A 53,850-nucleotide genomic window follows, 5' to 3' on the forward strand; every position below is an offset into this window, starting at 1 on the left:
CGTTTTTTTTATGGTCGTGGTCGGCAGAGCCACCAGGCAGGGAGGTCGGCGTGATGATTCGTATGGCAGGGGTGGAGGATGCGGCGGTGCTGGATCGCTTCTTCGGGCAACTGGACAGGGAGACCCGCTTCATGCTGTATGAAGCGGGAGAGCGCCCCTCGGACATCGAGGGGCAGCGCAGGCGGCTCGAGGCCATGGCCGCGGCTCCCAATCAGGCCATGTGGCTGCTGGAGCTGGCGGGGGAGGTGCAAGGGTTTGCCGCGCTCCTTGGTGGCGGCCTGGCACGCAACCGCCACTGCGCCCTGGTGGTGATGGGACTGCGTTCGGGGGCGCGCGGGCAGGGATGGGGGGAACGGTTGCTGCGTACCCTGATCGCGACCGCGAGGGATCTCGGTATCCACCGGCTGGAGCTGGGAGTGATGGCCCACAACGAGGTGGCCCACGCCTTGTATCGCAAGTGCGGGTTCGTGGAGGAAGGGGTGAGACGGCAGGCCTATCGGCTGGACGAGGGCTATGTGGACGAGATTGCCATGGGGCTGCTGCTGCCGCTGGACAGGCCATGACGCCGCTGGCCCCGAGAGGCTGGTTCGGCGCGCGCGATTGAGGCAGGCTGTATCGGGAGAATAATAGAGACAAGGAGGCGCCCATGAAGGGGATATTGCTGCGTTGGCTGGCTCGCTACGATGCCTGGTGCCAGGAGTGGGGACTCACACCGGAGAACCGGCGCTGCTGCGCGCCGGTACGCCATGATGAAGAGGAGAAGCGCCCGGACAAGGGCGACGACTTCACTGGAACTGGCGGGTCACGGCGCCAGTGACGCTGTTGTAGTCGAACGAGAGCCCGTCGGGGTATGCCGGGAAGCGGCCCACGGAGCTGCGCAGGGTATAGCGGCAGTTGTCGTGACGAAGGGCGCCGTCAGCCTGAGCGTCTGCCGGGATGAGCCGGGAGATGTAGTCACTGTCTGAATCCTGGTGCAACTCATCGGCCACCGTCAGATCGGTATCGAGCAGGGCGCCAAACAGGCTCTCGCAGTCGTCCCGGCTGCTGACGGAGATCTGATCGCTGTCGCCACCGGGGAAGACGGTATCGGGCCCCTGACCTCCCTAGTCCTCCTTGGTGCCCACCGGCCAGCCATGGCTGTTGATGTCGAGATCCTGCCTGCCCATGCCGCTAAAGTTGTAGAGTGCCAGGGGCTCCCCCTTTACCTTGACCGCCCAACCGGCGTGGGCGAGCCGGGCGGCACTGGCAAAGCTGCCCGCCGTGGCCGAGACGCTGCTCTTGAGCCCGTCGTCCTGGATGTTGATGAAGCGGGGCAGGGCGGTCACGGCCAGGATCCCCAGCACGATGATGACCAGCACCAGTTCTATCAGGGTAAAGCCTCGGGAAACGTGTGTTGGCATGGAATGAACCCATTGAGTACGACAGACAGGTAAGCGCGACATGGAATTGATAGACACCCACTGCCACCTCGATTTTCCGGTCTTTGACGCCGATAGGGAGGCGCTGCTGACCCGGTGGCGCCAGCTGGGGGTGGGCGAGTATATCATCCCCGCCGTGGGAGAGGAAAACTGGGGGCGGGTGATGGCGCTGGCCGAGCGCCACGACGACATCCGCTATGGCCTGGGGATCCATCCCTGGTATGTGGGCAAGCAGCCCCGGGATGCACTGACCCGGCTGGAGACCCTGCTGGCGAGTCGGCCCCGTGGGCTGGTGGCCGTGGGGGAGTGCGGGCTGGATCTGCGCTCCCATGTGCCGCAGGAGGGGCAGGTCGAGATGTTCGAGGCGCAGGTGCGGCTGGCCATGGCGCATGCGCTGCCCCTCATCGTCCACTCGGTGCGTGCCAACGACACGGTCGCCAAGATCCTGCGGCGCTTCACTCCGCCACAAGGGGGGGTCATTCACGCCTTCAGCGGCTCCCTGCATCAGGCGGAGGTGTTCTGGCAACTGGGTTTCAGGCTGGGGATCGGGGGGGTCATCAGCTATGAGCGGGCCAACAAGACCCGGGAGGCGATACGCCAGATGCCGCTGGAGGCCTTGCTGCTGGAAACCGACGCTCCCGACATGCCGCTGCAGGGCCAGCAGGGGGAGGTGAACACGCCGGCCAGCCTGCCGACCATAGCCCGCTTGTTGGCACAATTGCGGCAGCAACCGCTGGAGGATGTTATTTCGGTGTTACATGACTCCACCCGGCGGCTGTTCCCTCCAGGAAATCATGAAATTAACATTTGATTATCAAATGATGACCGAGTGATAAAAAACAGGGCCCATAAAAATCGTTTGCGGTCTAATTAAACGATGTTCAGGCCGTTTGTGGCTTATAAAATGTGACCAGTATTCTATTTTGTCGCACCGTAATTAGTATAATGCGCACCCTTGATTAGCGGCTTCAATACACAAATCGTTAACAAGCTGGCAGGTGCTACTAAAGAGGAAGTGTTAATAATGAATCTGATAATGGGTCTGGTAGGGATGGCGACGCTCATCCTTATTGCGGTGCTGTTCTCCAGCAACCGCAAGGCAATCAAAATTCGTACCGTAGGTGGCGCCTTTGCCATCCAGGCCGGTCTGGGGGCCTTCGTGCTCTACGTGCCGGTCGGTCGTGACATCCTGGTGGGCGTGTCCGACGCCGTCTCCAGCGTCATCGGTTATGGCCAGAACGGCATCGAATTCCTGTTCGGTGGTCTGGTTGGCAACAAGATGTTCGAAGTGTTCGGTGGCGGTGGCTTCGTCTTCGCCTTCCGCGTCCTGCCCGTCATCATCTTCTTCTCTTCCCTGATCGCGGTACTCTACTACCTCGGCATCATGCAGTGGGTGATCAAGCTGCTGGGCGGCGGTCTGCAGAAGGTGCTGGGCACCTCCCGTACCGAATCCCTCTCCGCCACTGCCAACATCTTCGTCGGTCAGACCGAAGCCCCGCTGGTGGTACGTCCCTTCATCTCCAAGATGACCGACTCAGAGCTGTTTGCCGTCATGTGTGGTGGTCTGGCTTCCGTTGCCGGCTCCGTGCTGGCCGGTTACGCCTCCATGGGTGTCAAGATGGAATACCTGATCGCCGCCTCCTTCATGGCTGCCCCGGGTGGTCTGCTGTTCGCCAAGCTGCTGGTACCGGAAACCGAGACCCCGAGCTACGACGAGAACACCGCAGAAGGTGAGCTGGACGACAAGCCGGCCAACGTGATCGACGCCGCTGCCGCCGGTGCCTCCGCCGGTCTGCAACTGGCCCTGAACGTGGGTGCCATGCTGCTGGCCTTCATCGGCCTCATCGCCATGATCAACGGCATCTTCTCCGGTGTGGGCGGCTGGTTCGGTTACCCGCAACTCTCCCTGGAGCTGCTGCTGGGCTGGCTGTTCTCCCCGCTGGCCTTCCTGATCGGCGTGCCCTGGAGCGAAGCGGTCGTGGCCGGTTCCTTCATCGGTCAGAAGCTGGTGGTCAACGAGTTCGTGGCCTACCTGAACTTCGCTCCCTACCTGAAGGATGAAGTGCTGATCAACGGTGTGGCCATGTCCGAGCACACCAAGGCGATCATCTCCTTCGCCCTGTGCGGCTTCGCCAACCTGTCCTCCGTCGCCATCCTGCTGGGTGGTCTGGGCTCCATGGCACCGAACCGTCGCGGCACCATCGCCAAGTTCGGTCTGAAGGCCGTGCTGGCAGGTTCCCTGTCCAACCTGATGTCTGCGACCATCGCAGGCTTCTTCCTGGCGCTGTCCGGCATGTAACATCGCCTGACTGACAGGATAAAGACGAACGCCACAGCGATTTGCTGTGGCGTTCTCGTTTGGGGTGGTGACAACCGTTTTCCTGTCAAGACTAATAATAAAGTGAGTCAAATCGGAGGTTCTATGAATGAAGTGCTACTGGCAATGGCGGCCGGCTTTATCGTTGGGGTGTTGTTTTCTTTCCTCAAGTTGCCGATACCGGCGCCGCCCGTCCTCTCCGGTGTCATGGGGATCGTGGGGGTCTATCTGGGGGGCATTGCCTACTCCTGGATCCTGACCCGCTTCTTCTCTTAAGCGCCTTCCAGCGCTGGATTTGCCGGGTGTGAGGTACCTCTGAAATTGGCAAATCCGGCTTGCAAACACGGGGTATCTCGGCTGAAATAGGCGATGCCAGCAGGGTGCTGGCATTGACTAATGCCCGGTTAATCCGGGTGTTGGCGGTCAAATGGAATTGATTGGGAAGTCGGGTCTGCGTAGTCGGCCTTTCTCAAGTCTTCATGGAACCAAGTCCGCACTTTTGTAAGAAAGTGACAGGGCTCTTGCCTTATTTGCAGCCGTATTGCCTGTGCATTTGCGCTGCAATTCCATATCCCGTTGCTCCGGGAACGTCTCTGCCGACCCTTGGTGTTCGGTGAAGCCGATCGCGGGTGATGGGGCTTAACAAGACTTTGGAGACATAGCATGACTGATCTGAAAGTGGCCGCCCAACGCGCCCTGAACCTGATGGACCTGACCACCCTGAACGATGACGACACCGATCAGAAGGTGATCGACCTGTGCCACAAGGCCAAGTCTCCGGCCGGCCTGACCGCCGCCGTCTGCATCTACCCCCGTTTCATCCCCATCGCGCGCAAGACCCTGCGTGACATCGGCGCCGCCGACGTGCGCATCGCGACCGTGACCAACTTCCCCCACGGCAACGACGACATCGAGATCGCCGTGGCCGAGACCCGTGCCGCCGTGGCCTACGGTGCCGACGAGGTGGACGTGGTCTTCCCGTACCGCGCCTTCATGGCCGGCAATGAACAGGTCGGCTTCGATCTGGTCAAAGCATGTAAGGAAGCCTGCGGCGCCAAGGTACTGCTGAAAGTGATCATCGAGACCGGCGAGTTGAAGGAAGAGGCGCTGATCCGTCGCGCCTCCGAGATCTCCATCGACGCCGGTGCCGATTTCATCAAGACCTCCACCGGCAAGGTGCCGGTGAACGCGACCCCTGAAGCGGCCCGCATCATGATGGAAGTGATCAAGGCCAAGAACCCGAAAGTGGGCTTCAAGCCGGCCGGTGGCGTGAAAGACGCCGCCGTGGCGGGTCAGTACCTGGCCATGGCCGAAGAGATCCTGGGCAAGGACTGGGTATCCGCCCGCACCTTCCGCTTCGGCGCCTCCAGCCTGCTGGCCAGCCTGCTGGCGACCCTGGGGCATGGCGACAAGCCTGCCAATACCAGCGGTTACTAAGCGGTGGCAGGGGGCGGTGCGCCGCCCCCTTCCGGGTCTGGTTCGGTCTGTGTTCGTGCGTGATGCACGGAGGGAATGAAAGATGTTTTTGCCTCAAGAAATTATTCGCAAGAAGCGCAACGGTGAAGCGCTCAGTACCCAAGAGATTCAATTCTTCGTCCAGGGCATAACCAACAACACCATCGGCGAGGGGCAGATTGCGGCCCTGGCCATGGCGGTCTACTTCAAGGACATGACCATGGATGAGCGGGTCGCCCTGACCTGCGCCATGCGCGACTCCGGCATGGTATTGACCTGGGACCACCTCAACCTGGGCGGCCCCATCGTCGACAAGCACTCCACCGGCGGTGTGGGTGACGTCGTCTCCCTGATGCTTGGCCCCATGGTCGCTGCGTGCGGCGGTTTCGTGCCGATGATCTCCGGCCGGGGTCTCGGCCACACCGGCGGTACCCTCGACAAGCTGGATGCCATCCCAGGCTACCGGACCTCGGTCGACAACGACCGCTTCCTGAAAGTGGTGAAAGAGGCGGGTGTCGCCATCATCGGCCAGACCGGCGATCTCGCCCCGGCGGACAAGCGTATCTATGCAGTACGGGATATCACCGCCACCGTCGAGTCCATTGCCATGATCACCGGCTCCATCCTCTCCAAGAAGCTTGCCTCCGGTCTCGAAGCCCTGGTGATGGATGTGAAGGTGGGCTCCGGCGCCTTCATGCCGACCTTTGAAGCCTCTGAAGAGCTGGCCAAGAGCATCGTCGCCGTGGCCAACGGTGCCGGCTGCCGTACTTCAGCACTCCTGACCGACATGAACCAGGTGCTGGCCTCCAGCGCCGGCAACGCCGTGGAAGTGCGCGAAGCGGTGCGCTATCTGACCGGTGAGTATCGCAACCCGCGCATCCACGAAGTGACCATGGCCCTGTGCGCCGAGATGCTGATCTCCGCCGGTCTTGCCTGCGATGACGGCGATGCCCGCACCAAGCTGCAGGCGGTGCTCGACAACGGCAAGGCAGCCGAGATCTTCGGGCGCATGGTGACCGGCCTCGGCGGTCCCGCCGACTTCATGGAGCGCTACGACGCCTACCTGCCCAAAGCCGCCATCGTGCGCCCCGTCTACGCGGCCCACAGCGGATTCGTCACCGCGATGGATACCCGTGAACTGGGCCTGGCGGTGGTCGCCATGGGGGGCGGTCGCCGCGCCGCCGCCGACAAACTCGATTATGCGGTCGGTCTGACCGACTTTATCCGCCTGGGTCAGAGCGTCGATGCTGACAAGCCGCTCGCTCTGATCCACGCTCAGACAGAAGCTCAATTTGCCGAGGCTGCCCGCATGGTGCAGGCTGCCGTGAAGATCGGCGACACCCGACCAGAGGCGCTGCCCGAGGTTTACCGTCGCATCGGTCTGGCTGATTTGTAACAAGGGGAAGTCCCATGAAACGTACCTTTATTCTGATGATGGACTCTTTCGGTATTGGTGCTGCCGCCGATGCCGACAAGTTCGGCGACGTGGGTGCCAATACCCTTGGCCATATCGCCAAGGCGTGCGCCGCCGGTGAGATCGAGGGCCGTGGCGCTCTCAACCTGCCAAACCTCAGCAAGCTGGGTCTGGGCCACGCGGGCGAACTCGCCAGCGGCACCTTCCCGGCCGGACTGAACAAGGATGTCGAGGTGATCGGTGCCTACGGCTTTGCCCAGGAGCTCTCCTCCGGCAAGGACACCCCGTCCGGTCACTGGGAGATTGCCGGCGTGCCCGTCTTGTTCGAGTGGGGTTATTTCCACGACCATCACAACAGCTTCCCGCAGGAGCTGCTGGATGCCATCGTCGAGAAGGCCGGTCTGCCCGGGTATCTGGGCAACTGCCACGCCTCCGGCACCCAGGTGCTGGACGATCTGGGCGAAGAGCACATGCGCACCGGCAAGCCGATCCTCTACACCTCTGCTGACTCCGTGTTCCAGATCGCCTGCCACGAAGAGACCTATGGCCTCGAGAAGCTCTATGAGCTGTGCCACATCGTGCGCGAGCTGCTGGAGCCCTACAACATCGGCCGCGTCATCGCGCGTCCGTTCGTGGGCAGCGGCAAGGGCAATTTCAAGCGCACCGGCAACCGCCACGACTACTCCGTGCTGCCGCCGGCGCCGACCGTGCTGGACTACATGAAGGAAGCGGGTGGCCAGGTGGTCTCCATCGGCAAGATCGCCGACATCTATGCCCAGCAGGGCATCACCAAGCAGGTGAAGGGGACCGGTCTGACCGAGCTGTGGGACAGGACTCTGGAAGAGGTGAAAGCGGCCGGTGACCAGACAATCGTCTTCACCAACTTCGTGGACTTCGACTCCTCCTACGGTCACCGCCGTGACGTCAAGGGCTACGCCGATGCGCTGGAGTACTTCGACTCCCGCCTGCCGGAGCTGTTCGACCTGCTGCAGGATGGCGACGTGGTGGTGCTGACCGCCGACCACGGCTGTGACCCGACCTGGAGCGGTACCGACCACACCCGCGAATACATTCCGGTACTGTTCTACGGCAAGCCGGTCAAGGCGGGCTCCGTCGGTCGTCGCGAGACCTTCGCCGACATCGGCCAGAGCATCGCGGCCTACCACGGCCTGCCCAAGCTGCAATACGGTACCAGCTTCCTGTGATGGTGACCCCGGGCCGGTTCGCCTGCCCGGGGTGCCACAGGGCCCTGGTTTCCTGTAATGTACCGCCGCCGCGCAGGCAGCGGACAATCCATAAAGACAATAAAACTCAACCTAGTGTGAAGGAATAAAGAGAATGGCAACTCCTCATATCAATGCGAAAGATGGCGCCTTTGCTGATACCGTGCTGATGCCGGGCGACCCCCTGCGTGCCAAGTACATCGCCGAAACCTTCCTGGAGAACGTCGAGCAGGTGTGCGACGTGCGCAACATGTTCGGTTTCACCGGCACCTACAAGGGTCGTCGCATCTCCGTCATGGGTCACGGCATGGGCATCCCGTCCTGCTCCATCTACGCAAAAGAGCTGATCACCGACTACGGCGTGAAGACCCTGATCCGCGTGGGCTCCTGCGGTGCCGTGCGTGAAGACGTGAAACTGCGTGACGTGGTGATCGGCATGGGAGCCTGCACCGACTCCAAAGTGAACCGTCTGCGCTTCAAGGACCACGACTTCGCCGCCATCGCCGACTTCGACCTGGTGGCCAATGCCGTTCAGGCCGCCAAGAACAAGGGCGTGGCCGTGCGCGTGGGCAACATCTTCTCCGCCGATCTATTCTACACCCCGGACCCCTCCATGTTCGACGTCATGGAAAAATACGGCATCCTGGGTGTCGAGATGGAAGCCGCCGGTATCTATGGCGTGGCCGCCGAGTACGGTGCCAAGGCGCTGACCATCTGCACCGTCTCCGACCATATCCGTACTGGTGAGCAGACCACCTCCGAAGAGCGTCAGCTGACCTTCAACGACATGATCGAAATCGCGCTGGACTCCGTCCTGCTGGGTGACAACTGATCCCCCTCGCGCATAAAAAAACGGCGGCCCTCGGGCCGCCGTTTTGCATTTTTGCGAAGCACGGTCAGAGATCGAGGGCGAAGCGCCCCTTGCCCGACTGCTTGGCCTGGTACATGGCGGCATCGGCCCGGTGCAGCAGATCATCGATGTGACAATACTGGCCCGAGTGGCAGAGGGCGCCCCCTATGCTGCCGGCAAGGGGCAGCCGATGACCGGCCACGTCTCCAGGAACCGCCATGGCCGCCAGCAGCCGCTCGCACAGGGCGGGCAGCTCCAGTTCCGGCTGGCGCAAGGCGGGCAGTATGATGGTGAACTCGTCGCCGGCCAGGCGCGCCACCATGTCCCCCGGGCGCACCTCGGCACTCAGCACCTGGGCGAAGCGTTGCAACAGAGCATCGCCGACGTGGTGTCCCAGCCTGTCGTTGATCCCCTTGAAGCCGTCGAGATCGAGGAACAGCAGGCCCAGGGGTTCGGCATTCTGACGCACCCGCTCCAGCTCCCGGGAGAGGCGCAGGGTGAAGGCGCGCCGGTTGGGCAGGCCGGTGAGGGGGTCGTGAGCCGCCTCGTGTTCCAGCTGGCTTTGCAGCGCCTTGAACTTGGTGATGTCGCTGCCGAGGATGTAGACCCCGGGCTCGTCGCCCCGGCTCGGGATCATGGTGATCCTGAGGTCGCGTCGGCCTATGGGGAGATCGAAACGGTGCTCGAAACTCACCTGCTCACCGGCGAGGGCCTTTGCCACATAGGCCATGGCCCTGCCGTGGGCCTCCTCGCCGATGACGTCCCGCACGCTCATTTCCCGCATCTGTTCGGTATCGAGCCCGAAGTAGCGGCAATAGGCCTGGTTGGCGAACAGGTAACGCCCCTCGGGCGACACCATGCTGATGGTGACCGGCAGGCCATCGGTGATGGCCCGCAGTCGGGCACGGCCACGCTCGATCTCCGCGAGCACCTGGCGGCGGGCCGTGATGTCGTGCAAAAACAGGGCGATGCGCACCTTGCCGTCGAACTGGTAACGCTCGGCAATCACCTCGACCGGGATGTGCCGGCCTGTGCGGGTGATGATGTCGCACTCCAGCCGCCGTGGCGGACTCTGCGGGTTGCCTGACAGGCTCAGCAGGGGATGCTCGGCGCCGAGCAGCCCGAAGAGGGGACGGCCCAGCATCTCGTCGGCGTGCCAGCCGAGCAGGGTGGTGGAGGCCGGGTTCCAGCCTGTGATGATGAAATTGGCATCGAGCTCGAGGAAGGCATTGCTGGTGTGCTCCAGCATGTGCTGCAGGCGGCGCTGCTCCTGCCACAGCTGCTGCTGCATGGCGCCGCGCTCGCGCATCTCCTGATGCAGCTGTTCCACCGTGCGGGAGAGCTCCCGGGTCCGTGACTGCACCTGCTGCTCGAGCCCTTGCTGCAGCCGCACGAGTTCGGCCTCGGCCTGTTTGCGCTCGGTGAGGTCGGCAAACACGGCGATCATGTGGGGGGCCATGGTGCGGCTCTGGCAGAGGGTCACGCTGAGCTGGACCCAGCACTGGGTGCCATCGGCCCGGATCATCCGCTTCTCCAGCCGGTAATCCTGCCGTTGCCCCGCGATCAGGGCATCGAACAGGGGCTGCTCCCGTTGCAGATCTTCGGGATGGGTCATGGCGAGCCAGGTCCGGCTCAGCATCTCATGCTCGCTGTAACCGAGCAGCCGCTCCAGCCCCGGGTTGGCCCGCAGCCACTTGCCTTCGAGGGAGGAGAGGGCCATGCCCACCGACGACTGGTTGAAGGTGAGGGTGAAGAGATGCTCCTTGTCTTCCAGCACCTGATTGAGGGTGCGCACCTGGTGGCGCCGCTCCAGATCGTGCAGGGTGTTCTCCACCAGGCGGCCGAAGTCGTCGAGATCCCGGCAGGCATCTTCGTCGAGATGGCGCGGCACATGGTCCACCAGGCAGAGGGTGCCGAGCACCACGCCATCGAGGGCGCGCAGGGGGCGGCCGGCGTAGAAGACCACGCCGGGATCATCGGTCACCAGCGGATTGTCGGCAAAGCGGAGATCCCGTCTGGCATCCGGTACCTGCATGATGTCGGGGCGCAAAATGGCATGACCGCAGAAGGAGTGTTCCCGGTTGATCTCGCACATATCGACCCCGGTGCGGGCGAGAAACCACTGCCTGTTCACGTCGGTCAGGGAGACCATGGCGATGGGGAGTGCGAAATGCCGGGTGATGAGCCGGGTGAGGCGATCAAGCTGATCGATGGGCTCGTGGTCGAGCAGGCCGAGGATGCGCAGTCGTTCCAGTCGACTGTGTTCATCCCGCGGCAAGGGGGGGGCAATCATGTGGCTCTCCTGCCAGTGATCTTGCCAGTGTTATATACAAGCCGGGGGATGGGATCCACCCCCCGCTTATTGCGGAGCGGCGGGTTTGCTCTGTTTCTTGTGCTTGCGCACCCGCATGTAGTTGCGACGCACCCCGTAGGAGATGAGCAGGCCGGCCAGCAGCATCACCAGCAGCATCAGGCGCTGTTTCTCCTGGTTGACCTTGAGATGGGTATCTTGTGCGGCCAGCAGTTTCTGCTCTTCCAGGGTGATCCTCAGATAGCCCAGGGTCAGGTTTCCGTCCTGGATCTCCTGGACGAACTGGATGCGCCCCTTGCCCTGCTCCGGCAGGGATTTGTTGTCGCTGCCGATGGGCAGCAGACTGTCCAGCGGCAGGGCGTTGTCCGACTGGGCGAGGGGAATGCCGCGGGCGTCATAGAGGGTGACATCCAGAATGTCAGGCTCGACGGCCAGATCCTGCGCCAGTCTCTCCAGTTCGCTCTCCTTGTCCTCCTTGATCCAGCGGCGCATGTCCCGGGCGGCATAGGCGACCAGCGCCTGTGCCCTGTCCCGTGCCGCCGCGTGCAGGGCGGCCTGGCTCTCTCCCTGCATGTGGATGAGCAGCACCAGCACCCAGAGACCGAGCAGGACTCCCGCCGCCAGGCTGACAACACGTTTGATGGGAAGATGACGCACAGAACCGGGCCTCTGGTAATGGATGAGCGGGGCTGGCTGGTGCCCCGGTGCCGCGAAGCGGGAAACAGGGTGGTCTGTTTCCATGTCTGCCCGCACCGCAGGCGGGATCTTGGCGCTTGCCTGTACAAAAAGCAATACGCTACTCTGGGCCCGCATGATGAACCCCATGATTTCCAAGGAAGGCGTCTCTCTTATGTTGTTGTCCCAACTTCCCCGCTCCCTGCACGACTGGTCCGGGGCCCTGAGCTGTGCCCCCTGCTGGCAGCTCACCAACGAAGCCCTGCTGCCCGCGGCCAACGCCCACGACAGCGCCTGGATTGTCCTGTTTGGCAAGGGGCTGGAGGCCGGTCATCTGGCCCGCCTGGCCCAGCAGCTGGATGCCCTGGGGCTCGAGGCCAGCCTCTATCCCGCAGGGGAGCAGGCCGGTATTCCACTGCTGCTGCTTGGCACCAACCGCTTCTCCCCCGAGCTGGTGCAGGCGCTCAAAGCCCAGGAGTGGGACATCGACCTGTGTCATCTGGCCGCCCTGCCTACCCTGAGTGAGCCCGGTCTGCTGGTGATGGACATGGATTCCACCGCGATCAGGATAGAGTGCATCGACGAAATCGCGCGGCTGGCCGGGGTCGGTGAGCAAGTGGCGGCCGTTACCGCGGCAGCCATGCAGGGCAAGCTGGAGTTTGCCGACAGTCTGCGTGCCCGGGTGGCGCTGCTGGAAGGGGCGCCGGTCACCATCCTCGACGAGGTGGCGGCCGACATGCCCTGGATGCCGGGCCTGCCACTCATGGTCGATACCCTCAAGCAGGCTGGCTGGAAGGTGGCGATCGCCTCCGGTGGCTTCACCCGCTTTGCCGGCGAGTTGCAGCGTGCTCTGGGTCTGGATGCCATTTTCGCCAACGAGCTGGCGGTAGAAGGGGGCTTGCTGATCGGCAAGGTGAGCGGCCCCATCGTCGATGCCGCCGCCAAGGCCGAGGCACTGCAACAGCTGGCCTCGGAGTACGGGGTGGTTGCATCCCAGACGGTCGCGGTCGGCGATGGGGCCAACGATCTCAAGATGATGGGGGTGGCGGGGCTTGGCATTGCCATTCATGCCAAACCCCTGGTACGTGCCCAGGCGGCGGCGACCCTCAATCACCACGATCTGGAAGGGGTGCTCTGCCTGCTCGGCGCCCTGGCTTGTCGCAACCGACGCTGGGGCTGATCCCGCTCAAGGAGGAGCCGATCACGAGATGGAACTGTTACAGCAATCCCTGTTTGTCCCCTGCGGTGAGCATCGACTCCATGTGCGCCATATCCAGCCCGGTGTCGCGGTGCATGCCGACCCCATCCTGATGGTGCACGGGGCCATCGAGAACGGCCGCATCTTCTACACCGAATCGGGCAAGGGGCTTGCCTGCTTTCTGGCTCGCCACGGGTATCAGGTCTATGTGGCGGATCTGCGTGGTCGGGGTCTGAGCACACCGACCATCGCCGAGCGGGGCGGCCACGGTCAGCATGAGCTGATCACCGAGGATCTGCCCGCCCTGCAGCGCTGGGTATCGGCCCGCCATGCCGGTGCCCGGGTGCACTGGATGGCCCACTCCTGGGGCGGCGTCATCATGGCCTCGACCCTGGTGCGCTTCCCCGAACTGGCGGAGCAGGTTGCCAGCCTGGTGTTCTTCGGCACCAAGCGGGGGGTCTCGGTGCAGAACCCGGAGCGCTGGTTGAAGGTGGATCTGATCTGGAACCGGCTCGCCCCCTGGCTGGCGCGCCGCCGGGGGTTTCTGGCCGCCCGCCGGTTGAAGATAGGGGCCGATGATGAGCCCCTGCGCTACTTGCAGGAGACCATCCCCTGGGTCAAGTGTGGGCCCTGGTTGGACCCCTTTGACGGCTTCGCCTATGACGAGGCGGCGAGCCGGGTCAACTGGCCCCCGCTCTGGATGATCTCCGCCAAGGCGGACAAGGTCCTTGGCCACCCCGTCGACGTGCGCCGCTTCAGCGACGAGATGGGCTCGGCCGCTCGCCACACCCGCCTTGGGCGGGACAATGGCAACCGGCTCGATTACGACCACATCAACATGCTGACGGCGCCCCAGGCACAGGAGGATCACTTCCCCGATATCCTCGCCTGGCTGCGCAACCCCCAGGCTGCCTGATAGACAAAAAAACGGGTACTTGCGTGCCCGTTTTTTGTTGTCTCCCGGCCCTGCTGGCTAGCGGGGCCCGGATGGTATGCCAAGGCGGAACAGGGTCGCTTCGGTGGTATCGGTCAGTTCACCCACGCCCACGACACTCCAGAGCTCCTCTTCCAGCTTCTTGGCCTTGTGAATGGCGAACTTGGCGATGTAGTCCAGTTCACCCGCGATGAAGCTGGTGTCCGGGCGGCCGGTGCGCGAAATACCCACCAGTACCGAATAGAACTCTCCCTGTTGCCGGGCCAGCTCGATGAAGCGGCGCTTTTGATCCGGTGAGCTGAAGCTGCTGGCCAGGTGGCTGCGAAACAGGGGTGTTCCCCCCTGGGAGTGGAGGGCGGCGATGTAGACCTCCTCCTCTTCTGGCTTGTCTTCCCGCTCGATGGCGCGCAGGGGATTGAGCAGCAGGGCCTTGAGCAGTGCCCCCTGGAACAGGGGATACAGGTTCAACTGCTGATCCTGCTCGGCACAGATGCGCAGCAGACGGGAAAGGCTGCGTGGCTGTGGCGAGAGGCCGGCCGCGGCCAGTTTCGGGGCGGCCTTGAGCTTGTTCACATAGACGGGGGTGTTGAACAGGTGGTGGGTGTAGAGGTTGCGCAGCGCCCTGGCCATGCCGCGATAGCGATTGAACTCCCGGGTGGTCTTGAGCTTGTTCTGGTTGCTTTCGATAAGCAGGCTGAAGAACTGGTGGCCGGTATGGCGCTCAGCCGTCCCCTCGATGCACAGATGCAGCACGGTTCTGCTCAGGTTGAGGCTGACCAGCCGATAGGGCAGGCGTTGCAGGTCCATGTTCCTGGCGAGCTCCTGCAAACGGGGCAGGGCCACAGTGATGATGTCTCCCTTCTCCCCGTCGAACGGCTCCTCCAGCTCGATTTGCATGCCGTGGGCAGAGATGTCTCGGGTCCAGCCGACCCAGGATCGCTCCTTGTGATGCAAGACGATGGCCGTCTTGTGCATGTAGCGCGCCTCCTTGCGCAGTTGCACATAGTGCAGCGTCTCTATCTCGAAGGGGGCGGCATGGATGTCATGGCCAAAGCGCTGCAAGGCGTTGGCGTTGAGCGGATCCTGACCCGTCTCTCGCTGGAACTCGTCGCGCTGGTTGTCCAGGTTTATCTCCTGCAGCATGCCCACGTATCCGAGCTGGGCCAGGCGCTCGCGCAGCAGCCTGTCCTGCAACTGGCTCGCCCCGCCCTGGGGGTTGTCGAGGTCGGCCTCCCGCAGGGTGCAGGCTTCCATGCTGAACTTGTACACCCGCCAACTGGGGCGGCGGGCGCCGATCTGGAAGAAGAGCGCGGTCAGTCCGCTCTGTTCCAGCTCCTCCCGGGTCGCGGAGAAGAAGTAGAGGTGGCTGCGTACCGCATGGGTAAAGCTGTAGATCAGCGTCTCGCGCAGCCCATCTTTGCCTGGGAGCAACGAGGGCATGCGGGCAGCGGTGAAGAGGCTGGCGAGCATGTCGCGGTTCTTGGCGTCGCGCCAGTATTCGAGAATGTGCTGGTTGTTCTCGGTGCGCAGGGCGATCTCGAGGGCGGGGACACTGCCCTTGCCGAAATAGAGGGGCATGCCGGTCATGCGCGGCAGATAGAACTGCTCATACCCCTTGATGACGGCGGCGGAGAGCAGGTAGTCGACGCTGACGCGATAGCGGCTGCGGTTGCGCTCGATGAAGTCGCGCAGGAACTCGTCGAACACCGGATGCTCGCCGTTCTTGAGCAGCCTGAGCCAGAATTTGTCCTCTTTTCTCTCCTCCCCCAGGATTTGGTAGCTGACCGGGTCACGCAGCAGGGGATGGGGATGATCGCGTTCCAGTCCGGTGAAGAAGACGGCTATCAGGTCGCCTGTCTGGTAGTCGGGCAGATAGGGCACGGATACCCGGATGCCGCCGAGGGAGATGTCGGAGCTCTTGGCGAGGATCTTCTCGCCGTTGGCGAGCTGGAGCACCATGGGAGAGCTGAAGTGCATGCGCTCTTCCTGCCGCCCGTAATGGCTGGCGAAGGGGATGGCGCTGACATCGAACGGACGAAACGGGCTGATGGGCAGCGCCAGATTGTCGCTGCGCCCCTGGTTGAGTTTGTACCAGGCTTGCAGCGCCTCGTAGACCCCCAGGGTGTAGCTGTCCCGGTAGAGGTAGCACTGGGATTGAAACAGCTCGATGGCCTCGGCGGGCATGAAGTGGGTCACCCCGTCGAACTCATGCACCTGACAGAGGGCGCCCAGCTCGTTGCGCATGTCGATGACACGCCGACAGGGGGTGCACTTGCGTTTGAGTTCCATCTTCAGCAGGAACCGGCTGTTCGTATTTTCGTTCTGGGTCAGACGGTTGAAGATTTCGTCGAAGTCCTTTTCCCGGAGCAGGGGGACAAGTTGTTCTATCAGATGTAGTGGTTGTTCTGAATCCATGTATTCCTGCCGCGGAAAGTCACTTTTCCGATTCTGGGTTTGATCTGCCGGTCGCAAACAAGTATATCAAGCAGGAATTCATCCTGTCCCCGAGTTATCCATGGCCAAAAACAAAACCGCCTATGTTTGTTCCGAATGTGGAGCCGACTTCACCCGCTGGCAAGGCCAGTGCAGCGAGTGCAAGGAATGGAACACCATCACCGAGGTGCGACTGGGGGTGACGACACCCGGCAAGAGCGCTCGCTATACCGGTTATGCGGGCGCCGTCGGCAGCCAGGTGCAGACCCTGGCAGAGATCGCCACCACGGAGATCCCCCGTTTCAGCTCGGGCTTCAAGGAGCTGGACCGCGTACTCGGTGGCGGCGTGGTCCCTGGTTCGGCCATTCTCATCGGCGGCAACCCCGGGGCCGGCAAGTCGACCCTGTTGCTGCAGACCATGTGCGGCCTGGCGCAGCGCATGAAGACCCTCTATGTGACCGGTGAGGAATCACTGCAACAGGTGGCGATGCGGGCCGGTCGGCTGGGTCTGCCCACGGACAAGCTGCGCATGTTGTCCGAGACCAGCGTAGAGCAGATCTGCCTCATTGCCCAGCAGGAGCAACCTCAGATCATGGTCATCGACTCCATCCAGGTGATGCACGTGGCGGATGTGCAGTCCGCGCCGGGGTCCGTCTCCCAGGTGCGGGAGTCGGCGGCGCTGCTGACACGCTATGCCAAGCAGAATCATGTGGCCATCTTCATGGTGGGCCACGTCACCAAGGACGGCACCCTGGCGGGCCCCAAGGTGCTGGAGCACTGCATCGACTGCTCCGTGCTGCTGGATGGCGGGCACGACTCGCGTTTTCGCACCCTGCGCTCCCACAAGAACCGCTTCGGTGCGGTCAACGAACTGGGGGTCTTCGCCATGACCGGGCAGGGAATGAAGGAGGTGAGCAACCCTTCCGCGATTTTCCTCAGCCGCGGGGAGGAGCAGGCTCCGGGCTCCATCGTCATGGTGATCTGGGAAGGCACGCGCCCCCTGCTGGTGGAGTTGCAGGCGCTGGTGGATTACTCCCAGCTCTCTAATCCGCGCCGGGTGGCGGTGGGGATGGACCACAACCGTCTCGCCATGCTGCTGGCGGTGCTGCATCGTCACGGCGGGTTGCAGATGGCGGATCAGGATGTGTTCATCAACGTGGTGGGTGGCGTCAAAGTCGAGGAGACCAGTGCGGATCTGGCGCTGCTGCTGGCCATGGTGTCGAGCTTCCGGGATCAGGCCCTGCCCAAGGATCTGGTGGTCTTTGGCGAAGTGGGGCTCTCCGGCGAGATACGGCCCGTGCCCTCGGGTCAGGAGCGACTGCAGGAGGCGGCCAAGCACGGTTTCCGCCGAGCCATCGTCCCGCATGCCAATGCGCCCAAACATCCTATCGAGGGGATGGAGGTGGTGCCGGTGAAGAAACTCTCCGATGCCCTCGAGGCCCTGTAACCGACCATGAAAAAGGAGCGTATGGACGCTCCTTTGTTTTTCTGCCTGCCCGCTCAGGATTCGGGGGGGACGTGGTCTCGGTGTTCTTGCAGCAACTGCTCCAGCTCGCGATGGAGCAGTTGCTCCTCTCCGATGTTCAGCTCGATCATCCGCTTGAGGTGCGTGGCGCTGTCGATGTCGATGTGGTGGCAGTAAAACCCCAGCTTCTTGCTGGCTTCGTGGGTCAGCTCGACCTGCATCTTGATCTCGATGTCGCTGCCCCCGAGCACGAAGCAGATTTCGTACTCCTTGTCCTCGCTGGCGACCCAATCCTCGGGTCTGAGCAGCAGGGCTCCCTGAAGGGAGACATCGACCAGCTGGGTGCGCCACTGGTGTTCACCCTGGGTGAGCTTGGCGGCGGTCAAATAGAAAATCCGAGTAAAGTGGCGGCGCTCGGCCATGGTCGTCTCCGGTCTGCGTGCGAGCAAGATGCTCATCCTTCATGTTGCAGAGTGTAATCCAGCTGGCACGCCAGGATATTGAACTGGCTCCGATATTGAATATCAGATCTGCTGATGGCTGAGGGATTCCACCACCTGCAGCGCCTTGACCAGCCGATCCTCCTGTTTGAACCTGTCCTCCAGCACGGGGCCGAGTTGGTTCAGATCCTCGTCCAGTTGCAGCAACTGGGCTTCGTCGGCGTTGCTGTACTTGTCGTTGAACTCCAGCGCGAATTCGGTACAGGCACGGATATGGGGGTAGATGCGCTTGGCCAGCTCCAGTTTGTCCCCGCTGGCTTGCTCAAAGGCGGTGACGACGTGGTTGTAGATCTCGAAATGGCCTGCGCTGACGTAGTCGACCAGTTGTTCGCAAAAACGTTGCAGTTCTACATGGCCTGGGAGGGTGCGTTGCTTGCACTTGGCGGGCATGAGGCCTGCCAGTCGCATGTACTCGACCAGCAACGCCTGTCTGGCATCCAGCCAGTCATCTATTGCTTTGTGCTTGCCTGCCAGCGCGCGCTTGGTTTTTTCCAGTTCAGTTAACATAGTCCCTCCATGGGCATGGCATGCGGCACTCGGGTCGCACGCCTCCGGTCATTCTCATCGACTGACGACACTCCTATAACTAGGGAAAATCCAGTTGACCGTCAATAGGAGTGTAGGGATATTGTTACATCAGGCGGGGATTTGCATGCCTCTCCCCACCGGTGCTTCGCATCCTGTCGCCCATCCAGGGGACAAGGGGGCGATATATGTGACTATTTCCGCAGATCTTGATGAAAACCCCAGCATTCAAGCCAATCCGGCTGATAAAGCCTTTGCCTGAGTGTTTTTTTTTGAATAGAGTGGCCCGGTGCTAAATGCCCGATCATAAAGGAAATGTTATGAACAAAGCTCAACTTGTCGATGCAATTGCCGCCAAAGCAGACCTGAGCAAAGCTCAGGCCAAAGTCGCTCTGGAAGAGATCATCAATGGTATTACCCAGAGCCTGAAAGAGGGCGATGCCGTTCAGTTGGTGGGTTTTGGTACCTTCAAGGTCAACCATCGCGCGGGCCGTACCGGTCGCAACCCGCAAACCGGTAAAGAGATCCAGATTGCAGCCGCCAATGTGCCGTCCTTCGTGGCTGGCAAGGCGCTGAAAGACGCTGTCAAATAAGATCGTCTTGTAATCAAATGAAACCCGGCTTGTGCCGGGTTTTTTCTTGCCATCTTCGTCAAAATTTGTTTCAGATACACTCAGGATATGGCATGCGCTGTAGCGAGGTGGATATGGAACAGAAAAATGCCATTCGGCAGGTAGCCGTCCCCTGGGCTCCCTCTCGTCAACTCCCTCCCGGCCTGGTCGTGGCCGAACTGCATCAGGATATCTGGAGCGACACCCTGACCGTCATGCTGGGGCGTGCTCGCAGCATCGATCTGCCTCCGTTGCCCCTGTGCCGGGTGAGTTTTCGCCACATCTTCGCGGTGCGGGTGATGGAGGATTGTGATCTGGCGGAGGGGCGTGACAGCCACGTCATAGAGGAGCAGATCCAGCTCATCACCCCGTCCCGTTTCGCCAGCTGGTTCCATCAGGAATCCGATGGACTGCACCTGGATGAAGATTTGCAGCACTACCGCATCTCGACCTGGGATTACTGCGCCGATGTGCTGACCTCTTCTCCCCCTGAACTCCAGTTCATGGTTCAGGAAGAGTAAGCCAGACTGTCGGGTCACCTCCGTGGTGACAAAAAAGCCGGCGCAGGGGCGCCGGCTTTTTCTTGTTCGGGAGCGTGGGGCGCTTAGCCCAGGATCTGGTCCCGGTGCAGCCCCAGCACGATCAGCAGCCCGATGAAATAGAAGGCGCTGAGCTTGATGCCGAGAATGGTGAGCAGGCCGGCGCACAGACGCACCAGGGCCTTGTGCAGCCAGGATCCGGTGAAGCGGTACATGATCACTCCACCGCGTCGGCCGGCGCGAACTCCGGCACCTTGGCCATGGCGTCCAGCACCACTTGAATGTCGGCCCCCGGTTTGCAGGCATTCTCGCTCAGATGGCGACGCCAGGCGCGCGCCCCCTGCATGTTCTGGAACAACCCCAGCATGTGGCGGGTCATGTGGGAGAGGTAGTTGCCCTTGGCCAGCTCTTGATCGATGTAAGGCAGCATCATCCGCACCACCTCGTGGCGGCTCGGAACTACACGGTTCTCGCCGAACACCAGATTGTCCACCTGGGCCAGAATGTAGGGGTTCTGGTAGGCTTCGCGGCCCATCATGACCCCGTCGAGGTGCTGCAGATGTTCAAGAGTCTGCTCCAGACTGGTCACCCCGCCGTTGATGGCAATGGTCAGATCCGGGTAATCCTGCTTGACCTGGTAGACGCGAGGATAATCGAGGGGCGGGATCTCGCGGTTCTCTTTCGGGCTCAGGCCGCTCAGCCAGGCCTTGCGGGCATGGACGATGAAGGTATCGCAACCGGCGTCCCGTACCTGCTCGATGAAGGCCTGCAAGAACTCGTAGGAGTCTTGATCGTCGATGCCGATACGGGTCTTCACGGTGACCGGAATATCGACCACGTCGCGCATCGCCTTGACGCAATCGGCCACCAGTGCGGGTTCGCCCATGAGGCAGGCGCCGAAGCGGCCGTTTTGCACCCGATCGGAGGGGCAGCCGACGTTGAGGTTGATCTCGTCATAGCCGCGCTCCTCGGCGAGCCTGGCGCAGCGGGCCAGGTCTGCCGGGTTGCTGCCACCCAGTTGCAGGGCGAGAGGGTGTTCCTGCTCGCTGTAGCCCAGATAGTCGCCCTTGCCGTGGATGATGGCGCCCGTGGTCACCATCTCGGTATAGAGCAGGGTCTGGCGGGTCATCAGACGGTGGAAATAACGGCAATGCCGATCGGTCCAGTCCAGCATGGGGGCGATGGAAAAGCGCTGCGCCTGCATAAAAATCATCCGGGTTGGCCAAACAAGGGGCGGGATTCTATCACAACGTGAGACAGCCCCAGAAAATGAATTTTGTCGCCGCGCACTGGGGGCCCTGTGATAGTATCCGGCTAATTGACAGGGTATCTGCGTGAACATGAATCAAGACCAACTTCTACAACGAGCGGAACGCCTCTGCGAGCAGCGCGGGATCCGTTTCACCCCGACACGGCGCCAGGTGTTCCGGCTGCTTGCCGCCCACGGCAATGCCATCAGTGCCTATGATTTGCTGGCCCAGTTGCAGCAGACCGAGGCTCATGCCAAACCGCCTACCGTCTATCGGGCGCTCGACTTCCTGCTCGAACAGGGCTTTGCCCACAAGGTGGAGTCGCTCAACGCCTTCATCTTCTGCTGCCACTTCGACCATGCCCACCCGATGCAACTGCTGATCTGCGATCGTTGCGGTGAGGTAGTGGAGCTGCACGATCCCGCCATCGACGGCGCCTTTTCCGAGCAGGCTCATCAGCATGGTTTTACTATTACCAACAAGACCATAGAAGCCCATGGTCAATGTGCCCGCTGTTCCGTTACCGTAGGAAGTCAAGATGAAGGCTGATTTTGTAAACCCGTTCCTGCTCTCCCTGCTCAACGTGCTCTCCACCATGGCACAGCTGGAACTCAAACCGGGCGCGCCCAAGCGCAAGACGGACGAGCTGGCTCGGGGAGATGTCTCCGGCCTGATTGGCATGGTGGGTCCGCAGACCCGGGGTTCCCTCTCCATCAGCTTCGAGAAGGGGCTGGCACTGGAGATCATGCGTCGCATGCTGGGGGAGGCGCCGGCCACCATCAACGAGGAAGTGACCGACATGGTGGGCGAGATCACCAACATGGTGACGGGCGGCGCCAAACGCATGCTGGGGGAGAAGGGCTATGAGTTCGACATGGCGACCCCGGTCATCGTCTCCGGTCCCAATCACACCATTACTCACCGGGCCGACGGCGCCAAGATCATGATGCCGTTCGAATCGGAGTATGGCCGTGCCACCATCGAGATCTGCTTCGAGTAATCGCCATGTGGAAGATGCTGAAATGGAGTGTCATCGGTGGGGTGGTGCTGCTTATCCTGTCGGATATCGAGATCAGCACCTCTCTCTACAAGTACGAAGATAACCGCGTGGAGATCAACTTCCCGCGCTGGCAGGCTGACCAGCCCTGGTGCACCCTGCGCTGGCATGAGGGCCGGTTTGAGCATCACTGGTACGGTCTTGCAGGCAAACCCAAGCCAGCAACCGTCCTCTGAAGAGCGCTCTCCACAACGGATGAACCAGATTGCACCAACAAAAAAGAGGCCAGCAAATGCTGGCCTCTTTCATTTGGTCAAGATCTGTTATCAGGCCGCTTCTGCAGCCAGCTTGCCATTGCCACGCACCATGACACCGAGGCCACAGGCCAGCAGGGTCGGCAGCAACCAGGCCAGGCCTTTGTCAAACAGCGGCAGGAAGGCGAAAGCATCCATCTTCATGCCGGCGGCGCCCAGGCCGTCCAGGCAGCCGAACAGGAAGGCGACCAGCAGCACGGAGCGGAACACCAGGCGGGGGCGACCGAAGTAACCCTTCAGGAAGGTGACCAGTACCAGCGCCACGGCAACCGGGTAGATGGCGACCAGCACCGGAATGGAGAGGCTGATGAGCTGGCTCAGGCCCACGTTGGCCACGATGCCGCAGATGACACCCAGCAGCACGACCAGCTTCTTGTAGCTCATGCCGGTCAGGTTGTGGAAGAAGTCGGAGCAGGCGGAGATGAGGCCGACGGCCGTGGTGAAGCAGGCCAGGGTGATGATGGCTGCCAGGATGAACTGACCCGGTTGGCCGAACAGACTCAGCACGTAGGCGTTGACGATGGCACCGCCGTTGCTCACGTCGGTGGCGACGCTGGCAGCGGTGTTGCCCAGCTGGAACAGGGAGACATAGACCACGGAGAGACCGATGGCGGAGATGATGCCCGCGATGGCCAGGTACTTGAACTGGCTCTGGTAGTCATGGATGCCTTTCTGGCGCAGTAGGTCGACGATCAGGGCACCGAACATCAGGGACGCCAGGGTGTCCATGGTGTTGTAGCCTTCCAGAATGCCCTTCACGAAGGGGGTGCTCTGGTAGTCACCGGATGCGGCAGGCATGCTTCCTTGCGGTGCGACGAAGACACCGATGGCCAGAGTCAGCAGCAGCAGCATCAGCAGCGGGGTCAGGTACTTGCCGATGGCATCCATCAGCTTGCCCTGGTTGAGGGAGACCAGGATGGCCACGCCGAAGAACAGTACTGTGTAGGCAGCCAGACCGGATGGTCCCATGTCGCCAAGGAAGGGCTTGAGGCCCATCTCGTAGGCCACCAGGCCGGTACGGGGGGCGGCGAAGGCCGGGCCGATGATGATGTAGATGGCGACGGCCAGTGCGGTGGCCACGCCGGCCGGCAGCAGCTTGGTCATGCCGGCCCAGCCGTTGCCAGCCTTGGCGACGGCGATGATGGTGATGAGGGGCAGGCCCACGGCGGTGACCAGGAAGCCCAGCATGGCCAGGGAGAGGTGCTCACCCGCCATGAAGCCGGCCAGGGGCGGGAAGATGATGTTGCCTGCGCCCAGATAGAACGCAAAGGTCATGAAGCCCAATCCGAGTACATCGGACAATGTGAGTGATTTCGTCAAGTTCAACCTCGTCTGTCTTGTAAACTATTGCTTGTTATAGTTTTTTATTTGTCAGTGACCGGCACTTTCCGGGGGTAAAAAAAAGAGCCCCGCTGGTTTTTTCATCGCGACCAGTGGTTTGAACTGGTCTTGAGCGGGCGCTCATTTAGCAGTCAGCATAATGATGTGAAAAAATAGTTCAAGGCAAAATTTACATCTTCAAATAGAAGGGGCTGGTTAGTTGGATATATCTGTCGGAATAGCCTCCCGTGGCAGAATGGATCACAATTTCACCCCTCTCACACTTGTTTAATCCTCTGCCAAGCAGCAATAAAACACGATTTGCCTCTTTCCCCTCTCTGGTGGTAACAGCCAGATAACAACGCTCATACAGATCATAACTCGACGAAATGCATAAAATTTCATCCGCCATCGCCGTGGGCAGCACCAGGGCCAGTTGCCCGGTACGGCTCAGCAGGCGATCGCTGGCGGCCAGCAATCCCCTGGGGTCGAGCCCCCCGGTATGTCGCGCCAGAGCCCTGGCCGGATCGCGAAGTGTCTGGCCTGCCGGGAAATAGGGCGGGTTGGAGACGATGAGATCGTAAGGGGGGGCGAGGTGATCCTGAATGGCGCTCTCTATGATGGTGACCCGCTCACGCCAGGGGGAGGCCGTCACATTCTCATGGGCCTGCATGGCTGCATCCTTATCCAGCTCCACCCCGTCTATGTGGCAGTCGTTCGTGCTGCGCTGGGCCAGCATCAGGGCGATGAGGCCGCTGCCGGTGCCGATGTCCAGCACCCGGCGGGCGCTGTCGACCGGCGCCCAGGCTCCCAGCAGAATGCCGTCCGTACCGACCTTCATGGCGCAGCGGTCGTGATCGATGTGAAATTGCTTGAACGTGAAACCGTTGTTGCGCCCCATTCGGCCCTCCTCCTGTGCCTGCCCGCGGAAAATGGCCGGCGATTATAGCGGCTAAGCCACAGTCACCATAGGAGCCGGCGGCATAATCGCCTATAATCTGCCGCTTCCTTAATGACCGAGTATTGCCATGAGCCAGTCCTTTGATGATTTCGACCTGAATCCAGCCCTCAGTCGGGCCTTGGCCGAGATGGGATTCACCCGCCCCACCACCATCCAGCAGATGGTGCTGGAGCCAGCCCTGGACGGCCGCGATATTCTGGCTTCTGCGCCGACCGGAACCGGCAAGACCGCCGCCTTCCTGCTGCCCGCGATGCAGCACCTGCTGGACTTCCCGCGTCGCAAGCCGGGTCCGTGCCGCATGCTGATCCTGACTCCGACCCGCGAGCTCGCGCTGCAGGTGAGTGCTCACGCCAAGGCCCTGGCGGTGCACACCCATCTCAGCATCGAGACCATCATCGGTGGCGTCAGCCATGAAGAGCAGCTGCCTGCCCTGACCAAGACCACCGACATCGTGGTGGCCACCCCTGGCCGTCTGCTCGAGTACATCGAGAAAGAGGAGTTCGAGAGCCACGACATCGAGGTGCTGGTGCTGGATGAAGCGGACCGGATGCTGGACATGGGCTTCATCAAGGACGTGAACCGCATCGTGGAAGAGGCGCGCTACCGCAAACACACCATGCTCTTCTCCGCCACCCTGGAAGGGGCCGGCCTCGAGAAGTTTGCGAGCGAGATCCTCAAAGATCCGGTTGAGCTGCACGCCGAGCCGCCCCGCAGCGAGCGCCGCCCCATCACCCAGTGGATCCACCTGGCCGATGATGCCGCCCACAAGCTGGCTCTGCTGGTGCACATCCTGAAAAACCCGGAGACCCAGAAGGCCATCATCTTCGTCAAGACCCGTGAGCGACTGGCGGAGCTTTCCGGCCAGTTGCAGGCGGCAGGCGTGCCCTGCGCCTGGATCCGTGGCGAGATGGAGCAGGCCAAGCGCATCGAGTCTATCCGCAAGTTCCACGAAGGGGAGGTGCCCTTCCTCATCGCCACCGACGTGGCCGCCCGCGGCATCGACCTGCCGAACGTCAGCCATGTCATCAACTACGACATGCCCTACGGCGCGGATGTCTATGTGCACCGCATCGGTCGTACCGGTCGTGCCGGCAACCGTGGCTGCGCCATCAGCCTGGTGGAAGCTCACGACATGGCCATGGTCGCCAAGATCGAACGCTACACCGAGGAGCGCCTCAAGCGCCGGGTGATCGATGAGCTGCGCCCCAGACACAAGGAAGCGCGGGTGCCGGTGAAGAAGAAAAAGCCGAAGGATGCCAAGAAGTCGGCAAAGAAGAAAAAGAAGTAATGCCCCCGAGCACAGTTGAAACGGCCATCCCAGGATGGCCGTTTTGCTGTCTGCTGCCTGGGGAGTGGCCTGAGAGAGGCGCAGAAAAAAGCCGACGCAAGGACGTCGGCCAACAAAAAGTGCTTACAACAGAGGATTCACAGAGTCAGACCCGAGGATCTCCGACTTGGTTCCCTTGAATGTGTAATTAATTTTCAGCGCGCTTGAACATCAGGGTATTGGCGTCGGACTCTTCCGGTACAAAGTAGTAGCCGTCGGCATTGAAACCGGTCAGCTGTTCCACCCGGGTGAGCCGATGCTTGATGATATGGCGTGCCATCATGCCGCGGGCCTTCTTGGCGTAGAAGCTGATGATCTTGAACTGGCCGTTCTTCTCGTCCTTGAAGACCGGGGTGATGATGCGCCCCTGCAGGGCTTTCGGGCGCACCGACTTGAAATACTCGTCGGAGGCGAGGTTGATCAGTACGTCGTCCCCCTGGGCTGCCAGCGCCTTGTTCAGGTGCGCAGTGATGATGTCGCCCCAGAACTGGTAGAGGTCCTTGCCGCGCTGGTTGTCGAGGCGGATCCCCATCTCCAGGCGGTAGGGCATCATGAGGTCAAGCGGCCGCAGTACGCCATAAAGGCCGGAGAGCATGCGCAGGTGGGCCTGGGCGAAGTCGAGGTCGGCCTCGCTGAAATCTTCTACGGCCAGACCGGTGTAGACGTCCCCCTTGAAGGCCAGCAGCGCCTGGCGGGCGTTGGCCGGCGTGAAGTCAGGCTGCCACTCGGCAAAGCGGGCGGCGTTGAGGCCGGCGAGCTTGTCGCTGATCTTCATCAGGCTGGCGATCTGGTCCGGGCTCAGTTGACGAGCCCGGGTGATCAGTGCTGCGGAGTGGTCCAGCAGTTCGGGTTGGGTGAAACGGGAGGTCACCAGGGGTGACTCGTAATCCAGCGTCTTGGCCGGGGAAACCACAATCAGCATAACTGTCCTTTACTAGCGGTGACGCACACCCCTCATTCATCCAGGGTCACGTTGTCGAGAGTGCCTGCGCCCAGCTGCTCGCGACCCGACAGCTTGATGAGCAGTCGCAGGTCGTTGGCGGAGTCGGCATGGGCAAGGGCCTCACTGTAGCCAATTTGGCCGGCGCAGAACAGGCCGAACAGCGCCTGATCGAAGGTCTGCATGCCGAGCTCGCCGGATTTGGTCATCACCTCCTTGAGTCTGTGCATCTCTCCCTTGCGGATGATGTCGGTGACGAGCGGGGTGTTGAGCAGGATCTCGAAGGCGGCGACCCGGCGCTGCCCGTGAGCGGAGGGGAGCAGCTGCTGGGCGACGATGGCGCGCAGGTTGAAGGAGAGATCGAACAGGAACTGGCGGTGCTTCTCCTGGGGGACCAGATGCAGGATGCGATCCAGCGCCTGGTTGGCATTGTTGGCGTGCAAGGTGGCGAGGCAGAGGTGCCCCGTCTCGGCGAACTGGATGGCGAATTCCATGGTCTCCTGGGAGCGGATTTCACCGATGAGGATGACATCCGGGGCCTGGCGCAGGGAGTTTTTGAGGGCGACATCGAAGGATGCGGTGTCGATCCCCACCTCCCGCTGGGTCACCAGACAGCGATCGTGCTGATGGACGAACTCCACCGGATCCTCCACCGTCAGGATGTGGCCGTCACCGTGCTGGTTGCGAAAGCCGATCATGGCCGCCTGGGTGGTGGACTTGCCGGCGCCAGTGGCGCCGACGAAGAGCACCAGCCCGCGTTTGGCCATGGCGACCTCCTGCAGGATGGGAGGCAGCACCAGCTCGTCAAAGGTGGGGATGCGGGTCTCGATGCGGCGCAGCACCATGCCCGGCATATCCTGTTGCCAGAAGGCGCTGACCCGAAAGCGCCCCAGCGAGCCCCGCTGGATGGCGTAGTTGGCCTCGCGGGTGTGCAGGAAGCGCTCGAAGTGGGTCTCGTCCAGGCTCTCCCTGATCAACGCCAGCGCCGTCGTCTTGTCGAGGGGAGCCGGCCCGAGCGACACCAGACGCCCGTTGACCTTGAGGGTCGGGGGGGCATCGACCGTGATGAAGAGATCCGAGCCCTTTTGTTCAACCAGTGCGGCGAGCAGAACATCCATGTTCATGGCGACTCCTTGGGTGTGCGAGCTTAAATGGTATTGGGATCGACCGCCTTGGCCTTGGCATCGAGGGAGGCGACGACCCCCCGGTTGACCAGCTGCTTGAGGCTCTGGTCCATGGTCTGCATGCCGTGGGTCATCCCGGTCTGGATGACGGAATAGAGCTGGGCCACCTTGTCTTCCCGGATGAGGTTTCGCACCGCCGGGATCCCCAGCATGATCTCGTGGGCCGCCACACGGCCGCCACCGATACGCTTGAGCAGGGTCTGGGAGATGACCGCCCGCAGGGATTCGGAGAGCATGGATCGCACCATGTCCTTCTCCGAGCCGGGGAAGACGTCGATGATACGGTCGATGGTCTTGGCAGCCGAGGAGGTGTGCAGGGTGCCAAACACCAGGTGACCGGTTTCGGCGGCGGTCATGGCGAGGCGGATGGTTTCGAGGTCCCGCATTTCACCTACCAGGATGATATCCGGGTCTTCCCGCAGGGCCGAGCGCAGGGCGTTGCTGAAGCTCTTGGTGTCGCGGTGTACTTCCCGCTGGTTCACCAGGCAGCGCTTGTTCTCGTGCACGAATTCGATGGGATCCTCGATGGTGAGGATGTGGTGGTGGAAGTTGTCATTGATGTAATCGACCATGGCGGCCAGGGTGGTGGATTTGCCCGAGCCGGTGGGCCCAGTCACCAGCACCAGGCCGCGAGGGTACTCCGCTATCTTGCGAAATATCTCCGGCGCCCCCAGATCGTCCAGGGTCAGAACGGTGCTCGGGATGGTACGAAACACGGCGCCCGAGCCGCGCGCCTGCTGGAAGGCGTTGACCCGAAAGCGTGCCATGCCGGGTACTTCGAAGGAGAAGTCCACCTCGAAGTTCTCCTCCAGCTCCTTGCGCTGGTGGTCATTCATGATGTCGTAAATGAGAGCATGGACTTCCCGGTGATCCAGGGCGGGCAAATTGATCTTGCGAACCTCCCCATCAACCCTGATCATCGGGGGGACCCCGGCCGAGAGGTGTAGATCCGAGGCCTTATGCTTTACACTGAATGCCAATAACTCTGTGATATCCATAGATTTGTTATTCTCCCATCACAAGATTACGAACGAAATATGAGCCAGATTGCCCAGCACCTGCTTCAGGTAAAGGAACGTATTGTAGAGGCTGCCCGGCGTGTTGGCCGCAGCCCAGATCACATCCAGTTGCTTGCTGTCAGCAAAACCAAGCCGCTGGGGGACATTCAGGCTGCCTATGCCGCCGGTCAGCGGCGCTTTGGCGAATCCTACGCCCAGGAGGCCGCGCTCAAGATTGATGCCTTGCGCGAGCAGAACGCCTGTACAGACATAGAGTGGCACTTTATCGGTCCGCTGCAATCGAACAAGTCCAAGCTGGTGGCGGAGCGGTTCGACTGGGTTCAAAGTGTCGATCGCGACAAGCTCATCGAACGCCTCAACAATCAGAGACCGGGTGGGCTCGCGCCGCTAAATATCTGTCTGCAAATCAATATTAGCGGAGAGAGCAGCAAATCCGGTACGTCGGAGCAAGAGATTTTCCGCCTGGCCTCCCTGGTGGCCCAAAGCGAGCGGCTGCGGTTGCGCGGCCTGATGGCCATCCCCGAGCATACCCGCGACGAGGGGGTGCTGGCGGCCCAGATGGCGCGCATGCAGGCTCTGTTCACCGAGCTTGCGCAACAATACCCGAGCGTCGACACCCTTTCGATGGGGATGACCGAGGATCTCGAGCCGGCCATTGCCCATGGCAGCACCATGGTGCGGGTCGGGACCGCCATCTTCGGGGCCCGCGACTATTCATGAGCAAGAGCCGGGGCGAGAAACACCCCGGTCGTGCTTTGTTCAGGTAAACAGGCGCGTGTGATGCTGTCAGCCCGCACAGGCTGGGTCGGCATCCGCTGCGATGTCAGTAACAGGAGTGTTTGATGCAGCAGAGAACCCTCGCCTTCATCGGGGCAGGCAACATGAGCCGCAGTATCATTGCCGGCCTCATCCAGGCGGGCTACCCGGCAGAGCGTATCATCGCCGCCAATCCCAGCCGCCCCAAGCTGGACGAACTGGCCAGCCAGTTCGGCATCCGTATCACCCAGGACAACGCCGAGGCGGCCCGGGAGGCCGAGGTGATCGTGCTGGCGGTCAAGCCCCAGCTGATGGCGGGCATGCTGACGGCGCTGGTGGCCGAGCTTGGCTCGCTGGATGGCAAGTTGCTCATCTCCATCGCTGCCGGCATTCGCGTCGCGCGCTTGCAGGAGATGGCGGGTGGTCACGATCGCATCATTCGCACCATGCCCAACACCCCCTCCTTGCTGGGGCTGGGGATGACCGGGCTCTATGCACCGCCCGCCATCGGGCAGGCCGATCGGGCGGTGGCCGAACAGATGATGCAATCCGTGGGCAAGACCCTCTGGGTGGATGAGGAGGCCGGCATCAACGGCGTCATTGCGGCGGCGGGCAGTGCCCCGGCCTACTTCTTCCTGTTCATGCAGGCGATTGCCGAGGAGGCCGAGGCCATGGGCTTTACGCCGGAGCAGGCCCGCCTGCTGGTGCAGCAAACCGCCCTGGGAGCGGCCGCCATGGTGGAGCAGAATCCCGAGCTGTCGCTGCAGACCCTGCGCGAGCAGGTGACCAGCAAGGGCGGGACCACGGCCGAGGCCGTCAAGACATTCCAGGAGCAGGGGCTGATGCCGCTGACCGCAAGAGCCATGCAGGCGGCCGTTACCCGGGCCGGCGAAATGGAAACCCTTTTCTGAATCCCTTTTAGCAAGGAGCCCGGATGAACACGGCTTACTTTTTGATTAACACTGTCTTTGATCTCTACCTTATGGTGGTGCTGCTGCGGGTCTGGCTGCAGTGGGCGCGGGCCGACTTCTACAACCCCATGAGCCAGATGGTGGTCAAGCTGACCAACCCGCTAGTGGTGCCCCTGCGCCGCGTCATCCCGGGTTTTGGCGGGCTGGACATGGCCTCTGTGCTGCTGGCGCTGCTGATCGCCTTTGGCAAATTGGTCCTGCTCAAGAGCATGAATGTGCTGCAGGCGGACTGGCTCACTCTCTGTCTGTTTGCGACGCTCACCGTGCTGAAGAAAGCGGGTTCCATGATCTTCTGGATCCTGCTGATCCGCGCCATCCTGAGCTGGGTCAGCCAGGGTCGCAACCCCATTGAATACGTGATGCACCAGCTCACTGAACCCTTCCTGGCCCCCATTCGTCGCATCCTGCCTGCACTGGGCGGGCTGGATCTCTCCGTGCTGGTCGCTTTCATCGCGCTGCAGGCCATCAACTACCTGATGGGGGATCTGTTCGGCCAGTTGTGGTGGATGATCTGATGCCCGCCGTCCTGCTGGAAGGGGACGAGCTGGTGTTGCATCTGATGATCCAGCCCAAGGCGAGCCGGGATCAGATCATCGGATTGCACGGTGACGAGTTGAAAGTGGCCATCACGGCACCGCCGGTGGATGGTCAGGCCAACAGTCACCTGATCAAGTACCTGGCCAAGCAGTGCAAGGTGGCCAAGGGGCAGGTTCGCATCCTGCGGGGGGAGCTGGGTCGGCACAAGACGGTCGCCATCGACGCGCCAAAGCAGATACCCGCCGAGATTGCCGCTCTGCTCGATAATCAGGGTTGATACGAGAGGGATGACATCATGAAAACAGCCTGGATGAGTTGCCTGCTGGCACTCCTGATGACGCTGCCGCTGCGGGCTGAGCAGATGCAGGAGCTGGGCCCCTGGAAAGTGCACTACAGCGCGTTCAACTCCAGCTTCCTCACCCCCGAGGTAGCCAGGACCTATGGCCTGGAGCGCAGCCGCTATAACGGCATCGTCAATATCGCGGTGCAGAACAAGCAGGGGGTGGCACAGGCGGTGGGGATCAGCGGCGAAGCCCGCAATCTGACCGGCACACTTCGCCCCCTGAATTTTCAGGAGGTGAAAGAGGGGAATGCCATCTATTACCTGGCAGTGCTGCCCTATCGCAATGAGGACACCTACCAGTTCACCCTGAAGATCATGGGGGAGGGGCAGCAGCAGACGCTGACCTTCCAGCAGACCTTCTACGTCGACTAGATTGTAGGGTGAATGCAGATGCCCTGCCCCCACGGGGGCGGGGCATTTTTTTGCCCGGTGAACCGGTACTCGACGTCAGTGGCTGGCCAGGGGATAGGTAAACAGGGCCAGGTGGGCGAAGTTGAACAGGAAGTGGAGCAGGATGGCGACACTGAGGCTCCCGCTCAGCTGGAACGCCAGGCCATAGCAGGCCCCCGCCAGCGCGGCGAACAACACCAGCAACGGGCCACCTGCAAGATGGGCTGCGCCGAACAGCAGGCTGGCGACCAGGAGACCTGCCCAGGGCGTGCTTCGGCTTGCCACCCCTTGCTGGATGCATCCCCGGAACAGCGCTTCTTCCGCCACACAGGTGAACAGCAGGTTGTTGAACGCGAACAGCCACCACCAGTGGGGCAGTCCCGCTTCGGGTTTGAGGGCGCCCAGTTGCCAGGCGGTGATGAGCAGGGCCGCGAGCGGCAGGATGAGCAGGGCCAGCGGCCGCCAGCGCATCGTTCCACCCGGGCCGAGCAGGCCGGGGATGGCCAGCAGCAGGGCGAAGAAAATGAGCGGCTTGTCCAGATTGAGGTAAAGGGTGAAGGGCACGCTGGCCGGGCCCGCCTGTACCTTGTCGAGCACCCTGAGATTGTCAAAGCCGGGCACCAGATGCAGCGTCAGGGCGAGGGACCACAGCAGGATCAGCGTCAGTGCGACGCCACGCCAGGGTGGGGGCAGGGTGGGGGTACGCCAGGCCAGCAGCAGACCGGCGAGGCTGACAAGAGCGGCGAGGGGCGCGAGTCGCTCAAGCCAGAGGGCGGTGAGCAGGGCTAGTCCCAGCAGGAGCATGCCGGGCCTGGTCCGGCGGGCGAGGCAGCAGAGTACGGCGAGCCCCAGGACGAGCCAGATGAGGATATCGGGGAGTGGTAACATCGAGTCTCCTTGTATGAATGAAGGGCGCACCTTAACGATCCCCATGGTCTGGTTCAAGGAAAAGGGACTGGCCGGCAGAAGACGCGCAATGAAAAGCCGGAGCTGGGCTCCGGCTTGGGCGGCGGCAAGATGTCACCGAGAGAGGCGATGGCCTTCCCGTATCAGCGACCGGACTCGGCGATGACCCGGGCGATGATGTCGGCGCGTTTGCTGGCTTCCAGCTCGCCCAGGGCGATGAGACCGGCCTTGAAGATGACGTTCTTCGGCAGACTGACGTCATCCAGAGTGGTGATGGCCTCGACGTGCATGCCGTTCAGGCGGCTGGCATCGCGCGGGCTCAGGTTGACCTGGGTGTTCAGCACCTGCTTGCCCTTCTTCTTGGGCTGGGCGGGTTTCTTCGGTTGATCCAGCTCGTCTTCCGGCAGTTCGTCATCAAAATCGTAAATGGACATAGTCAATCCTGTTGGGTTGCAAGGGGCATGCTCGCCCGAATGGGGGTAATCAGCCCATATCCTCGTTGCGGATAAAGGCGCGCCAGGAGCCGAGTACCTGGGCAAAATCTTCCAGCCCGCACATGGCCAGCTGTTCATCATCGTAGTAGGCGAGATCGTCGAGATCCTCGTCCTGCTCGATATTGAGGACATTGGCCTTCACCTCGGCTTCCTCGTGGGTCAGCAGCAGGGAGTAGTCGCCCCCCAGCAGCCGGTATTCGGTGCGGGCCCGGCTGGAGAGCTGGTCGATGATGGCGAACAGCTCGTCGAGCTTCTCCTCGTCCTTGCCCACCTCGTCGATCAACCACTGGCCGATGGCTTCATGGCCCATGGAGAACCGGGCGCGATAGCCACCGAACGGGTCGCGGCGAAATTCATAATCCATAGCGGAGTCCATATCGGAGGGTGAAACCACCACGGCGCAAAGCGGCATGATGCCGGATCCTTGATCCATGGTGGGGCACTGATAGCGTAAAGTGGCCTATTCTAGCGATCCCCCCCGCGCTTGTCTTGATGATGTGGGATCTTTAACGGGTGATCCCGGTGATGGCGCACGCCGGGGACCCTGTCAACAAATGGTATGGAGAGGCAATGCAGCTCAACGACGCGCTCGCGCATCAGATAGTCAGCCGGGCGATGAAGATCCTCTCGTTCTCGGTCAATGTCATGGATGAGCGGGGACTCATCATTGCGTCCGGCAATCCGGAGCGGCTGCACCAGCGCCACGAGGGGGCCGTGCTGGCCCTGACCGAGAACCGGGTGGTAGAGATAAGCGAGGCCACCGCCCGGGAGCTCAAGGGGGTGAGGCCTGGCATCAACCTGCCCATCGCCTATCAGGGGGAGCTGCTCGGCGTCATCGGCATCTCTGGGGATCCGGACATCGTGCGTGCTTACGCCGAGCTGGTGCGCATGACCGCCGAGCTCATCCTGGAACAGGCGGCACTCACCGAGCAGTTGCAGTGGGACAAGCGCCACAAGGAGGAGCTGGTGTTGCAGCTCATTCGCGGCGAAGGGCGGGCCGATCAACTGCAACAGGTGGCCCGCTTCCTCGAGCTGGATCTCGCCCAGCCCCGGGTGGTGGCCGTGCTGGCGCTGGAGGAGGCCGAGCCCGCCCAGGTGAGGGAGCTGGTTCACCTGCTGGAAAACCCGGAGCGGGACAACTTGGTGGCCATCAACGGCCTGGACGAGATAGTGGTGCTCAAACCCGCCCAGCTCAGCGACGGCGTCTGGCAGTCGGCGCAGGAGCGCAGCCGGATCCGGCTGCTGCTCTCCCGTATTCCCCATTTCAAGGTTCGCATCGGGGTGGGTGATTACTTCGCCGGCATCCCTGGGCTGGCGCTCTCCTACCAGACGGCGCGAGACACCTTGCGCCGTGGCATGCGCCAGTCGCCCCGCAAGCAGGTCTATTTCTTCGAGGATTACCGGCTCTCAGTGCTGCTCGGCACCCTGGCGGACTCCTGGCAGGCGGATCAGCTACGGGCTCCGCTGCAAAAGCTGGCGCAGGAGGACACAAAGGGAACGCTGCAAAAGACGCTGCGCCAATATTTCTTGCAGGATTGTGATCTGCATCCCTGTGCCGAAGCCCTGTTCATTCACCCCAACACCCTGCGTTATCGACTGACCCGGATAGAGCAGATAACCGGCTTGAATTTCAACAAGTTAGATGACAAATTTCTGCTCTATCTCGGGCTCAGTCTCGATAGCTGATTTGTCTTTTCCAACAAAAATACAAGGCCGGTAAATGCTTTTTTTGGTTTTATGGCCAAAGCATTCCAGGCGGGGATCCCCATAATGGCGCCACTCATTACAACAACAAGGTGCCCGTCATGATCCCAGTCTCCGCGCTCGGCGCGCTCGCCGCGCTTTCCATCGCCATCTTCCTCATCCTGAAGAAGGTGCCGCCCGCTTACGGCATGATTGTCGGTGCCCTGGCCGGTGGCCTGATCGGTGGCGCCGACCTGACCCAGACCGTCGCCCTGATGATCGGCGGCGCCCAGGGGATCACCACGGCGGTGATGCGGATCCTGGCGGCGGGTGTGCTGGCCGGGGTGCTCATCGAATCGGGCGCCGCCACCACCATCGCCGAGACCATCGTCAAGAAACTCGGCGAAACCCGCGCCCTGCTGGCCCTGGCGCTGGCCACCCTGATCCTGACCGCGGTCGGCGTCTTCGTGGACGTGGCCGTCATCACGGTCGCCCCCATTGCGCTGGCCATCGCCCGCCGTGCCGATCTCTCCAAGGCGGCCATCCTGCTGGCGATGATAGGCGGTGGCAAGGCGGGCAACGTCATGTCTCCCAACCCCAACGCCATCGCGGCAGCCGATGCCTTCCACCTGCCTCTCACCTCGGTGATGGCGGCGGGCATCATTCCCGGCCTGTTCGGTCTGGTGATGGCCTACTGGCTCGCCAAGCGCCTCAACAACCGGGGCAGCAAGGTGGCCGCCGACGAGGTGGTGAGCTTTGACGGTGCCAAGTTGCCCGGCTTTGCCGCCGCCATCAGTGCGCCCCTGGTCGCCATCCTGCTGCTGGCCCTGCGTCCCATCGCCGGCATCGTGGTGGACCCGCTCATTGCGCTGCCTCTCGGCGGCCTGGTCGGTGCCCTGATGATGGGCAAGTTCACCAAGGTGAACCAGTTTGCCGTCTCGGGCCTGGCCCGCATGGCGCCGGTGGCCATCATGCTGCTGGGGACGGGTACCCTGGCGGGCATCATCGCCAACTCCGGCCTGAAAGATGTGCTCATCAGCGGCCTGACCGCCTCCGGTCTGCCCTCCTATCTGCTGGCCCCCATCTCCGGAGCCCTGATGTCGCTGGCGACCGCCTCGACCACGGCCGGGACCGTGGTGGCCTCCAACGTGTTCAGCGCCACTCTGATTGAACTGGGGATCAGCAGCCTGGCAGGGGCCGCCATGATCCACGCCGGCGCCACCGTGTTTGACCACATGCCCCACGGCTCCTTCTTCCATGCCACCGGCGGCAGCGTCCACATGGGCGTCGGCGAGCGACTCAAGCTCATCCCCTACGAAACCGCGGTCGGTCTGACCATCGCCGTTGTCTCCACCCTGATGTTTGGCGTGTTTGGCCTCGCCTAAGGAACTGATATGAAAATTGTGATCGCCCCCGATTCATTCAAGGAGAGCCTGAGCGCCATGGCGGTGGCCGATGCCATCGAGGCCGGTTTCAAGCAGGTGCTGCCGGATGCCACCTACGTCAAGCTGCCCATGGCCGATGGCGGCGAGGGGACGGTGCAGTCTCTGGTGGATGCCACCGGTGGTCGCATCCTGCCGGTCGAGGTGACCGCCCCCCTCGGCAACAGGGTGCAGGGCTTCGTGGGCCTGCTGGGGGATGGCAAGCGCGCCGTCATCGAGATGGCGGCGGCCTCCGGCCTCCATCTGGTGGCGCCCGAGCTGCGCAATCCGCGGCTCACCTCCAGTGTCGGCACCGGGGAGCTGATCCTGGCCGCGCTGGAGATGGGGGTGAACCACCTCATCCTCGGCATCGGCGGCAGCGCCACCAATGACGGCGGTGCCGGCATGATCCAGGCACTCGGCGGCAAGCTCCTGAAAGCAGATGGTACCCCCATCGCGCCGGGCGGTGCCGGTCTGGCCGAGCTGGCCACCATCGACCTGAGCGGGCTGGATCCCCGTCTGACCGGACTCACCATCGAGGTGGCCTGCGACGTGGACAATCCGCTGTGCGGCCCGAAAGGGGCGTCCGCCGTGTTCGGTCCGCAGAAGGGGGCAACTCCCGAGATGGTGGCCGAGCTGGATGCCAATCTGGCCCGTTACGCGGACTGCATCGAGCAGGCGCTTGGCAAGCAGGTGAAGGAGATCCCGGGAACGGGGGCCGCAGGCGGCATGGGGGCAGCCCTGGTGGGGCTGCTCGGCGCCGAGCTCAAACCCGGCATCCGGATCGTCATCGAGGCGCTGAACCTGGCCGAGGCGGTGGCCGATGCGGATCTGGTCATCACCGGCGAGGGCCGCATCGACAGCCAGACCATCCACGGCAAGACGCCCATCGGGGTGGCTCGCTGTGCCAAGCAGTTCGGCAAGCCGGTGATCGGCATCGCCGGATGCCTCACCGATGACTGCGGCGTGGTGCACGAGCACGGGCTGGATGCGGTGTTCGCCGTGGTCAATCGGGCCATGTCCCTGCCGGAGGCGCTGGCCACCGCCACCACCAACCTGCAGCTCACGGCTCGCAACGTGGCGGCTCTCTACCTGCTGCGCAAATGACCCTCTCTCCTGGCCGATGCGGTGCATCGGCCTGACCCTGCCCCGTGCAGCAGAGTGAGCGGCCCGGCGTGGCACCTCTGACGCACTTGCCGATCCTTGGGTCGGCTTTTTTTATTATCCTGCTGTCTTTCATATGGTTTTTGTATTCTGACAAGGGGCTTTGCGGCATAGTGATCTCCCGACAGTGAGGGAGCCACGAGAAACAAGGCCCGCCTGAGGGAGGGCTTCCCATTCCGGGGGGCAATATGCGAGGAGCGAGCCATGATCCTGCTGACCCTGGGGGTGGTGTTGTTCACCCTGATCCATCTCTACCCCTGTTTCGCGGCACAGCACCGCGCCCGTCTGCGGGATCGACTGGGGGAGAACCGCTACAAGGGGCTCTTCTCGCTGCTGGTGTTCGTCGCCATCGGCTGCATCCTCGCAGGCTGGCGCAGTGCCAGCCCCATGCCCCTCTATTTTCTGCCTGTCTGGGGGCCCACCCTGGTGATGGGGGTCATGCCGATCGCCCTTGTCCTGCTGTGCGCGGGGCAGGGGGCCAACCATTTCCGCCGTTGGCTGGTGCATCCCCAGCTGCTCGGGGTGCTGCTCTGGTCGGGGGCCCATCTGGCGGTAAACAGCGAGGCGCGTTCTCTGGTGCTGTTTGGCGGGCTCGGTCTCTGGGCACTCATCAGCATCGTCTGGATTTCGATGCGGGAGTGGGGTCGTCACCCCCGTGCCGCCGCCACCTGGCAGGGGACGGGGATCAGTCTGGGGGCGGGGCTGGCCCTCACGGCTCTGCTTATCTTCTGGGGACACGGCTGGCTGACCGGGATCCCCCTGCACTGATCCCTGAACCAGATTCCGGGGTCTTGCGTATGATGGACAAAACAATGGGAGTCACGTCGATGAAATGGTTCACCCTGCTGCTGATGCTCGGCTCGGGCGCGGTCTCTGCCGCCTGCCCCGATTACTTCAACGTGGAGATGCGGGAGCTCAACAGCACCCAGCGCCACAACCTCTGCCAGTTGACCGAGGGCAAGGTGGTGCTGGTGGTCAACACCGCCTCCTACTGCGGTTACAGCGGTCAGTTCCGGGATCTGGAAGCCCTCTATCAGGGCTACAAGGAGAAAGGACTGATGGTGTTGGGCTTCCCCTCCAACGATTTCTGGCAGGAGGCGGGCAACGAGAACAAGACCGCCGAGGTGTGCCGCCGGGACTACGGGGTGACCTTCCCCATGTTCAACCGGGTGGCGGTGCGGGGTTCGGATGCAGTGCCGCTGTTCAAGGGGCTGGCCGCGGCTGCCGACGGTGATGCGCCCAACTGGAACTTCCACAAGTACCTGGTCGGGCGGGACGGCAAGCTGATTGCGAGCTATGGCGCCAACCAGAATCCGTCGGATGATCCTCTCAAACAGCAGATCATCGATGCCCTGGGGCACTGACCCTACCCCATGGCGGGCCGCTCTGGAATAATGCGGCCCCGCCATCCACTCCGGTGACACCGTGCTGCAACGTCTTCCCCAAATGGTGATCTTCGATGCCCTGGTTCGTGAACAGGGCATCTCGGCGGCTGCGCGCCGCCTCGGGGTCTCCAAATCCCACATCAGCAAGCAGCTCGCCCTGCTGGAAACCGCGCTCGGCGCCCAGCTGGTACAGCGCACTACCCGCCGTTTCGGGCTCACCGAACTGGGTCAGGAGTATGCCCGCCACTGCCGCGCTCTGGTGGCGGTGGCACTGGAGGCGGAGTCCATGGTGGCGGAGCGCCGTGGCAAGGTGAGCGGTGTGCTCCATCTGGGGGTTGGTCAATCCTTCGGGCGGTTGCACGTGATCCCGCGCCTCAAGGCGTTTCAGGCACGTTATCCGGATCTGGAGCTGGAGGTGTCCCTGTTCGATCACCGCACCAATCTGGTGGATGAGGGGCTGGATCTCTGGATCACCACCTACGAGGACAAACCCGAGTCTCTTGTCGGGCTGCGACTGGCAGACATCGGCTTCGTGCTGGTGGCCTCGCCGGATTATCTGCTGAGTCACGGCACGCCACTGCACCCCAGGGATCTGGCCCATCACAATTGCATCACCTACCAGAGCCGGGAGCGGCGCTACCACGAGTGGTCATTTCGCCAGGGCAAGGAGCGCCAGACGGTGCAGGTGGCGGGCAACTATCGGGTGGATCTGGCGGAAGCGGTGCGGGACGCCGCCCTGGCCGGGCTCGGCATCGCCTATGTGGCCAACTACCTGCTGGACAAGGAGCTGCAATCTGGTCAGCTCATCCCTCTGCTGCCCCAGTGGCAACCGAACCAGAAGATGGCGGTGCACGCCGTCTATGCCAGGCGAGAGCATCTGGATCCCAAGATCCGCCTCTTCATCGACTTCCTCAAGGAGAGCTTCGGACCCGGGCCCTACTGGGCGCAGCGACTCGCACCCTGGCTCGGGGGGAAATTGTCCGGCACCGAGGAATAATCGTTTCCATACAAGAACACTGGCGTGAGTGCGGTTTCAAAGTTGTGTCAAATCAGTCAGTTGGCGCAACCGATATCGTGCAAACGTTTTTGCTAACAGGGTTGTAACCCGGCGGGGTTGCGGCGGTGAGGGGAGGGGAGCAGAATCCGCGCCCATCTTCAGCCTCACTGGATGGAATCCCCATGATTGCCCTGCTTGGTATCCTGAGCATCCTGGCCCTGGCCGCACTCTGCTCTGATAATCGTCGTCGTATCCCGTTGCGAACAGTGGGCTTTGCTCTCTGCCTGCAAGTGCTCTTCGCCGCCCTGGTGCTCTGGCTGCCCGCCGGTCAGCAGGTCTTGAACGGTGTCAGCGAGAGCGTCAGCAGCGTCATCGGCTACGGCCAGGAGGGGATTGCCTTCCTGTTCGGGGATCTGGCCAAGTTCAAGCTGGGCTTCATCTTCGCCTTCAACGTGCTGCCGGTGATCATCTTCTTCTCCGCGCTGATCGCCATCCTCTATCACATCGGCCTGATGCCCAAAGTGATCGCCCTGCTCGGCGGCGGCCTGCAGAAATTGCTGGGCACCGGCCGCGCCGAGAGCCTCTCTGCCACCGCCAACATCTTTGTCGGCATGGTGGAAGCGCCGCTGGTGGTCAAACCCTATCTCTCCAGGATGTCCGATTCCCAGTTCTTTGCGGTGATGAGCTGCGGGCTGGCCTCGGTAGCTGGCGGCACCCTGGTGGGCTACGCCAGCATCGGGGTCGAGCTGAAATACCTGATTGCGGCGGCCTTCATGTCCGCCCCTGCCGGGCTTGCCATGGCCAAGATCCTGGTGCCGCCCGCCGCGCAAGAGGAAGATCACCACGAAGACGTGGAGATCCCCCGCGCCACCAACGTCATTGAAGCGGCCGCCGATGGCGCCATGGCGGGTCTCAACATCGCCGTCGCCGTGGGGGCGACCCTGCTGGCCTTCGTCGGCGTGATCGCCCTGCTCAACGGCCTGCTGGGCTGGGCCGGCGACCTGGTGGGGCTGGAGCTGAGCTTCCAGATCATCCTGGGCTGGCTGTTTGCCCCCGTCTCCTGGCTCATCGGCGTCCCCTGGGATCAGGCCCAGGCGGCTGGGGCGCTTATCGGCACCAAGATCGTCATCAACGAGTTCGTCGCCTTCATCGCCCTGGTGCAGGATCAGACCTTGAACGAGTCGAGCAAGGCCATCGTCACCTTCGCCCTGTGTGGTTTCGCCAACATCTCTTCCATGGCGATCCTCATCGGCGGCCTGGGGGCCATGGTGCCGGAGCGCAAGTCCTTCATCGCCCGCTACGGCATGCGCGCCATCCTGGCGGGGGTGCTGGCAAACCTGATGAGCGCCTCCCTGGCAGGCTTGTTCCTCGCCCTCTGATAGACCCTGGAAGTCAGCACCTTCCGGTCATTGCCCGCTTCGGCGGGCTTTTTTGCACCCGCTTGCAGGCAAAAAAAGCGCCTCTGGGGAGGCGCGGGGAAAAGACAGATTGGAAGCGTCACATGGGTGCCACCTGAATGAGGGATGAGCCGTCCCATCCAAGTGTGAAGCCATGATGCCTGATGCTCTCTGAAGCGCTTCTGAGGCGATTCTTCATACTGTGTTCATTTTCAAAATGCTGCGGTAATGTGATTTTTAAATGTTTGATGCTGAAATAAAATAAATAATCAGTGATTTATTTTGTTGTGCTGCTCAAAGGAAAGATGAATCGGGGCGGTGGGCGCGCTCCTGCCATGGGGCGGATCCGGTGGCAGATTATCCCGGTTCCGGCTCAACGCATCACGCAACCATGCTGCAAGATGGCAAGCAACCAGCATGTGATGGGGATGCTGTCCGTCATGAGCAGTGCGACGCGGTCTGCTGTTGGGACCAGCAACTCGCATGTGATGGAGATGCCGCTCGTCAGAGGATCCGCGCGAGTGGCCTGTGGTCTGTGGTGCCTGCACCCGCAACCCGCATTTGACAGGAGGCGCGCCCCTTCATGGGGTCAGCGCGAAGTGGTCTGCGGTCTCCTGCTCCAGTGCCAGCAACCAGCGCTTGATGGGGATACCTCCCCCGTAGCCGGTCAGTTCACCGCTGCGCCCTATGACCCTGTGGCAGGGTACTATGATGCTGAGGGGGTTGCGGCCGTTGGCGGCGCCCACCGCCCGCACGGCCCTGGGGTTGCCGATGGCCTCTGCAATCTGGAGGTAGCTGACGGTCTCGCCGTAGGGAATGTCGCACAACGCCTGCCACACGGCCTGCTGGAATGGTGTGCCCGTGGCGGCCAGGGGGAGATCGAAGCGCCGCAGGCGGCCGGCAAAGTAGGCGGCAAACTGCTCGACAAAGGGGGCCAGGGCGGCATCATCCCGCTGCCACTCCGCTTGCGGCAGGACGGGGCGCTCCCCTTGCATGAATTCCACGTGGCGCAGCCCGGCCCCATCGATGGCGATGAGCAGGGGCCCCTTGGCACATTCACAAAAGCTGTACTGCATTCTCTTGTCCTCGGGCTTGTGGCAGGTCACTCCAGCACGGGCTTGCCGCGGGTGGATTTGATCTCTCCCTTGCGTTTCTTGGCATCGACCCGCTTGCGTTGGGAGCTGCGGGTCGGCTTGGTGGCGTGGCGGGCCTTGGGGCGCCAGGCGGCTTTTTTCAGCAGCTCGGTCAGGCGGCTCATGGCCTCCTTGCGATTCATGTCCTGGCTGCGATGGGTCTCGACCCTGATCTGGATGAAGCCGTCGTGAACCCGGCTGTCGCTGAGCCGCTCCAGTCCCTCCTTGTAGAGCGGCGGCAGGCTGGGGGAGTCGCGATAATCGAAGCGCAGCCAGACGGCGGAGTCGGTCTTGTTGACGTGCTGGCCGCCATTGCCCTGGGCCCGCATGGTCTGGAATTGCAGTTCATGCCAGGGGATGATCACGCTGTTGGAGATGACTAACATGGGGTGATGCTCTCATTTGGTGCATCAAGGGAGTCTGGTGCAGCTTGGTGCCTCATTATGGGGCGAGATGCGCTTCCTTGGTGATCCTGAGCCTTTCTGGCTCAGAGTGTCATATCTATCTATATGAAAATAAACGATAAAAATACTTGGCACAAGAATTGATGACCCATTCGTGACATACCATGGATTGGGAGCAACCAGATGAAGCTGATTACTGCGATTATCAAACCTTTCAAGTTGGACGACGTGCGCGAGGCCATCGCCAACCTGGGGGTGGAAGGCCTGACCGTCTCCGAAGTGAAGGGTTTTGGTCGCCAGAAGGGGCACACCGAATTATACCGGGGGGCCGAGTACCAGGTCGACTTTCTGCCGAAGGTGAAGCTGGAGATCGCTACCGCAGACGAGAACGTCGAAGGGGTGATCGAGGCCATCTGCAAGGCGGCCTATACCGGCAAGATCGGTGACGGCAAGATTTTCGTCTATGACCTGCTGCAAGCGGTGCGTATTCGTACTGGTGAGAGCGACGACGAGGCGCTCTGAGTACGCCCCTTTGCCCGGCCGGGTCGGGCAAAGGTCCGGGCAGGTTCTGCCGACAGTGTGAATGGGTGGTCGTCGAAAGACCGGATGGGATTCCATCCGGTCTTTTTGTTTGGCCGCTGATTAAATAGATCGTTCCAACCCAGCAAACCGCCTTGATCCTCTCCTCCCGATTCATGCAGAATGCAAACGAAAATGGTTATCACTCTTTACGCAGACAAGGAACGGATGATGAAAATGAAGATGTTGGCACTGGCTTTCTCCACGCTTGTCGCCCAGTCGGCGTTCGCCGCCCAGGAGGTAAACGTCTATTCGAACCGTCAGGATGAGCTGATCAAGCCCATCATCCAGCAGTTCGAGAAGGAGACCGGGATCAAGGTCAATGTGGTGTTTGCCAAAGAGGGGCTGAACGAGCGTCTGGAACGGGAAGGCAAGCTCTCTCCGGCAGATCTGATGCTGACCGTGGACATCAGCCGTCTGACCGAGCTGGTGGACAAGGACTTGGTGCAGCCGGTGGACAGCAAGACGCTGCAGGAGAACATCCCCTCCATCTATCGCGATCCGGACAACCGCTGGTTCGCCCTGACCACCCGGGTGCGTGCCATCTACTCCAGCAAGGAGCGTCTTGGCAAGCTCGACACCATCCGCTACGAAGATCTGGTCAAGCCTGAATTCAAAGGAAAAATTTGTACCCGTAGTGGCAAGCACGAGTACAATGTGGCGCTGGTTTCGTCCATGATTGCCCATCACGGCATGGCGGATACCAAGACCTGGCTGGAAGGGGTCAAGGCCAACCTGGCGCGCAAGCCCCAGGGCAACGACCGTGATCAGGTCAAGGCGATCAAGGACGGCATCTGTGATGTCTCCCTAGGCAACAGCTACTACCTGGGTGCCATGTTGAAGGACCCGGCGCAGAAGTCCTGGGCCGACGCGGTGGAAATCAACTTCCCGAACCAGGGTGATCGCGGTGCCCACGTCAACGTGAGCGGCGTGGCCATGACCAAGTATGCCAAGAACAAGGACGCAGCACAGAAGCTGATGGAGTTCCTCTCCGGGGATACCGCCCAGCACATGTATGCTGATGTGAATGCCGAGTACCCGGTCAAGGCGGGGGTCGAGCCTTCTGCCATGGTCAAGTCCTGGGGCACGTTCAAGTCTGACCCCATGCCGGTCAGCGATTATGCCAAGCACCGCAAGGACGCCTTGCAACTGCTGGATGAAGTGAAATTCGACTTGTAATCAGATGGGGCCAACGGCCCCATCAACTTCTGTGGACTCATGAAACATTTTGGATGGATTGCCGGCAGCTGGGCCACCGCCCTGCTGCTGGGTTTGCCGGTACTCGCCCTGGTCTTCTCCGCCTTCTCGGCTGATGGGGAACTGTTTGCCCACCTCGCCGATACCGTACTGCCCGACTATCTGCGAAACACGTCCGGTCTGGTGCTGGGGGTGGTCTGCCTCAGCCTGCTGTTCGGAGTGCCCACCGCCTGGCTGGTGGCCATGTGCGAGGTGCCGGGGCGCCGCGCCCTGCAATGGGCGCTGATGCTGCCCATGGCGATGCCCTCCTATATCGTGGCCTACGTCTATACCGACCTGCTCGACTACTCGGGCCCGCTGCAGGCGGGGCTGCGTGCCCTGTTTGGCTGGCAGGGACCGGCCGACTACTGGTTCCCGGCCATTCGCTCCCTCGGGGGCGCCGCCTGGGTGCTGGCGCTGGTGCTTTTCCCCTATGTCTATCTGCTGGCACGGGCCTCCTTCCTGGAGCAGTCGGTCAGCCTCATTCACTCCAGCCGTCTGCTCGGCTGCACCCCCTGGCAGAGCTTTCGCCGCCTGAGCCTCCCCCTGGCCCGCCCGGCCATCATGGTGGGGGCATCTCTGGTCGCGATGGAAACTCTGGCGGACTTTGCCACCGTCCACTTCTTTGCCATCAACACCCTGACCACCGCCATCTACGACACCTGGCTCGGCTACGGCAGCCTGGCGACCGCCGCCAAGCTCTCCTGTCTGATGCTGCTGGCGGTGGTGCTGCTCATCGCGCTGGAGCGCCGCTCCCGCCAGCGCCAGCAGGTGTTCCAGAAGTCCATGGGCTTCGAGCAGCCCCTGCGTTACCCCCTCGGGGGCCTGAGGGGCGTGCTGGCCGGGCTCTGGTGCTGGGGCCTGGTGCTGGCGGGGTTCGCCCTGCCGTTCGTCATCCTGTTCGATTACGGGGTGCGTTACTTCGCGCTGTCGTGGACGCCCGAATTCGTGCGCTTTGCGGGCAACAGCCTTGCCATCTCGGCCCTGACCGCCCTGCTGGCCATGGCCATTGCCCTGCTGCTCGGCTTCTTCCGTCGCCTCGATGGGGGGACTCGCAGCCTGCTGCCCCTTCGCCTCGCCGCCATGGGCTATGCCATGCCGGGGACCGTGCTGGCCATCGGCGTGCTGGTGCCGCTCACGGCCCTTGATTTTGGCATCAACGATCTGGCCGAGTGGCTCGGGATGCCGGGCCCCGGTCTGCTCCTGACCGGCACCCTCGCCGCCATCGTGTTCGGCTATCTGGTGCGCTTCGTGGCCATCGCCATCGGGTCGGTGGAGAGCAGCATGAGCAAGATCTCCCCCAGCCTCGACATGGCGGCCCGCTCTCTGGGGCAGGGGGCGGGCGGCATGCTGCGTCGCATTCACCTGCCGCTGGTACGGCGCGGCCTCTTTGCCGGCGCCATGCTGGTGTTCATCGAATCCATGAAGGAGCTGCCCGCCGCCCTGCTGCTGCGGCCGTTCAACTTCGAAACCCTGGCGACCCACGTCTATCAGTTCGTCTCGGACGAGATGCTGGAGCGGGGGGCGCTCGGTGCCATCGTCATCGTGCTGGTGGGGCTGGTTCCCCTGCTGTGGATCAACCGTACCCTGGATGGTCCAGGCCATTGAGCGGCCCCGTCCGGCATCACTACGCGAGAGGAAAAGAACCTTGTCCTGCCTGAATATCGAGAAGGTCAGCTGTCACTACAATGGCCGCCCCGTGCTGGAGCAGCTCTCCCTGCAGGTGGCCGACAACGAGATAGTCTGTCTGCTGGGGGCCAGCGGCTGTGGCAAGACCACGCTGCTCAAGGCGGTGGCCGGTCTGCTGCCCCTGGCCCAGGGGGAGATCCGGCTGGGAGAGACCCTGCTCGATGCCCCCGGCGTGAGTGTGCCGCCGGAGGCCCGCCATATCGGCATGATCTTCCAGGATTACGCTCTCTTTCCTCACCTGACGGTGGCCGAGAACGTCGGCTTCGGCCTGACCGGGCAAGATCGCGGCAGCCGCCAGCAGCAGGTGGAAGAGGCGCTGGCGCTGGTCAACCTGCAGGGGTTGGGGGAGCGCTATCCCCACCAGCTCTCCGGCGGCCAGCAGCAGCGGGTGGCCATCGCCCGCGCCCTGGTGTGCAAGCCGCGCCTGATGCTGCTGGACGAGCCCTTCTCCAACATCGACACCCAGGTGCGGATGAAACTGATCCTCGAGATCCGCGCCCTGCTCAAACAGCAGGGCATTGGTGCCATCTTCGTCAGCCACAGCAAGGAAGAGGCCTTCGCCTTCGCCGACCGGCTGGCTTTGTTTCGCGCCGGTCGCATCGAGCAGGTGGGGGAGCCGGAGCAGCTCTATCGCCGCCCCGGGAACCGCTTCGTGGCGGAGTTTCTCGGCGGGGTCAATTATCTGGCGGCAGAGGTGGTGGACAGTCACTGCGTGCAGACCCTCCTTGGAACCATCTGCGGTCAGGAGCCCCATGGCCGCGCGGTGGGGGCGCGGTTGCAGCTCATGCTCAGACCCCAGCAACTGGCGCTGACGGCGGCGGATGACGGTGAGCTCCGGGTGCGTGAGCAACAGTTCCTGGGCCATCACTGCCGGGTACTGGTGGAGTGTGGCGGCCAGCAACTGGAAGCCAGCATCGGTGAGCCTCTGGAAGGGGAGCGCGCGCGGGTGACCGTGGCGCCTCATGCCCTGGTGTTGTTTGACCCCTTGCCCTGAGTGCGTGGTATTGTCGTGAAATCAATGAACTGGAAGCGCGCTGGTTTATAATCGCGCCACGCCCATAGCCAACGCACTTGGAGAGAGACATGAAAGCCCAAGCCGGGATCTGCGCAGAGCCGAATCTGCACGCCCTCTATCTGATGTTCAATCGCACCGGTGACGCCGCTGCCCTGACCTCCCGCCTGGCCAGCCTGCCAGCACTCTGGGAGGCGGTGAGCGCCGACTTCCCCGATGCGGCCTTCAGCGGTCTGGTCGCCGTCGGGGCCGACGCCTGGGATGATCTCTATCCTGTCGCCCGGCCGCCCCAGTTCCGCGGTTTCATGGCGCAATCCGCCAACGGTCAGGAGGCCCCCAATACCCCGTTCGATCTCTTCGTACAATTGCGTGCTGATCGGGTGGACGTGCTGCATCATGCCGGTCATCGCGTCATGGCCCTGCTGGCCGGGCTTGTTGAATTGGCCGAGGAAGTCCGTGGTTTTCGCAACCAGGATTGCCGGGATCTGACCGGTTTCGTCGACGGCACCGAGAACCCGCAGGATGAGCACCGCGCCGAGGTGGCGTTGCTGGACGGCGGCGAGTTCGCCGGTGGCTCCTATATCCACGTGCAGCGCTGGGTCCACGCCATGAGCGACTGGGAGAAGCTGGCCCTGAAGGAGCAGGAAGACATCATAGGTCGCACCAAGGTCGACAACATCGAATACGAGTCCGCCGACAAGCCGCTCACTTCCCACATCAAGCGGGTCAACCTCAAGACCCCGAAGGGGGAGTCCATGGAGATCCTGCGCCAGAGCATGCCCTGGGGCACCATGAGCGAGCAGGGGCTCTACTTCATCTCCTGCTGCCGCACGCCGCTGCACTTCAACGCCATGCTGGCCAGTATGTACAAGGGGGAGGGGAGCCACTTCGATCACCTGCTGCGCTTCACCCGGGCGGTGACCGGCGCGGCCTTCTTCGCCCCTTCCGTCGATTTTCTGGTGGCCGAGGGCAAATAAGCCCGGCCTACCGACCGCTCAAAACAAAAAATCCCGGCCAAGGCCGGGATTTTTGTGCGGATCGCCCAAGGCGACCGGATCAGGGCGTCTGCTCGAACAGCTCGAGGGCGGAGAGGTAGAGCTCCTCGATGTCGGTATCGCTGGTCGGGGTGATGAAGATGGTGTCATCACCGGCGATGGTGCCGAGGATCCCTTCGGCCTTGCCGAGGGAGTCAAGCAGGCGGGCGATCAGCTGGGCTGCGCCGGGGCTGGTGTGGATCACCACCAGAGCGCCGTTGTGGTCGACATCCAGCACCAGGTTCTTGAGGGGGCTGGAGGTGGTGGGCACGCCCAGTTCCACCGGCAGACAGTAGACCATCTCCATCTTGGCATTGCGGGTGCGAACGGCGCCGAAGCGGCTCAGCATGCGCGAGACCTTGGACTGGTTGATGTTCTCGAAGCCCATCTCTTGCAGGGCAGTCACTATCTCTGCCTGGGAGCCGAAACGCTCCTCTTTCAGCAAGGCTTTAAAGGCCTTGGCCAGTTTTTCTTGCTTGTCGTTATGTTTCATCTTGGACTCACGAATGAGGGGAGTGACCGCCTGTCACGCTCAGGCGGCAGATACGAACAGCGCTGCTATTTTGCATTCATATGCCTGTTTTGGCAAGGAAGCGGCGCTTGTTCTGCATATTGATTCAAATATAGCTTGCATCAACTTATGCTGACGCTAGAATCAGGACGAAATTTTGAAAACTTATTCAATTGGGCTGTATGGGTATCGAATTAATCGGCATCGAAAAATCCTGGCACAAGGTGCCGGTACTGCAGCAGGTGAGCTTTCGGACTGCTCCCGGCGAGACCTTGGTATTGCTGGGCCCGAGCGGGGCAGGCAAGAGCTCTCTGCTGCGCATGATGAACTTGCTGGACACGCCGGATGCCGGTGTGTTGCGCATCGCAGACAGTGAATTTTCTTTCCCGTCCAGCCTCTCTACTGCCGAATTCAACCGTCAGGCACAGGCGCTGCGCCGCAAGGTGGGCATGGTGTTCCAGCAGTACAATCTGTGGCCGCACCTCACCGTGATGGAGAATCTGATTGAAGCGCCCGTCAAGGTGCTCGGCATGAGCCGCGAGGCGGCCATCGAGAAAGGGGCCTATCTGCTGGCCCAGCTGCAACTGGCCGACAAACGGGACGCCTGGCCCGCACGGCTTTCCGGTGGCCAGCAGCAGCGGGTCGCCATTGCCCGGACCCTGATGATGGATCCCCAGGTGCTGCTGTTTGACGAACCGACGGCTGCCCTGGATCCCGAAATTACCAAAGAGGTGGCGGAGATCATCCGCACCCTGAGCCAGACCGGCATCACCCAGGTAGTGGTGACCCACGAGGTGGAGTTCGCCCGCAAGGTGGCCAGTCAGGTGATCTATCTGGAGAAGGGGCGGATCATCGAATCTGGCACCGCCGCCATCTTCCAGTCCCCGCAAACCAGCCGGTTTGCCGAATTCTTGATGCATTGATATTGAGTCGATAAGGAAGCTGTCATGAAAAAGAGTCTGTTGCTGATCGCCGCCATGGGTCTGCTGAGCACTTCTGTGCTGGCCAAAGAGATCAAGTTCGCCACCGAGGCAACCTATGCGCCGTTCGAATACCTGGATGACAAGAACGAGTTCCAGGGGTTTGACATCGATCTGGCCCGCGCTGTCTGCGAGCAGGCCAAGCTGGAGTGCAGCTTCCACAACCAGGCCTTCGACAGCCTGATCCCCAGCCTCAAGTTCCGTCGCTATGATGCCGTCATCGCCGCCATGGACGTGACCCCGGAGCGGGCTGCCCAGGTCGACTTCTCCGATATCTATTACGAGAACTCCGCGGTGTTCGTCGCCAAGAAAGAGACCTTCAAGGGGCCGGACGATCTGGTGGACAAGACAGTCGGCGTGCAGAACGGCACCTCTCACCAGTCCTATCTGGTGGACAACTGGGTGAGCAAGGGTCTGCTGACCGTGCCCTACGCCAGCTACCAGAGCGCCTTCCTCGACATGATGAATGGCCGCACTGACGGCGTGTTTGCCGATACGGCGGTGGCCGCGGACTGGCTCAAGCAGCACAAGGAATACGCCGTGGTCGGTACCCCGGTGACCGACGCCAAGTACTTCGGTACCGGTTTTGGCATCGCGGTGGCCAAGGGCAACCAGGAGCTGCTGACCCAGCTGAACAAGGGGCTGGCCGAGATCAAGGCCAACGGCACCTATCAGAAGATCTATGACAAGTACTTCGCGCAGTAAGCCATGTTGAGCCTGTTGTTGGATGCAGCCTGGATGACCCTCGGGCTGGCCCTGGCATCCCTGGTCGGTGGCATGGTGCTGGCACTGGCATTCAGTGCGGCTGAGTTGAGCAAGCAGCGTGCGTTGGTGTGGCCCGTGGCCACCCTGACCACCTTGATCCGTGGTCTGCCCGAGTTGCTGGTGGTGCTCTTCATCTACTTCGGCTCGACCCAGGTGCTGTTCCTCATCACCGGGGAGTATGTGGAGTTCAGCCCGTTCGCCTGCGGTGTGCTGGCGCTCTCCCTGCTGTTTGCGAGCTACGCCACCCAGACCCTGCGTGCCGCCCTCAATGCGGTGCCCCCTGGGCAGCGGCTGGCGGCGCAGGCGCTCGGCCTGGGCAAGGGGCACACCTTCTTTCGCATCGTGCTGCCCCAGGCCTGGCGTCACGCCCTGCCCGGGCTCGGCAACCAGTGGCTGGTGCTGTTGAAAGACACCGCCCTGGTCTCTCTCATCGGGGTGAACGAGATGATGCGTCAGGCACAGATGGCTTCGGCCAGCACCTATCAACCCTTCACCTGGTACGCCGCTGCCGCCCTCATCTATCTGGCCATCAGTCTGGTGAGTGAATTCGGCTTGAAGCAGGCGTCCCGCTATACCCGCCGTTACGGAGGCTGACCATGCAGGATTACCTGATGACCCTGCTGGGAGGGCTGGCGATCACCCTGCAGCTCACCGCGTTCAGCTTGTTGCTGGGCGTGCTGATGGCGGCCGGCATGACCTGGGTGCTGGAGCGTCGCATTCCGGTGGCGACCCAGCTGGTGCAGCTCTGGGTACTGGTCTTTACCGGTACGCCGCTGCTCATCCAGATCTTTCTCATTTACTACGGGCCTGGCCAGTTTGAATGGCTCAAGGCGGGGCCGCTCTGGCCGCTGCTCAAGCAACCCTGGTTCTGCGCCGTGCTGGCGCTCGGTTTCAATACCGCAGCCTACTCCACCCGGTTGTTCAAGGGGGCGCTCGACGCCATCCCCGCCGGTGAGGTGGAGGCCTGCCGTGCGCTCGGCTTCTCGGCCGGACAGACCCTGTGGATGAAGACCCGCCATGCCGCCCGTCGGCTGGTCCCCGCCTATTCCAACGAGGTGATCCTGGTGCTCAAGGGGAGTTCGCTCGCCAGTACCATCACCATCATGGACATCATGGGGCTGGCCCAGCGTCTCAATGCCCAGACCTATGACACTCTGGCGGTGTTCACTGTGGCCGGAGCGCTCTATCTGACCATGAATGGATTGTTAACAATTGGTTTCCGCTGGTGTGAGCGTCGAGCACTGGCTTTCCAGTCCTGAAGCAGTCACATTTACCTCTTAATGGTGAGGGGAGCACAGGAAATCTGTGTCTTTCCTCCCATTTATCGCATATTCCTCTCCGCTTTCATCGCCGCTTGTTCCCTGGCTCACAGAACCCGTGATTACAACTGTTATCAGATTGTTTTTTAGGAGGGGATCCTTTAAGGTGAGGCGCACAATAAGAATCAGCGTTAACCCAACTAGAAACAACCTTAAACCTACGCTTAGACATGGAGTTGATCATGAAAGTTGCCGTTCTGGGTGCCGCCGGTGGCATCGGCCAAGCCCTCGCTCTGCTGTTGAAAAACCGCCTGCCTGCCGGTTCCGAACTGAGCCTGTATGACATTGCCCCGGTCACTCCGGGCGTGGCGGCGGACCTGAGCCACATCCCGACTGACGTGAAAGTAAAAGGTTTCTGCGGTGAAGATCCGAGCCCGGCTCTGGTCGGCGCCGATGTCGTGCTGATCTCTGCCGGCGTGGCGCGCAAGCCCGGCATGGACCGTTCCGACCTGTTCAACATCAACGCCGGTATCGTCAAGAACCTGGTGGAAAAGTGTGCCGCTTCCTGCCCGAAAGCACTGATCGGCATCATCACCAACCCGGTCAACACCACGGTCGCCATCGCCGCCGAAGTGCTGAAGAAAGCCGGTGTCTATGACAAGCGTCGCCTGTTCGGCGTGACCACCCTGGATGTGATCCGTGGCGAGACCTTCGTGGCCGAAGCCAAGGGCCTGAACGTTGACAAGGTGCGCGTCAACGTCATCGGCGGTCACAGTGGCGTGACCATTCTGCCGCTGCTCTCCCAGGTTGAAGGCGCCAGCTTCACCGCTGAGGAAGTGGCTGCCATGACCAAGCGCATCCAGAATGCCGGTACCGAAGTGGTGGAAGCCAAGGCCGGTGGCGGTTCCGCCACTCTCTCCATGGGTCAGGCAGCCTGCCGTTTCGGTCTGTCGCTCATCAAGGGTCTGCAAGGGGAAGCCAACGTCATCGAGTGTGCCTATGTGGAAGGCAACGGAGAGCACGCCACCTTCTTCGCGCAGCCGGTGCTGCTCGGCAAGAACGGTGTCGAAACCGTGCTGGACTACGGCAAGCTGAGCGCCTTCGAGCAGGAAGCGATGGACAGCATGCTGGCCACCCTGAAGGCCGACATCCAGCTGGGCGTCGACTTCGTCAAGTAAGTTGCTACGTCGACCGCAAGGGGAGCCCAGGCTCCCCTTTGTCATTTTCGGGGTTGGGTGTAGCGGGCTAAGGAGATGGCTCTGGCTGCCGATAACAGAAGGCAGCAGGAGATCCCTATGATAAAACCAAGAACCCTCATCGCCATTATCGGTGTGTGCAGCTTCCCTTTGCAGGGTGCGGAGCCCACCTCGGCCGCTGCGCAACCCCAGTCGACGGCGGTCACGGCCGCTCCCGTCCCGACGCCCTCGGCGGCCTTGCCATCGACCGCCCCGGTCCCAACACCGGTTGCGGAGCCCTCGGCCAGTCCGGCCACAGCACCGACGCCCTCGGCGGCCTTGCCATCGACCGCCCCGGTCCCAGCACCGGTTGCGGAGTCCTCGGCCAGTGTGGCCACAGCTCCCATGCCGTCAACCGCGGTGCCGGCCGCTGCCGCCCCCGTGGCATC

General features: G+C 62.1%; 59 protein-coding genes and 1 pseudogene (1 of these 60 only partly in view). 41 read left to right on the plus strand and 19 right to left on the minus strand.

Features of this window, described 5'->3' with window-relative positions; all coding sequences use genetic code 11:
- The first annotated feature begins 53 nt into the window (after positions 1 to 53).
- Both AB5Y50_RS15095 and AB5Y50_RS15100 read left to right on the plus strand, forming a co-directional pair.
- Entirely contained in the window at positions 54 to 563 is a 510-nt protein-coding gene (locus AB5Y50_RS15095; protein ID WP_174722089.1) for a GNAT family N-acetyltransferase, read from the plus strand.
- Positions 564 to 646: 83 nt separating this feature from the next.
- Positions 647 to 817, plus strand: a complete 171-nt coding sequence (locus AB5Y50_RS15100; RefSeq protein ID WP_223933189.1) for a DUF5363 domain-containing protein — start codon at positions 647 to 649, stop codon at positions 815 to 817.
- On the opposite strand, the pseudogene tppF reads toward AB5Y50_RS15100, so the two are convergent.
- A pseudogene (tppF, locus tag AB5Y50_RS15105) lies at positions 786 to 1,400 on the minus strand (type IVa pilus pseudopilin TppF). The gene AB5Y50_RS15100 and the pseudogene tppF sit on opposite strands and share 32 nt — an antisense overlap.
- Before the next feature lie 40 nt (positions 1,401 to 1,440).
- Between tppF and AB5Y50_RS15110 the strand changes: the two are divergent.
- The 7 genes from AB5Y50_RS15110 to deoD all read left to right on the plus strand — a co-directional run bounded on the left by AB5Y50_RS15110 (position 1,441) and on the right by deoD (position 8,659).
- A complete protein-coding gene (locus AB5Y50_RS15110) occupies positions 1,441 to 2,229 on the plus strand; it encodes a TatD family hydrolase (RefSeq protein ID WP_042014940.1) in 789 nt (262 codons plus the stop codon).
- A 213-nt stretch (positions 2,230 to 2,442) separates the two neighbouring features.
- Positions 2,443 to 3,717: a NupC/NupG family nucleoside CNT transporter gene (locus AB5Y50_RS15115; protein ID WP_010673026.1), complete on the plus strand. Its 1,275-nt coding sequence runs from the start codon at positions 2,443 to 2,445 to the stop codon at positions 3,715 to 3,717.
- 123 nt (positions 3,718 to 3,840) lie between these two features.
- Positions 3,841 to 4,011, plus strand: a complete 171-nt coding sequence (locus AB5Y50_RS15120) for a XapX domain-containing protein (RefSeq protein WP_010673027.1) — start codon at positions 3,841 to 3,843, stop codon at positions 4,009 to 4,011.
- A gap of 387 nt (positions 4,012 to 4,398) precedes the next feature.
- The gene (deoC, locus tag AB5Y50_RS15125; protein ID WP_039039946.1) at positions 4,399 to 5,172 is read left to right on the plus strand and encodes a deoxyribose-phosphate aldolase; all 774 of its coding nucleotides are present in this window, start codon (positions 4,399 to 4,401) and stop codon (positions 5,170 to 5,172) included.
- Positions 5,173 to 5,254: 82 nt separating this feature from the next.
- Positions 5,255 to 6,586, plus strand: coding sequence for a thymidine phosphorylase (deoA, locus tag AB5Y50_RS15130; RefSeq protein ID WP_223933191.1), 1,332 nt, complete (start codon positions 5,255 to 5,257; stop codon positions 6,584 to 6,586).
- Between the two features lie 14 nt (positions 6,587 to 6,600).
- Positions 6,601 to 7,809: a phosphopentomutase gene (locus AB5Y50_RS15135; protein WP_039039948.1), complete on the plus strand. Its 1,209-nt coding sequence runs from the start codon at positions 6,601 to 6,603 to the stop codon at positions 7,807 to 7,809.
- Between the two features lie 133 nt (positions 7,810 to 7,942).
- Positions 7,943 to 8,659: a purine-nucleoside phosphorylase gene (gene deoD / locus AB5Y50_RS15140; protein WP_005341325.1), complete on the plus strand. Its 717-nt coding sequence runs from the start codon at positions 7,943 to 7,945 to the stop codon at positions 8,657 to 8,659.
- Between the two features lie 64 nt (positions 8,660 to 8,723).
- Here the strand turns inward: deoD and AB5Y50_RS15145 are convergent, their stop codons facing one another.
- Positions 8,724 to 10,970, minus strand: coding sequence for a PAS domain S-box protein (locus tag AB5Y50_RS15145; RefSeq protein WP_049636481.1), 2,247 nt, complete (start codon positions 10,968 to 10,970; stop codon positions 8,724 to 8,726).
- 66 nt (positions 10,971 to 11,036) lie between these two features.
- Positions 11,037 to 11,645, minus strand: coding sequence for an AhpA/YtjB family protein (locus AB5Y50_RS15150; RefSeq protein ID WP_049636480.1), 609 nt, complete (start codon positions 11,643 to 11,645; stop codon positions 11,037 to 11,039).
- A gap of 193 nt (positions 11,646 to 11,838) precedes the next feature.
- On the opposite strand from AB5Y50_RS15150, the gene serB reads away from it, so the two are divergent.
- The gene (gene serB, locus AB5Y50_RS15155) at positions 11,839 to 12,843 is read left to right on the plus strand and encodes a phosphoserine phosphatase SerB (protein WP_049636479.1); all 1,005 of its coding nucleotides are present in this window, start codon (positions 11,839 to 11,841) and stop codon (positions 12,841 to 12,843) included.
- A 28-nt stretch (positions 12,844 to 12,871) separates the two neighbouring features.
- Positions 12,872 to 13,777, plus strand: a complete 906-nt coding sequence (locus AB5Y50_RS15160; RefSeq protein WP_049636478.1) for an alpha/beta fold hydrolase — start codon at positions 12,872 to 12,874, stop codon at positions 13,775 to 13,777.
- Between the two features lie 57 nt (positions 13,778 to 13,834).
- Here the strand turns inward: AB5Y50_RS15160 and AB5Y50_RS15165 are convergent, their stop codons facing one another.
- The gene (locus AB5Y50_RS15165) at positions 13,835 to 16,210 is read right to left on the minus strand and encodes a PilZ domain-containing protein (protein WP_049636477.1); all 2,376 of its coding nucleotides are present in this window, start codon (positions 16,208 to 16,210) and stop codon (positions 13,835 to 13,837) included.
- Between the two features lie 100 nt (positions 16,211 to 16,310).
- Between AB5Y50_RS15165 and radA the strand changes: the two genes are divergently transcribed.
- Positions 16,311 to 17,675 carry a DNA repair protein RadA gene (gene radA, locus AB5Y50_RS15170; RefSeq protein ID WP_010673036.1) on the plus strand — a complete coding sequence of 455 codons (1,365 nt, stop codon included), beginning with the start codon at positions 16,311 to 16,313 and terminating at the stop codon, positions 17,673 to 17,675.
- A gap of 53 nt (positions 17,676 to 17,728) precedes the next feature.
- Here the strand turns inward: radA and AB5Y50_RS15175 are convergent, their stop codons facing one another.
- Both AB5Y50_RS15175 and AB5Y50_RS15180 read right to left on the minus strand, forming a co-directional pair.
- A complete protein-coding gene (locus AB5Y50_RS15175; protein WP_029313755.1) occupies positions 17,729 to 18,115 on the minus strand; it encodes a PilZ domain-containing protein in 387 nt (128 codons plus the stop codon).
- 102 nt (positions 18,116 to 18,217) lie between these two features.
- Complete coding sequence (locus tag AB5Y50_RS15180; RefSeq protein ID WP_049636476.1) at positions 18,218 to 18,700, minus strand: Rsd/AlgQ family anti-sigma factor; 483 nt, start codon at positions 18,698 to 18,700, stop codon at positions 18,218 to 18,220.
- A 338-nt stretch (positions 18,701 to 19,038) separates the two neighbouring features.
- Here AB5Y50_RS15180 and hupA point away from each other — a divergent pair, with 338 nt between their 5' ends.
- Both hupA and AB5Y50_RS15190 read left to right on the plus strand, forming a co-directional pair.
- Positions 19,039 to 19,311 carry a nucleoid-associated protein HU-alpha gene (gene hupA / locus AB5Y50_RS15185; RefSeq protein ID WP_005305063.1) on the plus strand — a complete coding sequence of 91 codons (273 nt, stop codon included), beginning with the start codon at positions 19,039 to 19,041 and terminating at the stop codon, positions 19,309 to 19,311.
- Positions 19,312 to 19,424: 113 nt separating this feature from the next.
- Positions 19,425 to 19,850: a hypothetical protein gene (locus AB5Y50_RS15190; RefSeq protein WP_029313758.1), complete on the plus strand. Its 426-nt coding sequence runs from the start codon at positions 19,425 to 19,427 to the stop codon at positions 19,848 to 19,850.
- Positions 19,851 to 19,933: 83 nt separating this feature from the next.
- On the opposite strand, the gene AB5Y50_RS15195 is transcribed toward AB5Y50_RS15190, so the two are convergent.
- Both AB5Y50_RS15195 and dusA read right to left on the minus strand, forming a co-directional pair.
- Positions 19,934 to 20,083, minus strand: a complete 150-nt coding sequence (locus AB5Y50_RS15195; RefSeq protein WP_080944170.1) for a hypothetical protein — start codon at positions 20,081 to 20,083, stop codon at positions 19,934 to 19,936.
- Between the two features lie 2 nt (positions 20,084 to 20,085).
- A complete protein-coding gene (gene dusA / locus AB5Y50_RS15200; protein ID WP_049636475.1) occupies positions 20,086 to 21,072 on the minus strand; it encodes a tRNA dihydrouridine(20/20a) synthase DusA in 987 nt (328 codons plus the stop codon).
- Positions 21,073 to 21,208: 136 nt separating this feature from the next.
- Here dusA and zur point away from each other — a divergent pair, with 136 nt between their 5' ends.
- The 3 genes from zur to AB5Y50_RS15215 are packed head-to-tail and all read left to right on the plus strand — an operon-like array spanning position 21,209 to position 22,351.
- On the plus strand, positions 21,209 to 21,667 hold the full coding sequence (gene zur, locus AB5Y50_RS15205; RefSeq protein WP_049636537.1) for a zinc uptake transcriptional repressor Zur: 459 nt from the start codon (positions 21,209 to 21,211) through the stop codon (positions 21,665 to 21,667).
- Complete coding sequence (locus tag AB5Y50_RS15210; protein WP_010673043.1) at positions 21,657 to 22,118, plus strand: chemotaxis protein CheX; 462 nt, start codon at positions 21,657 to 21,659, stop codon at positions 22,116 to 22,118. Before zur ends, AB5Y50_RS15210 begins: the two co-directional genes overlap by 11 nt.
- Positions 22,119 to 22,123: 5 nt before the next feature.
- Positions 22,124 to 22,351 carry a hypothetical protein gene (locus AB5Y50_RS15215; protein WP_049636474.1) on the plus strand — a complete coding sequence of 76 codons (228 nt, stop codon included), beginning with the start codon at positions 22,124 to 22,126 and terminating at the stop codon, positions 22,349 to 22,351.
- Between the two features lie 90 nt (positions 22,352 to 22,441).
- Here the strand turns inward: AB5Y50_RS15215 and brnQ are convergent, their stop codons facing one another.
- Positions 22,442 to 23,704, minus strand: a complete 1,263-nt coding sequence (gene brnQ / locus AB5Y50_RS15220) for a branched-chain amino acid transport system II carrier protein (protein ID WP_049636536.1) — start codon at positions 23,702 to 23,704, stop codon at positions 22,442 to 22,444.
- A gap of 235 nt (positions 23,705 to 23,939) precedes the next feature.
- Positions 23,940 to 24,650: a tRNA1(Val) (adenine(37)-N6)-methyltransferase gene (locus AB5Y50_RS15225; RefSeq protein WP_049636473.1), complete on the minus strand. Its 711-nt coding sequence runs from the start codon at positions 24,648 to 24,650 to the stop codon at positions 23,940 to 23,942.
- A gap of 127 nt (positions 24,651 to 24,777) precedes the next feature.
- On the opposite strand from AB5Y50_RS15225, the gene srmB reads away from it, so the two are divergent.
- Positions 24,778 to 25,998 (plus strand): ATP-dependent RNA helicase SrmB, encoded by a 1,221-nt coding sequence (srmB, locus tag AB5Y50_RS15230; RefSeq protein WP_041210934.1) that lies wholly within the window; start codon positions 24,778 to 24,780, stop codon positions 25,996 to 25,998.
- Positions 25,999 to 26,185: 187 nt separating this feature from the next.
- Here the strand turns inward: srmB and yaaA are convergent, their stop codons facing one another.
- The 3 genes from yaaA to tapT are packed head-to-tail and all read right to left on the minus strand — an operon-like array spanning position 26,186 to position 29,159.
- Entirely contained in the window at positions 26,186 to 26,959 is a 774-nt protein-coding gene (yaaA, locus tag AB5Y50_RS15235; protein ID WP_049636472.1) for a peroxide stress protein YaaA, read from the minus strand.
- Between the two features lie 32 nt (positions 26,960 to 26,991).
- Positions 26,992 to 28,101 carry a PilT/PilU family type 4a pilus ATPase gene (locus AB5Y50_RS15240; protein ID WP_041214461.1) on the minus strand — a complete coding sequence of 370 codons (1,110 nt, stop codon included), beginning with the start codon at positions 28,099 to 28,101 and terminating at the stop codon, positions 26,992 to 26,994.
- 23 nt (positions 28,102 to 28,124) lie between these two features.
- The gene (gene tapT, locus AB5Y50_RS15245) at positions 28,125 to 29,159 is read right to left on the minus strand and encodes a type IVa pilus ATPase TapT (protein ID WP_010673050.1); all 1,035 of its coding nucleotides are present in this window, start codon (positions 29,157 to 29,159) and stop codon (positions 28,125 to 28,127) included.
- A gap of 39 nt (positions 29,160 to 29,198) precedes the next feature.
- Here tapT and AB5Y50_RS15250 point away from each other — a divergent pair, with 39 nt between their 5' ends.
- The 5 genes from AB5Y50_RS15250 to AB5Y50_RS15270 all read left to right on the plus strand — a co-directional run bounded on the left by AB5Y50_RS15250 (position 29,199) and on the right by AB5Y50_RS15270 (position 32,159).
- Positions 29,199 to 29,900, plus strand: coding sequence for a YggS family pyridoxal phosphate-dependent enzyme (locus AB5Y50_RS15250; RefSeq protein WP_049636471.1), 702 nt, complete (start codon positions 29,199 to 29,201; stop codon positions 29,898 to 29,900).
- A 122-nt stretch (positions 29,901 to 30,022) separates the two neighbouring features.
- Positions 30,023 to 30,847: a pyrroline-5-carboxylate reductase gene (gene proC, locus AB5Y50_RS15255; protein ID WP_041210938.1), complete on the plus strand. Its 825-nt coding sequence runs from the start codon at positions 30,023 to 30,025 to the stop codon at positions 30,845 to 30,847.
- Positions 30,848 to 30,870: 23 nt separating this feature from the next.
- The gene (locus AB5Y50_RS15260) at positions 30,871 to 31,422 is read left to right on the plus strand and encodes a YggT family protein (RefSeq protein ID WP_010673053.1); all 552 of its coding nucleotides are present in this window, start codon (positions 30,871 to 30,873) and stop codon (positions 31,420 to 31,422) included.
- Complete coding sequence (yggU, locus tag AB5Y50_RS15265; RefSeq protein ID WP_010673054.1) at positions 31,422 to 31,721, plus strand: DUF167 family protein YggU; 300 nt, start codon at positions 31,422 to 31,424, stop codon at positions 31,719 to 31,721. The genes AB5Y50_RS15260 and yggU overlap by 1 nt, the downstream gene beginning before the upstream one ends.
- Before the next feature lie 18 nt (positions 31,722 to 31,739).
- On the plus strand, positions 31,740 to 32,159 hold the full coding sequence (locus tag AB5Y50_RS15270; RefSeq protein ID WP_049636470.1) for a DUF4426 domain-containing protein: 420 nt from the start codon (positions 31,740 to 31,742) through the stop codon (positions 32,157 to 32,159).
- A 75-nt stretch (positions 32,160 to 32,234) separates the two neighbouring features.
- Here AB5Y50_RS15270 and AB5Y50_RS15275 read toward each other — a convergent pair whose 3' ends face one another.
- The 3 genes from AB5Y50_RS15275 to AB5Y50_RS15285 all read right to left on the minus strand — a co-directional run bounded on the left by AB5Y50_RS15275 (position 32,235) and on the right by AB5Y50_RS15285 (position 33,941).
- Positions 32,235 to 33,065 (minus strand): CPBP family intramembrane glutamic endopeptidase, encoded by an 831-nt coding sequence (locus AB5Y50_RS15275; protein ID WP_049636469.1) that lies wholly within the window; start codon positions 33,063 to 33,065, stop codon positions 32,235 to 32,237.
- Positions 33,066 to 33,226: 161 nt separating this feature from the next.
- Complete coding sequence (locus AB5Y50_RS15280) at positions 33,227 to 33,517, minus strand: hypothetical protein (protein WP_039039963.1); 291 nt, start codon at positions 33,515 to 33,517, stop codon at positions 33,227 to 33,229.
- Positions 33,518 to 33,566: 49 nt separating this feature from the next.
- Positions 33,567 to 33,941, minus strand: a complete 375-nt coding sequence (locus AB5Y50_RS15285; RefSeq protein ID WP_039039964.1) for a YacL family protein — start codon at positions 33,939 to 33,941, stop codon at positions 33,567 to 33,569.
- 206 nt (positions 33,942 to 34,147) lie between these two features.
- On the opposite strand from AB5Y50_RS15285, the gene AB5Y50_RS15290 reads away from it, so the two are divergent.
- The 7 genes from AB5Y50_RS15290 to AB5Y50_RS15320 all read left to right on the plus strand — a co-directional run bounded on the left by AB5Y50_RS15290 (position 34,148) and on the right by AB5Y50_RS15320 (position 41,606).
- The gene (locus AB5Y50_RS15290) at positions 34,148 to 35,263 is read left to right on the plus strand and encodes a sugar diacid recognition domain-containing protein (RefSeq protein ID WP_043153036.1); all 1,116 of its coding nucleotides are present in this window, start codon (positions 34,148 to 34,150) and stop codon (positions 35,261 to 35,263) included.
- Positions 35,264 to 35,382: 119 nt separating this feature from the next.
- Positions 35,383 to 36,645, plus strand: coding sequence for a GntP family permease (locus AB5Y50_RS15295; RefSeq protein WP_039039966.1), 1,263 nt, complete (start codon positions 35,383 to 35,385; stop codon positions 36,643 to 36,645).
- A 9-nt stretch (positions 36,646 to 36,654) separates the two neighbouring features.
- On the plus strand, positions 36,655 to 37,788 hold the full coding sequence (locus tag AB5Y50_RS15300; RefSeq protein WP_041210943.1) for a glycerate kinase: 1,134 nt from the start codon (positions 36,655 to 36,657) through the stop codon (positions 37,786 to 37,788).
- Between the two features lie 261 nt (positions 37,789 to 38,049).
- Positions 38,050 to 38,613 carry an NnrU family protein gene (locus AB5Y50_RS15305; protein ID WP_049636468.1) on the plus strand — a complete coding sequence of 188 codons (564 nt, stop codon included), beginning with the start codon at positions 38,050 to 38,052 and terminating at the stop codon, positions 38,611 to 38,613.
- A 59-nt stretch (positions 38,614 to 38,672) separates the two neighbouring features.
- Positions 38,673 to 39,209, plus strand: coding sequence for a glutathione peroxidase (locus tag AB5Y50_RS15310; protein WP_010673063.1), 537 nt, complete (start codon positions 38,673 to 38,675; stop codon positions 39,207 to 39,209).
- 82 nt (positions 39,210 to 39,291) lie between these two features.
- The gene (locus AB5Y50_RS15315; protein ID WP_049636535.1) at positions 39,292 to 40,227 is read left to right on the plus strand and encodes a LysR family transcriptional regulator; all 936 of its coding nucleotides are present in this window, start codon (positions 39,292 to 39,294) and stop codon (positions 40,225 to 40,227) included.
- A gap of 182 nt (positions 40,228 to 40,409) precedes the next feature.
- Positions 40,410 to 41,606: a NupC/NupG family nucleoside CNT transporter gene (locus AB5Y50_RS15320; protein ID WP_041214468.1), complete on the plus strand. Its 1,197-nt coding sequence runs from the start codon at positions 40,410 to 40,412 to the stop codon at positions 41,604 to 41,606.
- A gap of 599 nt (positions 41,607 to 42,205) precedes the next feature.
- Here the strand turns inward: AB5Y50_RS15320 and AB5Y50_RS15325 are convergent.
- A complete protein-coding gene (locus AB5Y50_RS15325; RefSeq protein ID WP_042014974.1) occupies positions 42,206 to 42,700 on the minus strand; it encodes a methylated-DNA--[protein]-cysteine S-methyltransferase in 495 nt (164 codons plus the stop codon).
- 26 nt (positions 42,701 to 42,726) lie between these two features.
- Positions 42,727 to 43,143, minus strand: a complete 417-nt coding sequence (gene arfB, locus AB5Y50_RS15330; protein WP_010673067.1) for an alternative ribosome rescue aminoacyl-tRNA hydrolase ArfB — start codon at positions 43,141 to 43,143, stop codon at positions 42,727 to 42,729.
- 201 nt (positions 43,144 to 43,344) lie between these two features.
- On the opposite strand from arfB, the gene glnK reads away from it, so the two are divergent.
- The 5 genes from glnK (at position 43,345) to AB5Y50_RS15355 (ending at position 48,654) form a co-directional block, all read left to right on the plus strand.
- On the plus strand, positions 43,345 to 43,683 hold the full coding sequence (glnK, locus tag AB5Y50_RS15335) for a P-II family nitrogen regulator (protein WP_005332325.1): 339 nt from the start codon (positions 43,345 to 43,347) through the stop codon (positions 43,681 to 43,683).
- Between the two features lie 228 nt (positions 43,684 to 43,911).
- Complete coding sequence (locus AB5Y50_RS15340) at positions 43,912 to 44,919, plus strand: Fe(3+) ABC transporter substrate-binding protein (protein WP_039039971.1); 1,008 nt, start codon at positions 43,912 to 43,914, stop codon at positions 44,917 to 44,919.
- 39 nt (positions 44,920 to 44,958) lie between these two features.
- Positions 44,959 to 46,584 (plus strand): iron ABC transporter permease, encoded by a 1,626-nt coding sequence (locus AB5Y50_RS15345; protein ID WP_049636467.1) that lies wholly within the window; start codon positions 44,959 to 44,961, stop codon positions 46,582 to 46,584.
- Between the two features lie 40 nt (positions 46,585 to 46,624).
- Positions 46,625 to 47,659: an ABC transporter ATP-binding protein gene (locus AB5Y50_RS15350; protein ID WP_049636466.1), complete on the plus strand. Its 1,035-nt coding sequence runs from the start codon at positions 46,625 to 46,627 to the stop codon at positions 47,657 to 47,659.
- Positions 47,660 to 47,748: 89 nt separating this feature from the next.
- Positions 47,749 to 48,654: a Dyp-type peroxidase gene (locus AB5Y50_RS15355; protein ID WP_049636465.1), complete on the plus strand. Its 906-nt coding sequence runs from the start codon at positions 47,749 to 47,751 to the stop codon at positions 48,652 to 48,654.
- 79 nt (positions 48,655 to 48,733) lie between these two features.
- On the opposite strand, the gene argR is transcribed toward AB5Y50_RS15355, so the two are convergent.
- Positions 48,734 to 49,204, minus strand: coding sequence for a transcriptional regulator ArgR (gene argR / locus AB5Y50_RS15360; protein ID WP_005308670.1), 471 nt, complete (start codon positions 49,202 to 49,204; stop codon positions 48,734 to 48,736).
- Between the two features lie 200 nt (positions 49,205 to 49,404).
- On the opposite strand from argR, the gene AB5Y50_RS15365 reads away from it, so the two are divergent.
- The 6 genes from AB5Y50_RS15365 to AB5Y50_RS15390 all read left to right on the plus strand — a co-directional run.
- Positions 49,405 to 50,145 (plus strand): ATP-binding cassette domain-containing protein, encoded by a 741-nt coding sequence (locus AB5Y50_RS15365; RefSeq protein ID WP_041214472.1) that lies wholly within the window; start codon positions 49,405 to 49,407, stop codon positions 50,143 to 50,145.
- A gap of 24 nt (positions 50,146 to 50,169) precedes the next feature.
- On the plus strand, positions 50,170 to 50,907 hold the full coding sequence (locus AB5Y50_RS15370; RefSeq protein WP_010673073.1) for an arginine ABC transporter substrate-binding protein: 738 nt from the start codon (positions 50,170 to 50,172) through the stop codon (positions 50,905 to 50,907).
- 3 nt (positions 50,908 to 50,910) lie between these two features.
- On the plus strand, positions 50,911 to 51,561 hold the full coding sequence (gene artQ / locus AB5Y50_RS15375; RefSeq protein ID WP_042014905.1) for an arginine ABC transporter permease ArtQ: 651 nt from the start codon (positions 50,911 to 50,913) through the stop codon (positions 51,559 to 51,561).
- A gap of 2 nt (positions 51,562 to 51,563) precedes the next feature.
- Positions 51,564 to 52,226, plus strand: coding sequence for an arginine ABC transporter permease ArtM (artM, locus tag AB5Y50_RS15380; protein ID WP_010673075.1), 663 nt, complete (start codon positions 51,564 to 51,566; stop codon positions 52,224 to 52,226).
- Positions 52,227 to 52,468: 242 nt separating this feature from the next.
- A complete protein-coding gene (mdh, locus tag AB5Y50_RS15385; protein ID WP_010673076.1) occupies positions 52,469 to 53,404 on the plus strand; it encodes a malate dehydrogenase in 936 nt (311 codons plus the stop codon).
- A gap of 402 nt (positions 53,405 to 53,806) precedes the next feature.
- Positions 53,807 to 53,850 carry the beginning of a tetratricopeptide repeat protein gene (locus AB5Y50_RS15390; protein ID WP_223931817.1) on the plus strand. It continues 610 nt past the right edge of the window, so 44 of the gene's 654 nt are visible here — the first part of the coding sequence; the start codon lies at positions 53,807 to 53,809; the stop codon falls past the right edge of the window.

Origin of the sequence: Aeromonas sp. s6 (assembly GCF_040907815.1) — a bacterium.
GTDB lineage: Bacteria > Pseudomonadota > Gammaproteobacteria > Enterobacterales > Aeromonadaceae > Aeromonas > Aeromonas caviae.

Coding starts and splice junctions, on each gene's coding strand:
- AB5Y50_RS15095 (WP_174722089.1), top strand. CDS start 54: ATGATTCGTATGGCAGGGGTGGAGGATGCGGCGGTGCTGGATCGCTTC.
- AB5Y50_RS15100 (WP_223933189.1), top strand. CDS start 647: ATGAAGGGGATATTGCTGCGTTGGCTGGCTCGCTACGATGCCTGGTGC.
- AB5Y50_RS15110 (WP_042014940.1), top strand. CDS start 1,441: ATGGAATTGATAGACACCCACTGCCACCTCGATTTTCCGGTCTTTGAC.
- AB5Y50_RS15115 (WP_010673026.1), top strand. CDS start 2,443: ATGAATCTGATAATGGGTCTGGTAGGGATGGCGACGCTCATCCTTATT.
- AB5Y50_RS15120 (WP_010673027.1), top strand. CDS start 3,841: ATGAATGAAGTGCTACTGGCAATGGCGGCCGGCTTTATCGTTGGGGTG.
- deoC (WP_039039946.1), top strand. CDS start 4,399: ATGACTGATCTGAAAGTGGCCGCCCAACGCGCCCTGAACCTGATGGAC.
- deoA (WP_223933191.1), top strand. CDS start 5,255: ATGTTTTTGCCTCAAGAAATTATTCGCAAGAAGCGCAACGGTGAAGCG.
- AB5Y50_RS15135 (WP_039039948.1), top strand. CDS start 6,601: ATGAAACGTACCTTTATTCTGATGATGGACTCTTTCGGTATTGGTGCT.
- deoD (WP_005341325.1), top strand. CDS start 7,943: ATGGCAACTCCTCATATCAATGCGAAAGATGGCGCCTTTGCTGATACC.
- AB5Y50_RS15145 (WP_049636481.1), bottom strand. CDS start 10,970: ATGATTGCCCCCCCCTTGCCGCGGGATGAACACAGTCGACTGGAACGA.
- serB (WP_049636479.1), top strand. CDS start 11,839: ATGTTGTTGTCCCAACTTCCCCGCTCCCTGCACGACTGGTCCGGGGCC.
- AB5Y50_RS15160 (WP_049636478.1), top strand. CDS start 12,872: ATGGAACTGTTACAGCAATCCCTGTTTGTCCCCTGCGGTGAGCATCGA.
- AB5Y50_RS15165 (WP_049636477.1), bottom strand. CDS start 16,210: ATGGATTCAGAACAACCACTACATCTGATAGAACAACTTGTCCCCCTG.
- radA (WP_010673036.1), top strand. CDS start 16,311: ATGGCCAAAAACAAAACCGCCTATGTTTGTTCCGAATGTGGAGCCGAC.
- AB5Y50_RS15175 (WP_029313755.1), bottom strand. CDS start 18,115: ATGGCCGAGCGCCGCCACTTTACTCGGATTTTCTATTTGACCGCCGCC.
- AB5Y50_RS15180 (WP_049636476.1), bottom strand. CDS start 18,700: ATGTTAACTGAACTGGAAAAAACCAAGCGCGCGCTGGCAGGCAAGCAC.
- hupA (WP_005305063.1), top strand. CDS start 19,039: ATGAACAAAGCTCAACTTGTCGATGCAATTGCCGCCAAAGCAGACCTG.
- AB5Y50_RS15190 (WP_029313758.1), top strand. CDS start 19,425: ATGGAACAGAAAAATGCCATTCGGCAGGTAGCCGTCCCCTGGGCTCCC.
- AB5Y50_RS15195 (WP_080944170.1), bottom strand. CDS start 20,083: ATGTACCGCTTCACCGGATCCTGGCTGCACAAGGCCCTGGTGCGTCTG.
- dusA (WP_049636475.1), bottom strand. CDS start 21,072: ATGCAGGCGCAGCGCTTTTCCATCGCCCCCATGCTGGACTGGACCGAT.
- zur (WP_049636537.1), top strand. CDS start 21,209: ATGAATCAAGACCAACTTCTACAACGAGCGGAACGCCTCTGCGAGCAG.
- AB5Y50_RS15210 (WP_010673043.1), top strand. CDS start 21,657: ATGAAGGCTGATTTTGTAAACCCGTTCCTGCTCTCCCTGCTCAACGTG.
- AB5Y50_RS15215 (WP_049636474.1), top strand. CDS start 22,124: ATGTGGAAGATGCTGAAATGGAGTGTCATCGGTGGGGTGGTGCTGCTT.
- brnQ (WP_049636536.1), bottom strand. CDS start 23,704: ATGACCTTTGCGTTCTATCTGGGCGCAGGCAACATCATCTTCCCGCCC.
- AB5Y50_RS15225 (WP_049636473.1), bottom strand. CDS start 24,650: ATGGGGCGCAACAACGGTTTCACGTTCAAGCAATTTCACATCGATCAC.
- srmB (WP_041210934.1), top strand. CDS start 24,778: ATGAGCCAGTCCTTTGATGATTTCGACCTGAATCCAGCCCTCAGTCGG.
- yaaA (WP_049636472.1), bottom strand. CDS start 26,959: ATGCTGATTGTGGTTTCCCCGGCCAAGACGCTGGATTACGAGTCACCC.
- AB5Y50_RS15240 (WP_041214461.1), bottom strand. CDS start 28,101: ATGAACATGGATGTTCTGCTCGCCGCACTGGTTGAACAAAAGGGCTCG.
- tapT (WP_010673050.1), bottom strand. CDS start 29,159: ATGGATATCACAGAGTTATTGGCATTCAGTGTAAAGCATAAGGCCTCG.
- AB5Y50_RS15250 (WP_049636471.1), top strand. CDS start 29,199: ATGAGCCAGATTGCCCAGCACCTGCTTCAGGTAAAGGAACGTATTGTA.
- proC (WP_041210938.1), top strand. CDS start 30,023: ATGCAGCAGAGAACCCTCGCCTTCATCGGGGCAGGCAACATGAGCCGC.
- AB5Y50_RS15260 (WP_010673053.1), top strand. CDS start 30,871: ATGAACACGGCTTACTTTTTGATTAACACTGTCTTTGATCTCTACCTT.
- yggU (WP_010673054.1), top strand. CDS start 31,422: ATGCCCGCCGTCCTGCTGGAAGGGGACGAGCTGGTGTTGCATCTGATG.
- AB5Y50_RS15270 (WP_049636470.1), top strand. CDS start 31,740: ATGAAAACAGCCTGGATGAGTTGCCTGCTGGCACTCCTGATGACGCTG.
- AB5Y50_RS15275 (WP_049636469.1), bottom strand. CDS start 33,065: ATGTTACCACTCCCCGATATCCTCATCTGGCTCGTCCTGGGGCTCGCC.
- AB5Y50_RS15280 (WP_039039963.1), bottom strand. CDS start 33,517: ATGTCCATTTACGATTTTGATGACGAACTGCCGGAAGACGAGCTGGAT.
- AB5Y50_RS15285 (WP_039039964.1), bottom strand. CDS start 33,941: ATGGATTATGAATTTCGCCGCGACCCGTTCGGTGGCTATCGCGCCCGG.
- AB5Y50_RS15290 (WP_043153036.1), top strand. CDS start 34,148: ATGCAGCTCAACGACGCGCTCGCGCATCAGATAGTCAGCCGGGCGATG.
- AB5Y50_RS15295 (WP_039039966.1), top strand. CDS start 35,383: ATGATCCCAGTCTCCGCGCTCGGCGCGCTCGCCGCGCTTTCCATCGCC.
- AB5Y50_RS15300 (WP_041210943.1), top strand. CDS start 36,655: ATGAAAATTGTGATCGCCCCCGATTCATTCAAGGAGAGCCTGAGCGCC.
- AB5Y50_RS15305 (WP_049636468.1), top strand. CDS start 38,050: ATGATCCTGCTGACCCTGGGGGTGGTGTTGTTCACCCTGATCCATCTC.
- AB5Y50_RS15310 (WP_010673063.1), top strand. CDS start 38,673: ATGAAATGGTTCACCCTGCTGCTGATGCTCGGCTCGGGCGCGGTCTCT.
- AB5Y50_RS15315 (WP_049636535.1), top strand. CDS start 39,292: ATGGTGATCTTCGATGCCCTGGTTCGTGAACAGGGCATCTCGGCGGCT.
- AB5Y50_RS15320 (WP_041214468.1), top strand. CDS start 40,410: ATGATTGCCCTGCTTGGTATCCTGAGCATCCTGGCCCTGGCCGCACTC.
- AB5Y50_RS15325 (WP_042014974.1), bottom strand. CDS start 42,700: ATGCAGTACAGCTTTTGTGAATGTGCCAAGGGGCCCCTGCTCATCGCC.
- arfB (WP_010673067.1), bottom strand. CDS start 43,143: ATGTTAGTCATCTCCAACAGCGTGATCATCCCCTGGCATGAACTGCAA.
- glnK (WP_005332325.1), top strand. CDS start 43,345: ATGAAGCTGATTACTGCGATTATCAAACCTTTCAAGTTGGACGACGTG.
- AB5Y50_RS15340 (WP_039039971.1), top strand. CDS start 43,912: ATGAAAATGAAGATGTTGGCACTGGCTTTCTCCACGCTTGTCGCCCAG.
- AB5Y50_RS15345 (WP_049636467.1), top strand. CDS start 44,959: ATGAAACATTTTGGATGGATTGCCGGCAGCTGGGCCACCGCCCTGCTG.
- AB5Y50_RS15355 (WP_049636465.1), top strand. CDS start 47,749: ATGAAAGCCCAAGCCGGGATCTGCGCAGAGCCGAATCTGCACGCCCTC.
- argR (WP_005308670.1), bottom strand. CDS start 49,204: ATGAAACATAACGACAAGCAAGAAAAACTGGCCAAGGCCTTTAAAGCC.
- AB5Y50_RS15365 (WP_041214472.1), top strand. CDS start 49,405: ATGGGTATCGAATTAATCGGCATCGAAAAATCCTGGCACAAGGTGCCG.
- AB5Y50_RS15370 (WP_010673073.1), top strand. CDS start 50,170: ATGAAAAAGAGTCTGTTGCTGATCGCCGCCATGGGTCTGCTGAGCACT.
- artQ (WP_042014905.1), top strand. CDS start 50,911: ATGTTGAGCCTGTTGTTGGATGCAGCCTGGATGACCCTCGGGCTGGCC.
- artM (WP_010673075.1), top strand. CDS start 51,564: ATGCAGGATTACCTGATGACCCTGCTGGGAGGGCTGGCGATCACCCTG.
- mdh (WP_010673076.1), top strand. CDS start 52,469: ATGAAAGTTGCCGTTCTGGGTGCCGCCGGTGGCATCGGCCAAGCCCTC.